Origin of the sequence: Bradyrhizobium cosmicum, from assembly GCF_032290525.1 — a bacterium.
GTDB lineage: Bacteria > Pseudomonadota > Alphaproteobacteria > Rhizobiales > Xanthobacteraceae > Bradyrhizobium > Bradyrhizobium cosmicum_A.
In genome coordinates this window covers 1-57013 of the sequence record NZ_JASXTA010000032.1, presented here as the reverse complement: position 1 = coordinate 57013, position 57013 = coordinate 1, and the positions used below count along the sequence as shown (strand labels likewise).

The 57013-nt window shown below is 61.4% G+C and carries 47 protein-coding genes and 1 tRNA gene; 22 read left to right on the top strand and 26 right to left on the bottom strand.

Going from position 1 to position 57013, the window contains the following annotated elements; all coding sequences use genetic code 11:
* Positions 1-728: 728 nt before the first annotated feature.
* Positions 729-2321 carry a hypothetical protein gene (locus tag QSV46_RS35665; RefSeq protein ID WP_314962801.1) on the bottom strand — a complete coding sequence of 531 codons (1593 nt, stop codon included), beginning with the start codon at positions 2319-2321 and terminating at the stop codon, positions 729-731.
* Positions 2322-3253: 932 nt separating this feature from the next.
* Here QSV46_RS35665 and QSV46_RS35660 point away from each other — a divergent pair.
* The 10 genes from QSV46_RS35660 to QSV46_RS35620 all read left to right on the top strand — a co-directional run bounded on the left by QSV46_RS35660 (position 3254) and on the right by QSV46_RS35620 (position 13600).
* Positions 3254-4108, top strand: a complete 855-nt coding sequence (locus tag QSV46_RS35660) for an aminotransferase (protein ID WP_314962799.1) — start codon at positions 3254-3256, stop codon at positions 4106-4108.
* 28 nt (positions 4109-4136) lie between these two features.
* Entirely contained in the window at positions 4137-7778 is a 3642-nt protein-coding gene (locus QSV46_RS35655) for a DEAD/DEAH box helicase (RefSeq protein WP_314962798.1), read from the top strand.
* Between the two features lie 82 nt (positions 7779-7860).
* Positions 7861-7929: a hypothetical protein gene (locus tag QSV46_RS41505; RefSeq protein ID WP_409997252.1), complete on the top strand. Its 69-nt coding sequence runs from the start codon at positions 7861-7863 to the stop codon at positions 7927-7929.
* 298 nt (positions 7930-8227) lie between these two features.
* Positions 8228-8761, top strand: a complete 534-nt coding sequence (locus QSV46_RS35650) for a hypothetical protein (RefSeq protein WP_314962796.1) — start codon at positions 8228-8230, stop codon at positions 8759-8761.
* A 474-nt stretch (positions 8762-9235) separates the two neighbouring features.
* Positions 9236-9469 (top strand): hypothetical protein, encoded by a 234-nt coding sequence (locus QSV46_RS35645; RefSeq protein ID WP_314962793.1) that lies wholly within the window; start codon positions 9236-9238, stop codon positions 9467-9469.
* Between the two features lie 72 nt (positions 9470-9541).
* Positions 9542-9823 (top strand): His-Xaa-Ser repeat protein HxsA2, encoded by a 282-nt coding sequence (gene hxsA2, locus QSV46_RS35640; protein ID WP_314962791.1) that lies wholly within the window; start codon positions 9542-9544, stop codon positions 9821-9823.
* Positions 9798-10157, top strand: a complete 360-nt coding sequence (locus QSV46_RS35635) for a hypothetical protein (protein WP_314962789.1) — start codon at positions 9798-9800, stop codon at positions 10155-10157. The genes hxsA2 and QSV46_RS35635 overlap by 26 nt, the downstream gene beginning before the upstream one ends.
* 17 nt (positions 10158-10174) lie before the next feature.
* The gene (gene hxsB / locus QSV46_RS35630; protein ID WP_314962786.1) at positions 10175-11623 is read left to right on the top strand and encodes a His-Xaa-Ser system radical SAM maturase HxsB; all 1449 of its coding nucleotides are present in this window, start codon (positions 10175-10177) and stop codon (positions 11621-11623) included.
* Positions 11620-12828 (top strand): His-Xaa-Ser system radical SAM maturase HxsC, encoded by a 1209-nt coding sequence (gene hxsC / locus QSV46_RS35625; RefSeq protein ID WP_314962783.1) that lies wholly within the window; start codon positions 11620-11622, stop codon positions 12826-12828. Before hxsB ends, hxsC begins: the two co-directional genes overlap by 4 nt.
* A gap of 349 nt (positions 12829-13177) precedes the next feature.
* Positions 13178-13600 (top strand): hypothetical protein, encoded by a 423-nt coding sequence (locus QSV46_RS35620; protein WP_314962780.1) that lies wholly within the window; start codon positions 13178-13180, stop codon positions 13598-13600.
* Positions 13601-14572: 972 nt separating this feature from the next.
* Here the strand turns inward: QSV46_RS35620 and QSV46_RS35615 are convergent.
* On the bottom strand, positions 14573-15094 hold the full coding sequence (locus tag QSV46_RS35615; protein WP_314962778.1) for a hypothetical protein: 522 nt from the start codon (positions 15092-15094) through the stop codon (positions 14573-14575).
* Between the two features lie 95 nt (positions 15095-15189).
* Positions 15190-15266, bottom strand: a tRNA-Arg gene (locus QSV46_RS35610).
* A 231-nt stretch (positions 15267-15497) separates the two neighbouring features.
* Here QSV46_RS35610 and QSV46_RS35605 point away from each other — a divergent pair.
* Positions 15498-16241, top strand: a complete 744-nt coding sequence (locus tag QSV46_RS35605) for a hypothetical protein (protein ID WP_314962776.1) — start codon at positions 15498-15500, stop codon at positions 16239-16241.
* Here the strand turns inward: QSV46_RS35605 and QSV46_RS35600 are convergent.
* The 3 genes from QSV46_RS35600 to QSV46_RS35590 are packed head-to-tail and all read right to left on the bottom strand — an operon-like array spanning position 16192 to position 19321.
* Positions 16192-16842, bottom strand: a complete 651-nt coding sequence (locus tag QSV46_RS35600) for a plasmid partitioning protein RepB C-terminal domain-containing protein (protein WP_314962773.1) — start codon at positions 16840-16842, stop codon at positions 16192-16194. The two genes, QSV46_RS35605 and QSV46_RS35600, sit on opposite strands and share 50 nt — an antisense overlap.
* Positions 16839-17756, bottom strand: a complete 918-nt coding sequence (locus QSV46_RS35595; RefSeq protein WP_314962770.1) for a plasmid partitioning protein RepB C-terminal domain-containing protein — start codon at positions 17754-17756, stop codon at positions 16839-16841. The genes QSV46_RS35600 and QSV46_RS35595 overlap by 4 nt, the downstream gene beginning before the upstream one ends.
* The gene (locus QSV46_RS35590) at positions 17753-19321 is read right to left on the bottom strand and encodes a recombinase family protein (protein WP_314962768.1); all 1569 of its coding nucleotides are present in this window, start codon (positions 19319-19321) and stop codon (positions 17753-17755) included. The genes QSV46_RS35595 and QSV46_RS35590 overlap by 4 nt, the downstream gene beginning before the upstream one ends.
* Before the next feature lie 75 nt (positions 19322-19396).
* Between QSV46_RS35590 and QSV46_RS35585 the strand changes: the two genes are divergently transcribed.
* Positions 19397-19780, top strand: coding sequence for a hypothetical protein (locus QSV46_RS35585; RefSeq protein ID WP_314962765.1), 384 nt, complete (start codon positions 19397-19399; stop codon positions 19778-19780).
* A gap of 32 nt (positions 19781-19812) precedes the next feature.
* Here QSV46_RS35585 and QSV46_RS35580 read toward each other — a convergent pair whose 3' ends face one another.
* The 11 genes from QSV46_RS35580 to QSV46_RS35530 all read right to left on the bottom strand — a co-directional run bounded on the left by QSV46_RS35580 (position 19813) and on the right by QSV46_RS35530 (position 35162).
* Positions 19813-20709, bottom strand: a complete 897-nt coding sequence (locus tag QSV46_RS35580; RefSeq protein ID WP_314962762.1) for an HNH endonuclease signature motif containing protein — start codon at positions 20707-20709, stop codon at positions 19813-19815.
* A 344-nt stretch (positions 20710-21053) separates the two neighbouring features.
* On the bottom strand, positions 21054-22109 hold the full coding sequence (locus QSV46_RS35575) for a diguanylate cyclase (protein ID WP_314962759.1): 1056 nt from the start codon (positions 22107-22109) through the stop codon (positions 21054-21056).
* Between the two features lies 1 nt (position 22110).
* On the bottom strand, positions 22111-25221 hold the full coding sequence (locus tag QSV46_RS35570; RefSeq protein WP_314962758.1) for an EAL domain-containing protein: 3111 nt from the start codon (positions 25219-25221) through the stop codon (positions 22111-22113).
* 174 nt (positions 25222-25395) lie between these two features.
* Entirely contained in the window at positions 25396-26481 is a 1086-nt protein-coding gene (locus QSV46_RS35565; RefSeq protein ID WP_314962756.1) for a branched-chain amino acid ABC transporter permease, read from the bottom strand.
* Positions 26478-27488 carry a branched-chain amino acid ABC transporter permease gene (locus QSV46_RS35560; RefSeq protein ID WP_314962754.1) on the bottom strand — a complete coding sequence of 337 codons (1011 nt, stop codon included), beginning with the start codon at positions 27486-27488 and terminating at the stop codon, positions 26478-26480. The genes QSV46_RS35565 and QSV46_RS35560 overlap by 4 nt, the downstream gene beginning before the upstream one ends.
* A complete protein-coding gene (locus QSV46_RS35555; protein ID WP_314962751.1) occupies positions 27485-28207 on the bottom strand; it encodes an ABC transporter ATP-binding protein in 723 nt (240 codons plus the stop codon). Before QSV46_RS35555 ends, QSV46_RS35560 begins: the two co-directional genes overlap by 4 nt.
* The gene (locus tag QSV46_RS35550; protein WP_314962749.1) at positions 28204-28980 is read right to left on the bottom strand and encodes an ABC transporter ATP-binding protein; all 777 of its coding nucleotides are present in this window, start codon (positions 28978-28980) and stop codon (positions 28204-28206) included. Before QSV46_RS35550 ends, QSV46_RS35555 begins: the two co-directional genes overlap by 4 nt.
* 58 nt (positions 28981-29038) lie before the next feature.
* Positions 29039-30223: a substrate-binding domain-containing protein gene (locus tag QSV46_RS35545; protein ID WP_314962747.1), complete on the bottom strand. Its 1185-nt coding sequence runs from the start codon at positions 30221-30223 to the stop codon at positions 29039-29041.
* Positions 30224-30552: 329 nt separating this feature from the next.
* Entirely contained in the window at positions 30553-31995 is a 1443-nt protein-coding gene (locus QSV46_RS35540; protein WP_314962744.1) for a sigma-54 interaction domain-containing protein, read from the bottom strand.
* Between the two features lie 267 nt (positions 31996-32262).
* Positions 32263-33999 (bottom strand): putative bifunctional diguanylate cyclase/phosphodiesterase, encoded by a 1737-nt coding sequence (locus tag QSV46_RS35535; protein WP_314962742.1) that lies wholly within the window; start codon positions 33997-33999, stop codon positions 32263-32265.
* A 197-nt stretch (positions 34000-34196) separates the two neighbouring features.
* Positions 34197-35162, bottom strand: a complete 966-nt coding sequence (locus QSV46_RS35530) for a sensor histidine kinase (RefSeq protein WP_314962739.1) — start codon at positions 35160-35162, stop codon at positions 34197-34199.
* A 193-nt stretch (positions 35163-35355) separates the two neighbouring features.
* Here QSV46_RS35530 and QSV46_RS35525 point away from each other — a divergent pair, with 193 nt between their 5' ends.
* A complete protein-coding gene (locus QSV46_RS35525) occupies positions 35356-36195 on the top strand; it encodes a glucose 1-dehydrogenase (RefSeq protein WP_314962737.1) in 840 nt (279 codons plus the stop codon).
* Positions 36196-36329: 134 nt separating this feature from the next.
* On the opposite strand, the gene QSV46_RS35520 is transcribed toward QSV46_RS35525, so the two are convergent.
* The 3 genes from QSV46_RS35520 to sthA all read right to left on the bottom strand — a co-directional run bounded on the left by QSV46_RS35520 (position 36330) and on the right by sthA (position 40770).
* Positions 36330-37706, bottom strand: coding sequence for a cytochrome P450 (locus QSV46_RS35520; protein ID WP_314962735.1), 1377 nt, complete (start codon positions 37704-37706; stop codon positions 36330-36332).
* Positions 37707-37844: 138 nt separating this feature from the next.
* A complete protein-coding gene (locus QSV46_RS35515; protein WP_314962732.1) occupies positions 37845-39080 on the bottom strand; it encodes an LLM class flavin-dependent oxidoreductase in 1236 nt (411 codons plus the stop codon).
* Between the two features lie 298 nt (positions 39081-39378).
* Complete coding sequence (gene sthA / locus QSV46_RS35510; RefSeq protein WP_314962804.1) at positions 39379-40770, bottom strand: Si-specific NAD(P)(+) transhydrogenase; 1392 nt, start codon at positions 40768-40770, stop codon at positions 39379-39381.
* A 148-nt stretch (positions 40771-40918) separates the two neighbouring features.
* On the opposite strand from sthA, the gene QSV46_RS35505 reads away from it, so the two are divergent.
* Positions 40919-42331 (top strand): MFS transporter, encoded by a 1413-nt coding sequence (locus QSV46_RS35505; protein ID WP_314962729.1) that lies wholly within the window; start codon positions 40919-40921, stop codon positions 42329-42331.
* A gap of 141 nt (positions 42332-42472) precedes the next feature.
* Positions 42473-43636: a PHB depolymerase family esterase gene (locus QSV46_RS35500; RefSeq protein ID WP_314962727.1), complete on the top strand. Its 1164-nt coding sequence runs from the start codon at positions 42473-42475 to the stop codon at positions 43634-43636.
* Position 43637: 1 nt separating this feature from the next.
* On the opposite strand, the gene QSV46_RS35495 is transcribed toward QSV46_RS35500, so the two are convergent.
* Entirely contained in the window at positions 43638-43940 is a 303-nt protein-coding gene (locus QSV46_RS35495; RefSeq protein ID WP_314962726.1) for a hypothetical protein, read from the bottom strand.
* Between the two features lie 130 nt (positions 43941-44070).
* Here QSV46_RS35495 and QSV46_RS35490 point away from each other — a divergent pair, with 130 nt between their 5' ends.
* Positions 44071-44439 carry a helix-turn-helix domain-containing protein gene (locus QSV46_RS35490; RefSeq protein WP_314962724.1) on the top strand — a complete coding sequence of 123 codons (369 nt, stop codon included), beginning with the start codon at positions 44071-44073 and terminating at the stop codon, positions 44437-44439.
* A gap of 2 nt (positions 44440-44441) precedes the next feature.
* On the opposite strand, the gene QSV46_RS35485 is transcribed toward QSV46_RS35490, so the two are convergent.
* Positions 44442-45110, bottom strand: coding sequence for an MBL fold metallo-hydrolase (locus QSV46_RS35485; RefSeq protein WP_314962722.1), 669 nt, complete (start codon positions 45108-45110; stop codon positions 44442-44444).
* 172 nt (positions 45111-45282) lie between these two features.
* Between QSV46_RS35485 and QSV46_RS35480 the strand changes: the two genes are divergently transcribed.
* Positions 45283-46908 carry an alpha-amylase family glycosyl hydrolase gene (locus QSV46_RS35480; RefSeq protein ID WP_314962719.1) on the top strand — a complete coding sequence of 542 codons (1626 nt, stop codon included), beginning with the start codon at positions 45283-45285 and terminating at the stop codon, positions 46906-46908.
* Positions 46909-47081: 173 nt separating this feature from the next.
* Here QSV46_RS35480 and QSV46_RS35475 read toward each other — a convergent pair whose 3' ends face one another.
* On the bottom strand, positions 47082-48779 hold the full coding sequence (locus QSV46_RS35475; protein ID WP_314962716.1) for an alpha-amylase family protein: 1698 nt from the start codon (positions 48777-48779) through the stop codon (positions 47082-47084).
* Between the two features lie 259 nt (positions 48780-49038).
* Here QSV46_RS35475 and QSV46_RS35470 point away from each other — a divergent pair, with 259 nt between their 5' ends.
* Complete coding sequence (locus QSV46_RS35470) at positions 49039-49530, top strand: MmcB family DNA repair protein (RefSeq protein ID WP_314962713.1); 492 nt, start codon at positions 49039-49041, stop codon at positions 49528-49530.
* 157 nt (positions 49531-49687) lie between these two features.
* On the opposite strand, the gene QSV46_RS35465 is transcribed toward QSV46_RS35470, so the two are convergent.
* Entirely contained in the window at positions 49688-50242 is a 555-nt protein-coding gene (locus QSV46_RS35465; RefSeq protein WP_314962710.1) for an ActR/PrrA/RegA family redox response regulator transcription factor, read from the bottom strand.
* A gap of 103 nt (positions 50243-50345) precedes the next feature.
* Positions 50346-51668, bottom strand: coding sequence for an ActS/PrrB/RegB family redox-sensitive histidine kinase (locus QSV46_RS35460; protein ID WP_314962707.1), 1323 nt, complete (start codon positions 51666-51668; stop codon positions 50346-50348).
* A 108-nt stretch (positions 51669-51776) separates the two neighbouring features.
* Here QSV46_RS35460 and QSV46_RS35455 point away from each other — a divergent pair, with 108 nt between their 5' ends.
* The 4 genes from QSV46_RS35455 to QSV46_RS35440 all read left to right on the top strand — a co-directional run bounded on the left by QSV46_RS35455 (position 51777) and on the right by QSV46_RS35440 (position 56032).
* The gene (locus QSV46_RS35455; RefSeq protein WP_314962704.1) at positions 51777-52577 is read left to right on the top strand and encodes an ABC transporter ATP-binding protein; all 801 of its coding nucleotides are present in this window, start codon (positions 51777-51779) and stop codon (positions 52575-52577) included.
* A 132-nt stretch (positions 52578-52709) separates the two neighbouring features.
* Positions 52710-53528 (top strand): ABC transporter permease, encoded by an 819-nt coding sequence (locus tag QSV46_RS35450; RefSeq protein WP_314962701.1) that lies wholly within the window; start codon positions 52710-52712, stop codon positions 53526-53528.
* A gap of 121 nt (positions 53529-53649) precedes the next feature.
* Positions 53650-54975, top strand: a complete 1326-nt coding sequence (locus QSV46_RS35445) for a polyhydroxyalkanoate depolymerase (protein WP_314962699.1) — start codon at positions 53650-53652, stop codon at positions 54973-54975.
* Positions 54976-55192: 217 nt separating this feature from the next.
* Positions 55193-56032, top strand: a complete 840-nt coding sequence (locus QSV46_RS35440) for a SprT family zinc-dependent metalloprotease (RefSeq protein ID WP_314962698.1) — start codon at positions 55193-55195, stop codon at positions 56030-56032.
* A gap of 203 nt (positions 56033-56235) precedes the next feature.
* Here QSV46_RS35440 and QSV46_RS35435 read toward each other — a convergent pair whose 3' ends face one another.
* The gene (locus QSV46_RS35435) at positions 56236-56895 is read right to left on the bottom strand and encodes a hypothetical protein (protein WP_314962695.1); all 660 of its coding nucleotides are present in this window, start codon (positions 56893-56895) and stop codon (positions 56236-56238) included.
* Between the last annotated feature and the right edge of the window lie 118 nt (positions 56896-57013).

Here is a 57013-nt window from a genome sequence, read left to right as displayed (position 1 = left end):
CCGCATGGCAGCCTAACCCCGGCAGAGGCTCCACTTATCGACGCGGAAACTCTGTTCAGACAACCGGGACCAGCTCTTGGCCCTCAGGCGGGACCGTGTTGCGTAGGCGCCACTTTTATGGTGCTCAGACGGGACTGTGATGTTGCATTCATCACTTTCACAGTCCCACCACAAGGACACTACTCAATTTACCATGTGGTGTGTCTTCCGGTTTAAGCTGGGCTGGATCAACGATGGCCACACCGACTTCGATGCTGCCGACCGCACGCGCCATCACCGCCAATGGGGGAAATGCTCAAAAGCACCGAAGATCGGCGGGCCGAAATCTGTTTATCCTTCGCCAAGCCTCTGTATTCCGCAGCATATGCTCGGCATTGCTGACTGTTGGCATCGCAGTCCCTCCCCACGATGAGAGCCGCGCTTACGTCCGGACAGTACGCCAGATTGCGGGCGGCCTCGGAACATTGTTCCCAACGAGGTGATCGAATAGGACACGACTTCCGTTGTTGGCCCGTGTGAGCCATGCCGGGGCGGTCTGACGATGTCCGTTCACGGGGGTAGACCGGAAGAGAAGGGCACGCGGCCAAAGTGACGCGATTGACCCATCTCGGACTTGAAGGCAGCGCTCTCGGGCTCCGGAGTTGACCGTTTTTCGGACGTTCAGATGGACCGTTTTAGAACTGCCTGACTTTCTGAAGGTCCATCGCTGACGCGCAGCTCGGGCGTATTTATGTGACTTGCCGCCACTTGCCAACTGTGAGGCCACTGCGATCCGCGTGCGCGAGTTCCGTCCAGAAGTCGCGTGAACTGAAGGTAATATGCTTGAGCGGTATGAAAGCATCCCACACAGTGTTGGCACGATCCAGAACATAGAGTAGCTGCCCAACATCGAGCCAGAAAATGTCGATGAGATAAGGGAACAGGTTTGCCAGACCATCTTTTTTCGGTGCCACAAGCGCCATGTCGGTGAGGACAGCTTCTGTGCGGTGGTTGAACGCATCAATGATCTGTTGATGCACCTTGTCCGGGGTGACAAGGACGAGCCTCGCTCCGATCAACGAGCGGATGAGGCTGCTGGAAAGCATCTTGTCGCTCACTGGACCGTAGCTGAGCGGCGAGACCGCAACCTTGAGCGGTCGAAGATCATCAACAGCCTCATCGGGGACAGTGAGCGGAGCGCGCCCCTGCTTGAGGTGAATTTCGTGTCGGACCAGTTGAGACAACATGCGGAGAAAGCTGTCGGAGTAGTCTCGAAAGAATGCGAACATATCGCCCGAGCGCGACTGGCTGGTTAGCATTTTGCCCTTCGTTTCCATGAGCACGATCCGATCCTCGTCCCGTGTCGCCACGTCGAGTTCGTAACGGTGCCGTCCGACTTGATAAGCCTGACGCACAAGGACCGTAGACGCCTTGCCTTGGCACGCGGCTGCAATTGCACGCTCTAGCGTCTCCCCGACCACATCTGCAGCACGCGCCCCAAGTTTCGACCATACGAGTCGAAAGACGAACTCGCATGCCGCTGTCGACAGGAAGGCACGCGGCATGGTGATAGCCTGGTCCCGCCCGCACGCGAACAGGAGTGTGCTATCTTGTGTGCGTTCGCCGGCAGCCAGCGGGTCACCGTAGCGGGAATTGACAGCTTCAGCGGCACCGCCAGTGAGGCGGCGCAGAAGGGGGAGCAATCGTTCGACCTCCGCGCGGGGATGGATCGTTAGTCGATCATCGGCGGACCATTCTAGTAACTGGAGGATCTCCCTAACGAGGGCCCGCACTGCGAAGCCAAGTCGCTCCTCGTCGTCCTGCGTTATCACCGTTGCAAGAGTATCGAAGATTTTGCGCATCGCCTCTGGTGGCATCTGCGGCAAGGAGAAAAACTCTCGCCATAGGGTGGAGGTGACCATCGTGCGGTGAAGTTGAGTGGGGTGGAGGTCCACGCCTTCGAACTGGCTATACCGCTGGCAGTCGTGCGCCGCAGCAAAGTCAGTGGCGAGATCGACCAGAGATTTCCATGCGACCTCTGGCTTGCGGGCACCGCCGGGACGGCCGAGATTGCGCAAAGCCAGCGAGAGCAGCCAACCAACCGGGATCATCGGGCGTTTGGTGTCATGGAGGTTTAAACCGACCTCGCCGAACAGCCATATGCCGTCATGGTGGAAATTGGCATCGCGCAGAAAACGCAAGACCTGCGTGGCCGTTTCGAGACCGCCGAGCACGTCGACGAGCGCCTCGGCACTGTGCACGATCTCGCGGCGGGAAGGTTCAGCAATCTGCGGTCCGTAGGCTCCGACCTCAACCTTGTAACCTCGCTTGCGCAGGCGCAAACATGCTTCTCCAACGACTCTCTCGCGCTCGCGGCCTAAAGGCACCCCTGGAGTGGTGGGGTCAGCAAGGGCCGGTTGTGCGAGAGCCCAGGCAGTGGCTTGCGACCACGCGCGCTGATCGGAGAGAGGGGCACATCGATGATCACGCACATTATCCAAGATAATTTGCGCAGCGGCTGTCGCCGCTTGGGGAGCGTCACCGAGGACTGCTGCGATTTGCAAGGAGCATACGAGACGCCGGACCTCAGAAGGGAATATGCCGTCGTCCTTCGACAAGATGTTGCGTGGTGGTGCTGGTACGATACCCGGCGCGCAGTTCGCCTCAAATGCGTCAAGGAACGCCTTCAGGTCGCTATCTTGAAGCACCGTTTCAGCCTACCACCTTACTAGAGATCACGTAAGCACGATTTTCTCCACGCGCCAGACCCTGCCTTCCGGATTGCTCCGCAAGTGCATGTCAGGCAGCAGGTCAATACATCTCCGGGGAGGCACCTAACGTCAAGTCTGGAAGCGCAGCGGGCGGACGTCGCGCCGCCGCACTCGTAGCGGAAAACAGCAGCACCAAGAGGCCCTCAAATCCAATATTCCCTCTAGGATGCCTTTTGCCGCGCCAAGCTGGATATGCCTACGACCGAAATTCGAGAAGGCCAAGCACACCATCGCCGACGACTGACCGGGGATAATCCCGGTTAAGTTGTATAATCAACCTTGAAGATTGCGTGCCCGGATGCTGTAAGTTTTGCGATGATTGTGCGTCCCTCGTAGAAATGATTGATCGACCATTTCAACGTCAAAGGCGTTCGGTCTAAAGATCGACTTGGTTAGGTTCATCGATGTTGCATAACTGCCCTCCGCCGACGGGCCTGCTCAACCGTTGGCTAACCGGGGCTGCACGGACGAATGGCAATTACGGACACCTGCTATTCGAGCAGATGTTGCCGAGCGATGACTCGGTTGTCGCAGAGTTGCGGCCATATTTCGAATCCGCACACCAGGATGCACGGGAGGTATTTCATCGTGCGGCCAGGATCGACCTACATCCCGATGCCAATGAGCCGGGCGCAAATGCGCAGTACCCTAATTGCCTTCCTGCCACAGCTAAAAAAGGGCTGTTTGGTGAGGTGATGGCGGGGCTGTTCACACAGGCCTATGTGTTCGTTGGCGGGCATCAGTGGTCGATCCCGATCTTCCTATTCCGTTACCATGCTGAGGTCGAAGCCTACATTTTTGATCTTGCGCGCGATCCAGCACGAGTCCGGGAAATCTCGGGCCGGCACGGCAATGATTTCATTGCGCTCGGAATAGACGCTGCAAGCCGCGAAGTAGTGAGATTCATTGCGGGTGAGGCCAAATGGCGCGCCGCACTCACGCCCAGCGTCATGAACGACATGATGCTCGGCAAATGGACAGGTCCGCCTGGCGCCCGAGTCCGAGGCGAAGACGGCGTGTGGAACGAGCTGAATCGGGGATTAGCCGTGCCACAGGGGCTGGAACAAATCCATAGGCTACTTTGTGAAAAGGCCAGGGACCAGTATGCTGAAGCGATATTGTCGCTTGATCGAGTGCTGCTGCTAGCAGGGGCACAACTGCCCCGAACCGATCTTGTATTCGTTGCCGGGAACCGATCGGCCACGCGAGCTAAGGGCGCGACTTTCCTGCCTAATGCCGCCCCACCCCCCGAATATGTCGCGGGACGTCCACTTCAAATCGTCGAACTTGTGGTCGAGAATGGCGTAGATCTTATCGATCAGCTGTACAGTTCGCTTTGGGATACCGCTGATGGCTAGGCTTGACGAACAGCGTCGCGAGCTGGCGATGAACTTCCGCTTCAGTCGCGCTACCCCCAACGAATTGACGCCATCGCAGGCACGATTGTTCGTCCGCAGTTTGCAGACGTCGTGGCAGGTGCCTCCTATTGCTTGGGCGGCAAGAGAATCGCATGAACAGTTCGATGATGCGAGGAGGTTGTTGCACGCTGCCGGGATCTTCCGCGAAACAGACGGATTAGGGTCCCTGACGTCGCTCGACTGCTATCGTCGCGCTGCGGAACTGCTCGAGTGGTTGGCGAGAGCATCGGATGCGGTCACGCGCGATGTGCCTGTCGCCCTGCTTGCCGCAGGCGCCTATCAGCTCGCAGGATTGCCAGCCATGGCAACAGGTCTGCTCCGTCAGGGGCGCTATGGCGGTGGTGTCGCGGAGATCTTTGCGGCCTTTCTCAGCGCGGACTTCGACCTGTTGCTCCGGAAGAGTGTCCAATTCTGGAAAGATAATCCAGCACTCACCGGTCGTGAGGGCTCAGCGGCGCTGCTGGCGGCGGACGAGGATCCTGGCATAGAGAAAGACGAGCCTGCGCGAGATGACGATCATTTCGACGTCGAGCCAGCGCGCGACGGGAGCAAAATTGGGTGGTACGTGGTGGTCGAGTTGGTTCGGGCGGTGGGCTTGATCGGCGACAGCCTCCGCCGTGGCAATGAAGGCCGGCTAACGCAAGCAATCACCAAATTGTCGACCCTTGGCGAATTGACGACGCGCTTATCCAGTGATGAACTCTGGATATTGATCAACCTGCTTGAAGCGACTGCCAGGCGCTTTGCAGCCAACAGCCTTCACAGTCGCGTGGCGGCCCTTGCGATGCGAGCGCCCAATCAGCAAACGCGAATGTGGCGATTCGCGCGCGAGCAGTTTGCACGAGGCCGTGGTGTGCTGTGGACGTCACAGGTCCAGGGGCTCGAACGGCTGATTGCCAACGACAGCTTTGCCCTATGTACGCCGACAGGCTCGGGCAAAACACTCGTTGCCAATCTAGCCCTCGTGAAAGAGCTGCTGTTGGCTAACGTGCAGCCTGGCCATGCGCCGCTGGCACTCTATCTCGTTCCCTCCCGGGCCCTGGCGAACGAAGTGGAATCGAAGCTGATCGCAGAGCTTGGTAACGACTTAATTGTGACTGGACTTTATGGTGGCACCGATTGGGGGATCACGGACTATTGGCTCACTGCAGATAGACCGGTCGTACTCATAGCGACCGTCGAAAAGGCCGAAGCATTGATGCGTTATGTCGGTCATCTGCTTGTGCAGCGACTGCGACTTCTCTTGATCGATGAGGCGCACCAGGTCGTCAGCGAAAGCGACGCCAACGCTCAGGAGGCGCTGGCTTCACACACCAGCCGCTCAATGCGGCTTGAGGCGATGGTCTCGCGCCTGCTCACGATCAAGCCGGACGTCTCTCGGATTGCACTAACCGCGGTCGCAGGTGGTGCCGCCATTCCCGTCGCTCGTTGGATGGAAGGTCGCGCTGACGCGTCACCGGTTGGCTTAGGCTACCGCAGCAGTCGTCAGCTGATTGGAGGGCTTCGGGTCGACCCGCGTCGTGCGCCAGAGGCTGTGCTCGACATCATGAATGGCCAGACACTATACGTTCGGGGGCGAGATGCACCCGTGTATCTCCCGTTGCGAATTCCAGTGATGCCTCTCCCTGCCGCTGTCATTCGGAATAGCTTGCCTCACTACAATCAACTTTATGTTCTGTGGACGGCGCTGCACCTGATAGAGGGTAAAAGGAGGGTGTTGATATCGATCGCTCAATCACCGGAGCGTCTGATGAAGAGATACGCGGAGGCCTTCGACCTACCGGGTTGGCAGAATGCGCCAAGCTTTGTTACACCGGCGAGTTCAGAGGATGTAGCGCGGTTGCAGGAGGCCCGAGCTGCCTGCATCGACTATTGCGGCGCCGATTCCTTTGAAGTGCGGTTACTCGATCGCGGCATCGCGACGAGTCACGGTCAAATGCCACAACGCCTTCGAAGGTTGTTGACCGATCTAATTGATCGCAAGATCTGTCCGATTACGCTTGCCACGGCAACCCTGACTGAGGGAGTCAATCTTCCCTTCGATATAATATTTGTTATCAGCCTACAAAGGCGCAGCTTTGATACACAAACGGGGCAGCCCGTCGTCGTACCAATGTCGACCGCGGAGTTCCGTAATTTGGCCGGGCGCGCGGGTCGGCCAGGTGCGGCCGAATCCATAGAAGGCATGACGCTCGTGATGCTTCCCGAGGCTGTGTCGACCACCGCTCCAGGACAGCGTGCAGAACAATCTAGGCAGGTTCAACGAACCGCACAGGACTACGGCGATCTTCTCGGCCGCCTTCAGGCAGAGGACGATGGCGGCGCGGTCAATAGCCCGCTTGTTATTCTGCTGCGTTCGATTGCTCAAAGGGCCTCGGTTCAGTTCGGGCTTAGGAGCGAGGAGCAGTTTCTATCGTGGTTGGAAGCAACGCTCCCGGAAGGCGCAGGGGCCAATCTTGGCGGCGCATCCCGAACACCCGCTGATCAGCTTGGAGACAGTCTCGACGAGCTTGACGGATTTCTTCTTGCCGCGACCGAGGAGCTAAGAGGTGTCGAATTCGCGGCTATGGATGGCGCGCGTGCGGAGACTGTTATGCGAGACCTATGGCAGCGCACATTCGCCAAGGTTACGGCAGCGGAGGAGGCGTGGCTAGAGCGGAGCTTCGTCAAGCGCGGTCGAGCCTTTGTGGAACGGCTCTACCCTAACCAGGAGCAGCGGAAACGCCTCTACCAATACGGCTTCACACCGTACATAGGTCGCCGCTTTGAATTGGTGGCACCCCAACTGGTAGACGAGTTAAAAGGAGCGTCTGAGTATGGCGCTTGGACGGCTGAACGACGTTTCGAATTGGTGGTGCAACTCGGAGAGCGCATTCGTGCCGAGCCCGGGATTGGCTTCCGCGTACGCAATACTGCCGGAGACCAATTGTTGCTCGCAAATTGGCGCGGCATTATCGGATGGTGGATGCAGCTGCCAAGGGCAGTCGCTCCAAGTGCCGAGCTATTGCGGTCATGGCAGCGATTCGTGACAGAGAATATTGAGTTTAAACTGGGAGTCGCTGTGGGCGCGGCTGTCGCGGGCGCATGGGGCGCAAATGCGGGAATTCTAGCAACACCTACACTAGAGACATGGCGTGCAACGAGTGGCCTGCCGTGGGTGGCGTTCTGGTTCCGGGAATTGTTGCGTTGGGGGACACTTGATCCGTTCGTCGCGTTTGCGCTCTCGCAAGGAATCGCGCGGACCCGTGAGGAAGCAGCCAATCAACGTGGCGCCTTCGAAACATGGATTGCTCAAGAGGGGCTCGGTAGAAACGCCGAGACGCTGATTGACCCGCAGAGGTTCCTCGCGTGGCAAAGATCTTTGATTGAGCAGAGAGATGCAGCCGATACGGTAAAGGGAGTTGCAGCACAACTTACCACGGTCGACGGTCGACGCGCATTTTACGAAGTATGCCCGGTCATTCACAACGATGGCGTCGATTGGATTGACGCTGCCGGGTATTCCGTCGCTCGCTCCGCCTACTCTGCTGCGCTGCTGACCAGTCATCCCGAACAACACGATTATTTGGTCACACGTCTGCCAGCAGCCGAAGTAGTAAGAACTTTTTGAATTGAAATTTATGGCCGACAGGTGCGTGGCCTGACTACTAGGGTCGAATCGATCGTTGATGGTTGCTTGGTGATCTTACTACATTGTTGGTCCCTCAGGATGCGGGAAGACAATCCTGGCGAAGAAAATCACGTCTGCGTTTTGCGCGTGACGGCGGGATCTGCGCTTTCTTCGCTGTGATGGATGTCGGTCGTGCGTGGGCAGCGGCTCGCCGGATGCGGTAGCCGCCGCAAAGGCCTGATTGCCACCGACGGGCTTCGCGGCGGGACAATATGGCGAGCCGGAGCTGCTGCGTCGGCTGGCTGCGAGCACCCGCTTGCTAGACTAGGGCTGGGCCTGGAGACGAACCCAAGATTAGTGGTAGTGAACGAGACAGCCGCGGCGAGAAGCCCTCGGCCGTTATGAAGATAATTTCGTGATAAGGATGGATAAGGACGACGAGACGCCCGATGCCAACACTATCAAAGCCAAAGCACGAAATTATCGCCAACGCCCTTGCGTCAGGGATGAGCCAAGCGGATGCCTACCGGGCGGCTGGTTACGTCTATAAACCAGCGAATGCGAGTAGGCTCTGCAGGACTCCATCCATCGAAGCACGAGTTCGAGAGATCATAAGCGAGCGCGCCAACAGCGAGGCCAAGGCACGAGAAATCGGGATAGCACGAGCTGCTCTTACGGAAGAGTGGATCATTGTCCGGCTGAAGCATGTAATTGATTTGTCGATCCGCGGGCTCCCCCTATGTGACCGGAGTGGCGATCCGACCGGGACCTTCAAGCCCGATTTGGGTGCTGCCATAAGTGGGTTGAAGCTGGCGGCGAAGATTGCGGGACTTCTCGTACACCGACATGAGATTAACGAGCCTGGAGTATTCGCGCGAATGACGGATACAGAGCTGAATCGAGCCTTATCCGAACAGTTCAGAGCGCTCGGTCTGTCCGAGCGTTCATTGGTGGAGATTCAGGCATCCGTTTTTGGTGAATGATCGGCAAATCGAAAGGCGTGCGGCGGTTCAGATTGGAGCGTGACGCACTCCATCACCGAGTATTGAAAGCGGAAGTGCTGAGGTGCTGAGCGACGGACCGGCGACATTATGGCAGCCTCATTGAGTGTCCTGTGGTGGCGCCCTCTAGGCAGGTCGCGTGCATTAGAAATGAGCGACGGGCGGGGCTCCCATAGGCCATAGAACCGGGATTGGGTCGCTAGCAAAAGAATGGGCGACCGCGCCCAGACCTTAGCCCTTAAACTCAGCGAACGTTCAACAGACCGGGTTTGAAGCAACGCGCAGCGCTCTCTTGGGAGCGGCCTCCTCGTCCTCTCAGAACCTGCGATGGGTGAGACCAAGCACCCAGCAAAATCGGATGAGCCCGCGACCCCAGACTAATGCGACTTGCAAGCATCTCATCCCGTTGCTGGTTGGCTTGGGCGTCCTTGTCCTCACCCTGGACGGTGAAGCCGAATGGCCGCTTGCGACGTTGAATGGGCGCTGCGAGGCACGGTGCCGCTTCACGTCGCGCACGCGCTCGCGGATCGGATCGCGCTCATTCTGGGTTACCGCGGAGAGGATGGTGAAGACCACCGGTTCCGACAAAACGTCACCTCTTTTGCCGCATGGGCGAGAAACGGCAACATTATCAATGCGCTGCCGGGTTGGCGCTGCGGGGGGCGCCGCTCAGCGCTCTCCGCCAATTGAACTATGGACTTCCCGCCCTCCGAAGTTGTAAGAGAGCGTATTCTTCGAGCAGATTTACAGTTTGGGGGCTACATGACTGAGAAATCAAAACTTGTGCTTTCACTTGGCACGGCGCTGGCATCGCTCGCCGGAATGTCGGTTCAGGGCGCGGAGGCCAAGACTGCAGTTGCCAACGATAAAACCGCGGTAGCGGCCGAAAACACCGGCACTAAGCCTAAGGCAAATGCCTATTATCAGGCGGGGGAAGACCTTCTCGGGTTCGTCATGACGAAGCAGGCCGACGGCACCATCGTCGCGGGACATAGCTCCCACGCGTCGCATGCCTCACATGCCTCTCATGCCTCCAGCCGCTAAGCTTCCTGCTGCGTCTCAGGTCGAGGTAGCTGTTGATTTCGATTCAAGCATCCAAAGCCTGAGCGCTTTGGATGCGGCAGCCTATCGTCTGATTGGGTCGGCGACGTGCCAGGTTGACCGGGCAGGCGACCGCTATATTTGCCGCTTAGTTTCTTCTGGCAATCCGCAAAAAGGAGCCGTGCTCAGTTCAGACGATCTGAAGGAGCGGTTTCTGTACCTTGTCGCCGACGAAAACTTGCGGGTTCGCGTCGCTGAAAAAACCGATGGCGTTCGGAATGTCATCCTCGCACTTGCCTTCGGGGCCCTGGCCAGTAACCAAAATAATGCCGGATAGAGTTCTGCCGGAGGACCATGGCGCGGTTTTTATCTCCTGAGACCTTCAGAGCGGCAACCGAAGATCTATCGTTGTTGCCGTTCAATTTTGAGCGCACCGGCGCGAACCAGTATCTCGTCGCGAACATGATCGGCGATTTCATCCGCCTGACGGAGGATGAACTGAGCAGGCTTGTCGACCTTCGGGTCCGACCCGGCGACGGCCTCTACGAAAAGGCCTATGCCGCTCATCTCGTCACCGGAGCGAACCAGAAGGCGCAACGGCAGCTTTTGGCCGCGCGGCTGAGAAGCCGGATGTCGTTCCTGCAGCAGACGACCCCGCTTCATATTTTCGTCGTGACGCTGCGGTGCGAACACTCTTGCCCATATTGCCAGGTCTCCCGTCAAAGTACCGACCGTTCACGCTTCGACATGAGCGAAGAAACCGCGATGCGTGCGCTCGACATCGCGTTCGCGAGCCCGGCGGCACGGATCAAGATCGAGTTCCAGGGTGGGGAGCCACTTCTCAATTTTCCGTTGATCAGGAAGATTGTTGCCGCTGCGAAGCAACGGTCCGGAAAGAAGCTTGACTTCGTGATCGCGTCGAACTTGGCCTTATTGGATGACGCCGTTCTCGAGTTTTGCAAAGCGAACAACGTCCTGCTCTCCACTTCCCTGGACGGTCCCTCCGATCTGCACAACAAGAACCGTCCCCGACCCGGTGCCAACAGTCATGAACTAGCTGTCGCTGGAATCCGGCGGGCCAGGGAGATTCTAGGTCCCGACATGATCGGGGCCTTGATGACTACCACGGAGGCGAGCCTCGACCGCGTCGATGAAATCATCGAAGAATATCTCCAACTTGGGCTGGATGGCATCTTCCTGCGCCCACTTTCTCCGTTCGGCTTTGCGATCAAAACGAAGCAGTTCGCCAAGTACGACGCGCAGAAGTGGCTTGCGTTCTATGAGCGAGGATTGCGCCGCGTTCTAGAGATCAACCGACAGGGCACCCCGTTCCGGGAGTTCTATGCGGCGCTGCTTCTCACACGGATGTTTTCGGACCGACCCATCGGCTACGTTGATTTGCGCAGCCCCGCGGGCGCCGGCCTTGGCGCGCTGGTCTACAACTATGACGGCAGTGTTTTCGCTTCGGATGAAGGCAGGATGCTGGCCGAGACCGGTGACGACGCTTTCCGGCTCGGTCACGTCGAACACGACAACTACAATTCGCTCATCCTGTCGGACAAGCTGATCGGCGCGATTTCGTCGTCGCTTACGCAGTGCGCGCCCGAATGCTCGACCTGCGTGTATGAGAGCCACTGCGGGGCGGACCCCGTCTATCATCACGCGACGCAGGGTGATGCCCTGGGAATCAAGCCTCTGTCGGCATTTTGCGCTCGGCAAAAAGGCATCATGGGGCTGCTTTTGGACATTATGGAGAACTGTCCGGAAGATGCTGCCATCTTGCGACGATGGGCCACTGCATGACTCTCCCTCTCTATGGCACAGCCTCGCAGAGTGATGGATTTTCATCGAACAAGGCCCGATCAGCCATCAGGCTCCGGTCGATCGACAGCAACGCCGAACGTCACGTGGCTGATTTCGCGCTCGCCAGAACGCCGGACGAAGTCCAGCGCGCAATAGAAGCCGATTGGCCATCCATCCTTGTCATATCCGACAGCCCGATTGATCTATTCGGCACGTTCAAAGGACGGCTCGTCGCCGTCCCCCCGAAATATGACTATCTCGCGGACGGAGACATCATCGGGCTCGATCATGTGTCGAGGAAATTCCGTACGCTGTATCGCCGGAATTCGGCGCACAACTCGTTTCTTGTCACGGAACGGTGCAACAATTATTGCCTGATGTGCTCGCAACCACCGAAAGATGTCGATGACCGGTGGATCCTGAGCGAAATCAAAGAAAGCCTGCCGCTCGTCGACCCGGCGACCCGCGCGCTGACGTTCACCGGCGGAGAGACCCTGTCGGATTGGGAAGACTTCATGGTCGTCCTGAAGGAGTGCCGCGATCGGCTGCCGGCAACTGCCATACAGGTGCTGACCAACGGCCGGCCGTTCGCCGACTCGCGGATCGTCGACGCCTGGAAAGAGATCGGCCACCCGAACCTGATGGCGGCCATTCCGGTCTATGCCGCCGTCGATCATGTCCATGATCACGTGGTGCAGGCCAAGGGTGCGTTCGACGAGACAATTCTAGGCATCCTAAAGCTCAAGGACCGAGGACAACGGGTCGAAATCCGTGTCGTCCTGCATGCATTGACCGCGCCGATCATCGAGGACACGGGTAGGTGGATTGCCCGCAATCTGCCGTTCGTCGACCACGTTGCGTTGATGGGCCTTGAAAACACGGGCTTTGCAATTGCAAACGATGCCATGCTCTGGATGGATCCGGTGGACTATGGAGACGGACTCGCGAAGGCCGTCGATCACTTGAGCGCCGCTGGGGTCAACGTGTCGGTGTACAACCTCCCCAAGTGTGTTCTTCCAAAATCTGTTTGGCCGCACGCGCTCCAGTCGATCTCGGACTGGAAAAACGGCTTCGTGGAAGAATGCATTCGCTGCGACGAGAAGAACACTTGCAGCGGCTTTTTTACGACTGGGCGCCCGCGGTTTAGCCGCGGCATACGCGCGATCACTTCCCAGCGAGACAAACTGAACGCCTTGGTGGATTAGTAGGCCATGAAGCCAGGAGAACGAACATGAAGATCGGCATTGGTCTCATCGCTGCTGCGGTTGTATGCGGCATCTCCTCAGCTCCCGTACATGTGCGAGAAGGAAGCGATCGCCGGCGAGAACAGGGCGTCAAAGACTGAAAAGCATCCGTGATTTAGGGCGTGTTCCCCATAAACTCCAGCGGCATGGTGCGAAGGCAGTGTCCGCTTTGCCCCTTTTTAGCGGCTGGAAGATCGCTATGTTGAGCAATGTAATCTTTGCACCGAGAAGCCCCGCTGCAGCGGATTTTGCACCTAAGGTCGACCTCGGCACAGTCGCGTGATTGCCGCGATACATTGAGCTATCTCCAATGAAATTCTTATCTCTTCTGCTTCTTGCTCAAATCTTCATTGCCCTCGAAATGGTGCCATCGCGTGCAGAAGAGACGAGGAGACTTCAGTGCGCGAACCAGGACCCATCTAACTCGAAGGTTTATCGTATAATCCAGTACGTTGGGAGCGATCAAAAGTTCGGGGCAAGTTGGGGAGAAGAAGTTAGAGAAGGGCAATATGCATCTTGCGGCTTCACCGACGGGCGCAAATTTTTGCTGACCGACATGAATTTGTACGTCGATAGGTCGGGCGTAGCCGATAAGAGTGTCACGGTGTACCGAGGCACGGGAAACCATTGCTCAGAAGGAAAATTGCTGATCTTCAACGACCGCACGAACGCGGTCATGGTTTTGAGGGTTTATGATTTTAGTGCAGAGAAGTACCAATGCTCAAGCCGGTAGGCGTTTCGGTGGCCGCTGCCGTTCTTCTCGCTGCAGCCTCACAGTCTTCACGAGCTTCTTTCAGTTGCACGGACGAAAAGAGCCTCACGGTTTGCCAGCCTGAAGATGACCTAGTCACGAGCAGTCCGAAGGACCGGCTAAGACAGTCACGACTATTGTTCGAAGAGAACAACTGCTTGGCTGGAGAGATAATTGCATCGGGCCAGTCCGATTGGAACGCGCCACCTTATGCTGGCGAAATTCATCTCGTTGTTCGGTATGAGTGTAAAATCGGTGACACAGGGCTGCAATCGGCCGAAGGTAAGAAGCAGCGAACTAGAGAGAGCGTTAGTGCCAGGTACGACTTTGCGTGCGCACTTAGAGAGTACAAATACTTTGCCAGCGGCTTCGACTACTTCAATGATGGCAGCCGCAGTCATTGGGATAGCCAAGGCTCGTCAAAACCCATTCCTTGGCAGAAGCTATACTCCGGTGCCATGGGTGCTCATTTAGACTCGCTCTTCAAGATTTGGTGCGAGTGATAGCGCAAGCGAATCCGACGCGGGGGGCGGCGGCGCTCCACCAACGTGAGCGGACCGGCGGATATCACGCGCGAGCCTGAGTCGGGGACGAGAAGGGTTTTCATTCATGCCAAAGCTATGCCCAAATGCGGAGCATCGGCGATCTCAGCGCCGGCACCCGCTCAATAGGAAAGCTGGTCCAGCAAACCGCCAGTTGACTGCCGGTTCTCAATGGCTTGAGCATCGGGTTGCTGCGGCACGTCGTTTTTCAGCCCATCAGCTTGGTGAGCAGCCCGGTGATGCTCGTCGTCGAGTCGAGGATGGCACTTCGCAAATGGTGGACATGAAGCCCGGCAGGAAGAGTTTATTTTCGCCCTAGCTTGATGAGGTCCTGACAGCCTGTTGCGTCGATGATGAAGCAAAGGCTCCTCCAGAGGGGCGCTTGCGCGCATCGAACGGGAAGACAATTCGGTTACCCAGCCCGCAGGCCAGTGATCCGGTATGTCCAGGAGCGCTTCGCCGTCGAGACAGGGGGAAGATTTTCAAAGCGGATTGCATACGAACTGAAGGAGCGTAACTGCTTCGGCGGGACTGACACTGACGCCGAGGCGTCCTTCTGACCGACAACGCGACAAATAACTTCCCGACAGTCCGTGAGGGTTACTTGGAAGAAAATAGTGGCCAAGGCGTTGTTGGAATCGTTCGCGACAGTCCCGCTTAGGACAAAGTCGCTCATCCCGTAGCTGGCCGGTCCGAGCTTTACATCGGTCAATGTGAGGTCGGCTTCCTTGATCGCCGTAGCGGCGTAGTACTCTTGAGCTTGCTGTGCTTTCTTCCGCTGTTCAGCATCCTTGTTGGCGTTTTCAATGAGCAGCCAGATCCCGCCCCCGATCAAGAGAAGTGCGGCGATCACAAAGTTTCGAAACGCCGGAGAGGCAACCATCATTGTTATGATGGCGCCAACGACGAGCAGACCGATGAGAAAGTGAAACACCTTTGACGCCTCCCCCAAAGGCGACAGCTGCTTACCCAGTGCTTACCCAAGCAGGTCCGCAGAAGTGCAGTTTTAATCTAAGCTGCTGATTCTACTGGCGCACCCGACACGATTCGAACGTGTGACCTTTGCCTTCGGAGGGCAACGCTCTATCCAGCTGAGCTACGGGTGCTAGTCGAGGTTCATTTAGCCGATTGGCGGGGGGCGGGCAACCGCTAGGTTCGCCTGTGGTGGCTCGGTCGGATGGTTGCGGCGCCCTCCTCGGGCAAAGGTCACACGTTCGAATCGTGTCGGGTGCGCAGCGAAAGCACGTGCCGAACGTGCCGCGGCTGTGGCGCGCCCCCTCGGATAGACTGTCAAACTCACTCAAAGCGATCTACGGTGCATCCCCTATTTAGGATTAATGAACCTTGGGGATGATATGGGCAGTCGTTGGGCTAGTGGCGGCCTGTCTGGAAGCCGGGATGTATTCAAGGCGTTGCACAATGGTCTCACTGTTGGCTTGATCGCCACCCCAGCCCATGAGTTGAATACTTGCACACCTCACGAGCTCATCTCGGAGGTATTACGGCGCAACCCCGAGGACTTCGACTTCCTCCCGGTTGTTGATGAAACGCATCGCTTTGTTGGGATGTTCCACGCCGCTGCTCACAGAAGCCGATGCACCTTGAGCACGGTGTGGCAGTGCTATGTTCCTCTGTCCGAGGACCTGCTGCTGGGAGCGGATGCAAGCATCCTGGATTTTGTTCTAGATGCGGACGAAAAGCAGTGCCGTTTGGTAATCTCAGGAACTAAGGTCGTCGGATTAGTGAGTTTGTCCGACTTGCAAAGACTTCCGGTCAGGGCCGCCCTATTCGCCCTGATCACCGGATTAGAGATGACGATGACCGATCTGATCCGAGCGAGACATCCGAAAAGCGAAGATTGGATGAAGCTTCTGACGAGCCTCCGGCAGGCGAAAATTGAGGAAGAACGCAAGAAAGCAAAGTCCGAAGACGGCTATGTTGACACGCTTCTCTTTTCCCAATTCTGCGACAAACGCGATATTTTAACGCAGAGTCTGCCCGAACCGGAGCAGAGCGCGTTGAGTGCCGCGCTTACAGATATCGAAGACCTAAGAAACAAGGTGGCTCACGCAAACGAATAGCCGACGGAAAGTTGTTCGCGTTGATCAGAAGTTCGGCGGTCTCAATCTGTCGAATGGGTATCATCTTGCGGAGCACATCAAAAACCGCCATCGGACACATCTTATCTTTAAGAAGGTCCACAACCTCTTCGCATATCCCCTCAACCAATGTTGCCTTTCGGATCAGGCTGCGGATGTTGATGTCCAACGCTTTTGCAATCTTTTCCTTCGGAACGTTGCGTTCAATTGCCTTTGCGATCATCCTTTGCTCTTGAATGGCTGATAGGCGGCTTATCCGCTTATTGTAGGTAAAAGCCTCATCATCGGTGGAAATCAGGCACTCAACCTCCTGCCGACCCAAGTCCTTCAGGACTTCAATGCGAAGGTGTCCGTCTAGGAGGAGAAAGGCGCTGGGATTCAGCTTGTCTCGGCACACGACTGGTGGTTCGACGAGCCCGATCTCCCCGATGGAACAAGCTATTTGATGATACTTGTGGCTAGCTTTTACGGTCTTTCCAATTGCCCGGACCGGAAGAATGCAGCTAATGGCAAGGACCAGAGTGTCAGAACTAAAAGCTTGGGAAACTCCATTGAAAGCGTCAACGCTGACAAATCGGTTCATGGGGTTGCCCTCGCCGCTAGTCTCTCTTCTAAGAATGCAGGCATAGACGCTAGCTCTTCAGCATGAAGTAGCCGCACAAAATCCTTGTCGTCGCGAAGCGCTCGAATGGCCTCGACTACAAACAAGAGCCGGCTTTGCGTCACCTCAGCCTTTTTGATCAAAAGCCGCTGCCGATCAGCTTCTCGTTTGTATACCCGGATCATAGCTTCGCTCGTGAGAGGCCGTTTCGGTGGGTCCCGCCGTCCGTAATTATGCGAACGCAAGTGCTTGCTGCGCCTTCGTTGGTCAAGCAGGCGACGAACAGCAACGAGCTTTCGTCCCCGCAATTTCTTTTCGGAATATGCTTGGGTGAGTGCGCGTTGCACATCATCATCGTCGGACTTAGCGATTTCGATCGCCATATTGAGAGGAATAATCCCCATCTCTACTGCGTTTACCAGGCGCTCTTCGCCGTTGGCCAGCAGGGTGCTGATCATCCTGATGTAATCAACAGTAACACCAATCTTAGTCGCGATCTCTCGATCCCCGTAGCCGCGTTCACGAAGTGTGCTGATGTCTTCAAGTAGGTCAATCGCGCGGTGATGGCGGCGCGCACAGTTCTCGACCAAGCTCATGACGAGGCAGTCGCTCTCTTCGGCATGGACAATTATAGCCGGGATTTCTGCTTGGCCCAGCTGTGTAAAGGCTTCTATTCGGCCTTGACCGCAGACCAAGTCGAAGCTGTAACCATCGTCTTCGGATTGTCTAGGGCTGACAGTAATCGGTCGCTTCAAGCCGACCTGCGCGATACTCGAAACTATCTCGCGGAAGTTTCGTTGACTTCTCGCTCGCGGATTGAGTATGCGAATCTGGTCTATCGGAATGACTTTTAACTCTCGCTTGGCGATGGCTCCTTTGGTCGTGAAATCATTCATGCGGCTTCTCCGAATGAACAGCGGCGGCCCAAGGAATAAAGAAAGTCCAATGTCTCGAACCGATATGCATCTAACGCTAGGGGATTGTCTTGGCTCAATCCCATCCGCGGTATCGTGCAGTCGATGCTCGGAAAAACGTAATAGTCGAGAGCTTCCGTGTTGAAAGTATCCAGGCGGACCGCAATTGTCAGGTCTGGCAGAAGCCCGGTATCGAGACGTATGTGCCACCGGTATCCTGCTCCGTAGGCCGAAGCGCGAGCGATCACGAGTGCTGCACTGAACTCATCGTTGATGTTCAGTAACTGATTGTCATCGTTGCGCTCGACCTTGCCGCCTGAGAATTCGAAGCCAGCAATCACCTCGTTTAGAATACGGGGGTAAGCATCCCGAATAGCACGGTTGGTTTCTATGTAGGAGTAGTCTCGGTCTGGTGCGTATCCAATCAAGCCATAAGCACGGATCAAACTTCCGAACCGCCGCCGATAGACGCTAGAGGATGGCATGTCCTCACGTTCGTCTATGATGATCCCGGATAGGTAACCTTCATCCTTGAGCGCGTGCTGAAGGAGCGTGAGGAGCTCTTCGTCCGAGTAGTGAGAGCTTCGTGCGTCAATTATGGCCCGTGCTCGGTCAAAGACGGCGCGAGACACCAGTGCTGGATATGCGGAATCGGCGCGCACCCAAGCGTCAGGGCGGTTTCTTACTCTCTTCTGCTTTAGCTTGAACGAGACGCGATTGAAGACGTTGTTTCCAACATACTTTTCGTTGGTCAAGATCTGATGAATGGAGGATCGCGTCCAGGGAGTCCCGCGGTCCGTGACCAGCCCCCTACCGTTCAGTCTTGATGCAATCTCCTTCTCTGGCAAACCGTGCTCGATGAACATTGAGTAGATTTCATGAACCTGTTGGACTTCTTCGGCTGGACCTAACGTAAGCACCACTCGGTCGGTCTGAAGGCTCTTCCGGTCACCGCGGCCGAGCTCTCCCTTGGGCGTCCTGCGCTCATCAACAAGCTGGCGCCTAAGACCATAACCTGCTGGCCCGCCTTGTCTGAAGCCGAGCTCGATTAAGCGGCATTGGCCAGCAAAGACTTTGACAGACAGCTCGCGACTATACTCGCCGGCCATGACACGTTTGACGCTCTTGAGCAGGACTGAGCCAATACTACCATCGTTATCAAACTGCTCTCCGCAGTAGTGAACCCGTATCCCAGCTCGGGAACAAACATATTCGTAATAAGCACCTTCGTCGGCATCTTGGAAGCGTCCCCATCGGCTGACGTCATAAACCAATATGGCCGCAAAGGTGGCAGAGCCGTTCTGAACCTTTTGCATCAAACGCTGAAGGCCATCACGACCGTCAACTGTCAAACCGCTCCGGCCGGAATCTTCGAAGATTTCAGATACCTGGAATCCTCGTTGCTCCGCATAGCGCCGAATGACATTGAGCTGGTTCTCGGTTGAATACTTTTGGTGGTCAGTTGACATGCGGACATACGCGGCTGCGAGATGCTCGCTATCCAGCTCTTGGTCAATTCGGAAGCGGCCGCCACCTCGAGCTTTCAAAACGCACCTTCATCAAATAGCTTACTTTCTGCTATCGATTAGCAGCTTCATCTGATCATAAAGCAGGGGAGCGGAATGTCGTTTCCAAAGAAGGGCAAGTTGTTTCCACCTCTGTCCGTGACAGAACAAACTGGCCGACGGGTGGAATCGCAGATCTTCGCGGCCAATGTGGCGTCTGCCCTCAATGAGGCGCTAGGGCAGACTACGGCGCATGTGAAGATTGTTGCGTCGTGGACCGGCGCTAATGAGCGAACCGTCAAAAACTGGTTTGCAGGAAATTATGGACCGAGCGGAGACCATCTCGTAAATCTGATGAAGCATTGCGATCCGGTCTTTGGTGCAGTTCTTGAGATGGCTGGTCGGCCCGAGCTGCTTCTCGCTCTCGAGCTTAACGACATCAAGGGACGAGTGAATGAACTCACGACGCTTCTGCGGAGGCGAAAAGCCAGCGGATTGTGATGATGCTCACAGTAGCTGAGAATCTGAAACGGTCATGCAGCTCTCTTGAAGAAAGCAAAGCGTTGGGCCAATCGGTCTCGATCGGGTCGGTCCTTAGCTCTCTGGGGTAGTCTGATCTTGAGGCCGTTCAGCCCTTTGAGCGCGTCCAACATTGGACCGTCATTCTGATTGAGCAATCTGCCAGAGACGTGCATACAAAAGTCCGGGTCGATTCCGATCAGATGTGCATCAAAGGCGGCGTGGTGAATTTTCGACAGTGGGATGCCATTTGTTACGAGGGGTTGGCCTAGGAGTTCATGCCCATCCGCAATGATATGCGCAGCGTCGAGCAGCAGAGGCTCAGGGAGGCCCGAGAGCGCACAGCGTCCGTCATAGGCTGTGATCACGGCCTCTCTGAAAGTTGCCTGATGCAGGCGCTGTTTAACCATGCGCACCGCATATCGCCGCTCTAATCTATCCACCGGAGGTTCCAGAGTGGTTGGCGCGAGCCCAAAGGATACTCGCGCTCTGAGCGTCTCGCGATCCCAACCGGCTATGAAAGTTGGAAAGAAGGCTTGGTAGCGGCCAGGCGCTATCCCGAGAAAATAGATTATTGCTATCTCGTTCTCGTATGCCTCGCGTAGCCAGCGATTATCGGCGGCATTGGGGTTTCCACCCATGAACGCGTAGTCAATCGTTTCATCGCCTTCGAATATCTGACGATGAACTTCTCTCTGGTCATCATACCAGATTTTAGCGCCCGCCTTCGGAAACACAGTTTTAATGGATAGCAAGAAGCGCATTTGCTGGGGCTTGAAGATGCCGCGCTGCGGATTGACTAGCGGGATACGTTCGCCTCGAAAAAGAAAGCCCGGCTTCAGCTCTGCCGCGGTTAGATGGTCGTGCGTCTCATTCAACCCTCGGACCCGCTCGAAGGCGGCCATTCGCATGAGTGTATCGAGGTCTGGCGTATCCACTTGGCGATTCGCGAGCGTTGCTGGCAACTTGAGGTTTGACCCTGCCATAGTTCGCGCAAAATTCGAAGAGCTTCAGGCCAGGTCCACCCTTTTGGCCATAGAACACTACTAAGCGTGGCCCGCCTGTGCCTTTGACGCGCAAATAGCGCATCGGCTGCTACTAAGCCTCGATATTCCTGGGATTTTGCTGAGCACCGGTCCAGCTTCGGAGGGCAACGCTCTATCCAGCTGAGCTACGGGTGCTAGTCGAGGTTCATTTAGCCGATTGGCGGGGGGCGGGCAACCGCTTCCGCCGTCTCCGGCAAGGCTGATTTGGGCTAGGCTGTTTTGCAGGCCTTGCGGCCAGGAACCGGCGCGCTATCCCGGCCAAGCCCGGCAAATTCGGCGAGCAGGCGCTCGGCGCAGATGACGCGGTTGCGGCCGAGCCGTTTGGCCGCATAGAGCGCCTCGTCGGCCGCGCCCAGCAGCCGGTCGGGACCGCCATCGGCTTCACCCGGAACGTGGCTGGCGACGCCGACGCTGAGGGTGACGTGGTCGCCGGCTCCAATGCCGCCATGGGCGATCCGCAAGGCCATGACGGCGCTGCGGATCTCGTCGGCGATGGCGCGGGCATTGTCGCAATCCGTGTCCGGCAGGATCAGCGCGAATTCTTCCCCGCCATAGCGACTGGCGAAGTCGAGCGGGCGCACGGCGTGCCGGCTGACGACGGTGGCGACCGCGCGCAGGCATTCGTCGCCGGCCTGGTGGCCGTGGCGGTCGTTGAATAGCTTGAAGTGATCGACGTCGACGAACAGCAGCGCCATCGGCTTCTGTGTCCGCCGGGCGCGGTCCCATTCCGTCATCAGCATCTGGTCGAAGGAGCGTCGGTTCGACAGGCCGGTCAGCCCGTCCTTGGTGGCCAGCTCCTTAAGCGCCGCCTCGGCGCGCTTCTGGTCGGTGAGGTCGCGCAGCGTTTCCACCACCGCGATCAGATGGCCGGCCTCGTCGTGGATCGGGCCGGCGTCGATGGCGAGATAGAGATGGCTGCCGAGCTTCGGCATCACGCACCAGTTCTCGGCGGAAAAGCCGAGCCCGTTATGGCCGCGCGCGGCATATTCCGAATAAAACTCCGGCAGCTGCTCGGGCCGGTCGAGTGCGACGAGGTCGGCGAGGCAGGGGCGCTTGGTCTCGTAGAAGGCCTGCCAGTGTTTCGTCGTGCCGATCACCTCCGAGGCGGCGACGCCGGTCAGCCGCTCGCAAGCTCTGTTCCAGATCACGACGCGGCGCTTCGGGTCGATCACGAAAGTCGGCACCACCAGATGCTGCATCAGCCGTACGGCATAGGAATCCGCAACGTCGACGGCTTTCGCCGAAGTTTTCGTCGGATTTGCCATCTCAGGCCACCGCCGCCACCGGCGCGGCATTGGTCGGATCGAACAACCCTCGCACCTCGGCGGCCGGCTTCGGTTTGCTGAAAAGATAGCCCTGCATTTCGGTGCAGCCGAGCGCACGCAGCATCTCGCGTTGCGCCTCGGTCTCGACGCCCTCGGCGACCGTGGTCATGCTGCTGGCCGCGGCGATGTTCACCACCGCTTGCACGATTACCGGCGCGCCGCTGGTCTCCGCGATGTCGGCGACGAAGCAGCGGTCGATCTTGATCTTGTCGAACGGAAAGCGCTTGAGATAGCTCAGCGAGGAATAGCCCGTGCCGAAATCGTCGAGCGCGATGCGCACGCCGATGGACCGGAGCTGGTGCAGGATCGAGAGTGCCGCCTCGTCGTCGCGGATCAGCACCGCCTCGGTGATCTCGAGCTCGAGCCGGGAGGGAGCGAGCCCGGAGGCGGCGAGTGCGCTCGCGATCCGCAGCGCCAGCGTGTCGCATTTAAGCTGCACCGGCGAGACGTTGACCGCAATCCGCACATGCGCCGGCCAGGTCGCGGCCTCGTTGCAGGCCATGCGCAGCACCCAGTCGCCGAGCTCGTTGATGAGGCCGGTATCTTCGGCGATCGGAATGAACTCCGCGGGTGACACCCAGCCGCGTTCGGGATGCCGCCAGCGCAGCAGCGCCTCGCACCCCGACACGTCGTTGGTGCGCAGATCGACCAGCGGCTGGTAGTGAATCTCGAAGCCGCCATTCACCAAGGCCTGGCGCAAATCCTGCTCCAGGGTCAGGCGCGCCCTGGCACTCGCATCCATCGCCGGCTCGAAGAAGCGATGGGTGCGGCGTCCTTCGGCCTTGGCGCCGTACATCGCAAGATCGGCATGCTTGATGAGCTGGTCGAGATCGGTCCCGTCCTGCGGCGCCAGCGCAATGCCGATGCTGGCGTCGGTGGAGAGCTGATGGCCGAGGCAGTGATAGGGCTGACGGATCGCCTCGTAGATCCGCGTCACGAATGACAGCACGTCCGCAGAGGACTGGATCCCGGTCTGGATCACCGCGAATTCGTCGCCGCCGAGCCGCGCAATCAGATCGCTTTTCTTGAGGCAGCCGCGCAGGCGGGTCGCGATCGCCTTCAAGAGCTCGTCGCCGACGTGATGGCCGAGCGAATCGTTGATGCCCTTGAATTCGTCTACGTCGATATAGAGCAACGCGAACTGCTCGCCGTCCGCGACCTTCGCCAGCTCGCGTTCGATCTGTTCACGGAACAGCGTGCGGTTCGGCAGGTCGGTCAGCGCATCGTAATGCGCCATATGCGCGATCTTATCGTCAGCCCGGCGCCGCTCGGTGACGTCATCGATGACATGAATGAGAAAGCGCGGCTCGCCGTCTTCGTCGCGAATTCCGATCCGGGTCGAGGTGATGTAACGCAGTCCCATGCCCGGCATCTGCCAGGAATGTTCGTCCTTGAACAATCCCTTGGCCGATTGCAGCGCACTATCGTCCTCCTTGGTGATGACAGCGGCGGACGGCTCGGGAAAGATATCGAATGCAGTCTTGCCGACGACATCCTGACGAGACTGGCCGAACAGCTGTTCGGCGACTCCATTGAGCAGCAGATATTCCCGCGTGCGAGCGTCCTTCACGGTGATCTGCGAGGGGATATGGTCGATGATCTCGCGCAGGAAGGTGTGGTTGCGGTCGCGCTCCTGCTCCAGATTGCGGCGCTCGGTGATGTCCTCGATGGTGGCGACCCATCCGCCCTGCGCGAGCGGGGTGTTGATGACCTGGAAGGCGCGGCCGTTGGGCAGCTCATGGATCCTGGTGGAGACCTTGCCTTCGGCGACGACCTTCATCACCTCCGCGCAAAACGTCTCGACTTCGCCGCTGAAAGCATCGCGCTGCTTGCGGTGATGCATCGCGTCGCGGATGTGACAGCCGGGCTTGATGACGTCGTGGGAGAGGCCGAACATGTCGACGTAGCGGCGGTTGCAGGTGACGATGTATCCGGCCGCGTCATACAGGATCAGGCCTTGCGACATGTTGTTCAGGGCGGTGTCGAGCCGCTGCCGCTCAGCCTCGATTCGCTCCTGGGCCTCGCGGTTCCGCCGAATGATCTGACGGATGATCAGATACAGGATCAGCGCGATCGCCGCGGCCGAGAGCGCGGCTGTCGTGACCATGAATCCGGTCTGCTGCCGCCAGTCGGCCAGCGCTGCGGCCGTGGTGCTGGTGGCGACGATGGCCAGCGGGAAATGCGTCAGCGCGGCGGCCGAGCCTAGCCGCTCCTCGCCGTCGACCGGGCTCCTGACCCGGAGCGTGTGCTGGCCGCCCTGGGTCAGCACCTTGTGCATCAGTGGCGCATCCTTGAAGCTCCGTCCGATCAGCTCTTCGGCATGCGGGTAGCGCGCCAGCATCTTGCCTTCGCGATCGAACAGCGAGATCGCCGTGCCCTCGGCGAGAGCGACAGATGCAAAATAGTGCTGGTAGCTGTCCGGATCGATCCGACGGACCATCGCGCCGAGGAAGGTGCCGTCCGCGCCGCTCAGCCGGCGTGCGACGACCGTGGTCCATTTGCCGATGATGAAGCTGCGGACCGATTCCAGGATGACCGGTTCGACCGTGGGATCGGATTTGAACGTCTGGAAGTAGGCGCGCGAGGAGACATTGATCTTGGGCAACGGCTGGGCCCGCGACCAGTTGATCAGCTCGCCGTCGGCATCGTAGATCGCGATGTCGCCGAGATAGGAAACGGAGCTGATCTTGCTGCGCAGCATCTGGTTCGTCGCAAGCCCGGACATGCGCTCGCGGAACATGGCGGCCGAAGTGATCTCCGGCAGGTTCATTTGGCCGATCAGGTCGGCGGCGACGACGTCGGAATCCTCGAACTGCTGATCGAAATGCCGCGCGATCAGCTGCACCGTGTTTTCCAGCTCGCGCTCGCGGTTGGCCAGGGTCCGTTCGCGGAAATCCCCGATCGCCATGGCGGTGACGGTGAAGATCCCGGCGACCAGCAACACGCCGCACAGGGTCAGCCACAGCACCGGTCCGCGACGAATCGCTGCATCCCAGCCGCTCTTCGCGACTAGGAACGTTCCGGCTGCGAGCGCTGACAAGACCTGGCGCATTTCCCCTCCCTGGAGGACCAGGAATACACCGCACAAATGGCGCAAACCTTAGCAAAGCCAGTTACCTGAGCATTAATCCGGTTGCATCCTCGCGCCCGGATGCAGCTTGGCGGGAATCGCTCCGCGGTTGTGGAGCGCCCGCGGCAATCGCTGCGCTGCATCATTAACCGCGGCTTAATGCGAGGCGCCCGCGCTCTTGTCGCTGCCGCCCTGGCGCAGCCGTCCGACCACGCCGGTCGGAAAGAAATAGACGCTGGCGATGAAGAGCAGCCCGAGCCACAGCAACCAGCGGTCGGGATGAAGCAGACCCGGCAGCAGCGGCAGGCCTGCTTCGCTCGCCGCCTTGGAGGCGGCGCCCATCAGCGATTGCAGATAGTTCTGGGCGAGGATGAAGATCGTGGCGCCGATGATCGCGCCGTAGATCGTGCCCATGCCGCCGATCACGACCATCAGGAGGATGTCGAGCATGATCGAAAAGCTGAGCGAGGTGTCGGGACCGGCATAGCGCAGCCACAGCGCGTTCAAAATGCCGGCGCTGGCGGCGACCAGCGCGGCGAGACAGTTGGCGTAGGTCAGGTGGAAGACGGTGCGGAAGCCGAGCGCCTCGGCGCGAAAACGGTTCTCGCGGATCGCCTGCAGCACGCGGCCGAATGGCGAGTTCACCACGCGCAGCAGCGCAAGGATCATCAGGGCCGAGACGGCGAACACCAGGTAGAAGGTGAGGATGCGGCCGTTGATCTCGAAGCCAAACAGGTTTTTGGAGATCAGCACCGTGCCGGGGCGCAGCAGCTCCGGCAGCTGGAAGCTGCGCCCGTCCTCGCCGCCGGTCAGCCAGGAGAGCTGAGAGGCCAGCACCTGGAAGGCGGAGGCGACCGCGAGCGTGATCATGGCAAAGAAGATCGCGGCCACCCGCAGCGAAAACAGGCCGATCGCGAGCGCGAGCAGCGCCGCGAGCGGCAGGCCGACGGCGATGCCGGTTGCGACCGCCGCCCAATTCGGACCCATCCCGTACAGCGCGATCGCGATGGCGTAGCTGCCGATGCCGTAGAACATGGTGTGGGCAAACGAGACCGAGCCGGTGTAGCCGAGCAGCAGGTCGTAGGAGGCGACCAGCGCGGCGAAAACGCAGATCTTTGCTGCAACGTTCAGTGCCTTGGCGCCCGGGAACAGGAACGGCGTTAACGCCAGCGCCAGGATGATGACGACGAGAAGGAGCGTCAGCGCGCGGCTGCGCGGCGGATCGCCTGAAAGGATCATCATCGGCTGGTCACCGCATAGAGGCCGCGCGGACGCCACATCAGGATGGCGACCATCAGCAGGATGTTGGAGACGAGGGCGAGCTTCGGCACCAGGAAGCCGCCGTAATTGGCGATCATGGCCACGAGAATGGCGCCGATGAAGCAGCCGCCGATCGAGCCGAGGCCGCCGATGATGACGACGATGAAGATCAGCACGGTGAGCTCGTCGCTCATGGAGGCGTGGACCTGCTCGCGGTAGAGCGCCCACATCACGCCGCCGAGGCCGGCGAGCGCCGATCCCGTCATGAACACGCCGAGGAACAGGCGGCGGATGCGATAGCCGAGCGCCTCGACCATCTCGCGGTTCTCGACGCCGGCGCGGATCAGCAGCCCGAGCTTGGTGCGGTTGAGCACGAGCTGGATCGCGATGAAGACGGCGAGACCGATCAGCGTTGCCAGCACGCGGTATTTGGCGATCGCGACGTCGCCGAGGATGAACGAGCCGCGCAGCGAGGTCGGCAGCGGCATCGGGATGATCTGCGGCCCCCACAGCGCATAGAGCGTCTGTTCTGCAACAATGAGGCCGCCAGTCGTCATCAGGATCTGCTTCAGGTGCTGGCCATAGACGGGAAGGATCAGCACGCGCTCGACGACCAGGCCGAGCGCGCCGGACACCGCCATCGATAGCAGCGCGGCCGGCGCCAGCACGGCGAGGTTGATCCACAGCGAATCCGCCTGAATGGAAGCCGCGAACGGCGCCAGCACCAGGGTTGCGACATAGGCGCCGACGGCGATGAAGGCGCCGTGGCCGAAATTGAGCACGTCCATCAGGCCGAAAACCAGCGTCAGTCCGGAGGCCATGATGAAGATCATCATGCCCATGGCAAGGCTCGCGGCGGTCAGCGTCAGCCAGGTGCTGGGGGAGCCGATCAGAGGAATCATCACGAGGGCGACCGCGATCGGCAGCAGGACCGGCGCGAGATCGCGCTTCGGCTTCGGCAGGGGATCGGTTGCGGCAAGTTCAGTCACTGATGCGCCTCCAGGCTCAGGCCGAGCAAGCGCTCTTGCAGCGGCACGTCGGCGGCGAGCGCCGCCATCTCGCCGCGATGGACGATGGTGCCGTTGTCCATGACCAGCACGTTGTCGCCGAGCTCGCGGGCGGCAAAGAAATTCTGTTCGACTATGAGGATCGTCGCGCCCTTGCGCTTGATCTCCTTGAGGCACTCGATCAGCGCCATCACGATCGCCGGCGCCAGCCCCTTGGTCGGCTCGTCGATCAGGAGGAGCTTGCGCGGCTCGACGATGGCGCGCGCGATCGACAGCATCTGCTTTTGTCCGCCGGAGAGGCTTCCAGCCCGCGACAGCCAGAACCGGCGCAATGCCGGGAAGAAGCCAAAAATCCAGTCGAGCTGGGCATCGTCGAGCGGCCCGTCACGCGCCGCCAGCACCAGGTTTTCCTTCACCGTGAGATCGGAAAACACGGCCATGCTCTCCGGCACGTAGCCGACGCCGAGCCGGGCGATGTCGGGCGTGGCGCGGCTCTCGATGCGCATCCCGCCAAGGCTGATCTCGCCGGAGGAGGCCTGCCACAGCCCCATGATGGTGCGCAGCGTCGTGGTCTTGCCGGCGCCGTTGCGGCCGAGCAGCATGGTGACCTGCCCTTGCGGGACTGCGAGGTCGATGCCCTGGAGGATGTGGTAGCGGCCGATATGCGTGTGCACGCCGGAGAGTCTGAGAAGGTCGGTCATGCCGCGCTCTCTGGAGCGATCTTGGGGGCAACGCCGAGATAGGCTTCCTGCACGATAGGCGAGGCGATCACCTCTGCGGGCGGGCCGTCGGCGACGAGCTGGCCGTTATGCAGCACGATGATGCGGTCGGCGAGCGAGCGCACCACGTTCATCTTGTGTTCGACCAGCAAGATGATCTTGCTCCTGTCATGCTTGAGCTGCGCGATCAGGTTCAGCACGACCGGCACCTCGTCGATGCTCATGCCGGCGGTCGGCTCGTCGAACATGAACACCTTCGGCTCCAGCGCGATCATCAGCGCGACCTCGAGCTTGCGCTGGTCGCCATGCGAGAGCGCGGTCGCCGCGACGCCGCGGCGATTGCCGAGTGCGACCTGGTCGAGGATGGCATCTGCGCGGGCGATCAGGTCGCGGCGGACCGTCCAGGGCCGCAGCATGTCGTAATGCGTGCCGTTGGCCGCCTGCACCGCGAGGCGGACGTTCTCTTCGACCGAGAGAGTCGGAAAGAGATTGGTGAGCTGGAAGGCGCGTCCGAGGCCCGCCCGGGTGCGCATCGGCGCGGAATGCTGGGTGATGTCGGTGCCGTCGAACAGGATGCTGCCGTGTGAAGCGCGGAGCTGACCCGAGATCAGGTTGAAATAAGTGGTCTTGCCGGCGCCGTTCGGCCCGACGATCGCGGTGAGCTCGCCCGGGCGGAACGTGCAGGTGACGCTATTGACCGCGACATGGCCGCCAAAGCGGATGGTGAGATCGCGAGTTTCGAGGGTGAACGTCATTGGCTGAGGTGTCTCGGCTGGGCGGTTCACCTCTCCCCGGAGGGGAGAGGTGAAACAATCACCGCTTGTTCTTAACCGGAACGTCCATGTCCTCAAACTTCAGTTCGCGCACCGGCTCGAGCACGGCCCAGGCGACGTTTGGATCGACCTTGACCTTGAAGTGATACATGCTCTGGAGCGCCTGGTGGTCCTCCTTGCGGAACATCATCTTGCCTTTCGGCGTGTCGAACTCCAGGCCTTCCATCGCCGTGATCAGCTTCTCGGTGTCGGTCGACTTCGCCTTGGTGACGGCGGCGACGACGGACATCGCGGCGGCAAAGCCGCCCGCGGTGAAGAAGTCCGGCGGGGCGTTGAAGCGCTTCTGATGCTCGGCGACCAGCCAGTCGTTCACCGGGTTCTTCGGGATGTCGTAGTAATAATAGGTCGCGCCTTCCATGCCGGGCAGGCCCTTATAGGCCGCGAGCGCCGGCAGGATGTTGCCGCCGGTCGAGAGTTCGATGCCGTAGCGCTTCGGGTCCATATCCTGGAGCTTGGCCAGCGGATTGCCGGCGCCGGCCCAGATCACCCAGATCACCTTGCGGCCCGGCTTGTCCTTCAGCGCGTCGAACAGGCGCTGGCCGACCGCGGTGAAATCGGTGGTCGAGGTCGGAGCGTATTCTTCGGCCGCGAGCGTCGCACCGGTCTTGGCCAGCGCCTCCTTGAAGGCGGCGACGCCGTCACGTCCGAATGCATAGTCCTGCGCCAGCGTCGCAACGGTGACGCCCTGCTTGCCGATCGCGACCGCGTTGGAGATCGCGTCCTGCGACGAATTGCGCCCCGTGCGGAAGATGTAGCGATTCCACTTCTCGCCGGTAATCTGGTCCGCGACCGCGGGCTCGACGATCAGGATCTTCTTGTTCTCCTCGGCGACCGGGAGAATGGCGAGCGCTGCGGCCGACGAGGTCGTGCCGATCGCAATGTCCGCCTTGTCGTCCTGATAGGCCTCCGCGAGGGCGGCCTTCGACAGGTCCGGCTTGCCCTGGTCGTCCTTGGTGATGATGACGATCTTGCGGCCGTCGAGCGTCATGGTGCCCTTGGTGGCGTATTCAAAGCCCATTTTCAGGCCGGTTTCGGTCTGCTTGGCATAGGCCTCGAGCGGGCCGGTCTTGCCGTAGATCAGCGCGACCTTGAGGTCGTCGGCCTGCGCAGAGGCGTTCGCCGCGAGGCCGAGAATGGCTGCTGTGAGAATGAGCGTTCGACGCACGATGGTTCCTCCCTGAATGAATTGTCTTGGTCACAGCGAGTTGCACAAGTGTGCAAACATTGCAATTCCACCTTCCGGCGGAGTTCGCGTGGCCGCATGTGACAGTCTCTTGACGTGCGCGTGCCGCGATTGCGGTGTTTGCGTTGGCAACGCCGTGCCGCGTCGTCCACGCGTTTCCTCGAGGCCGTCGCAGAGCAAGCTCTGCGCCAGATCCCGGACGTTGCGCGGGAACGGCTGAAAATGCGGCAGAAATACTGGCCGGGCCAAGACCAGGGGCCATCGTAACAGTGTCAGGAATCCGAGACTCCAGACACGTGCCGTCTCGAAAGTCAGACGGGCGGCGATCCCGACGCGAGGCCGAACTTGGCGAGCTTCTTGTAAAATGTCGCGCGCGAGATGCGGAGCATGCGCGCGGCTTCCGTGATCTGGCCGTTGCTGGCGGCCAGCGCATGTTCGAGCGTCTGCTTCTCGAACTCCGCCTCGGCTTCGGCATAGGGGACGACCGATCCCGTCATCCGCGGCGTCGGCGCCGAGCCTGGTTCGGCACGGACCGGCAGGATGTGAACGAAATCATCGCCGGTCAGGCGGCCCGAATCGCTCAGGATCAGCGCGCGTTCCAGGACATTGCGGAGCTCGCGGACGTTGCCGGGCCAGTCGTAGCGCGCAAGGGCCGCCAGCCCGCTCGGCGTGATCCTGGCATTGACGAAATCACAGGAGGCGCTGATGTCCTCGATCAGCCGTGCGCAGATGTCAGGGAGATCATCCAGGCATTTTCTCAAGGGAGGCAGGTCGATCGAGAGCACGTTGAGGCGGTAGTAGAGATCGGCACGGAAAGCGCCGTCGCTGACGCGCTTGCGCAGGTCGACATTGGTCGCGGCAATGACGCGCACATCGACCTTGGTGACCTTGTCCGAGCCGAGCGGCTCGATCTCGCGCTCCTGCAGCACGCGCACGAGTTTTGCCTGAAGTTGCAGCGGCATCTCGCCGATCTCGTCGAGGAACAGCGTGCCGCCGTCGGCGATCCGGAATTTCCCCTCGCGCCCCCTGCGATCGGCGCCGGTATAGGCGCCCGGCGCGGTGCCGAAGAACTCCGACTCGATCAGCGTCTCCGGGATCGCCGCGACGTTGACGCTGACGAACGGCTTGTCCGCGCGCGAGGACGCGTTGTGGATCGCCTGCGCCAGCAGCTCCTTGCCGGTGCCGGTCTCGCCGGTGAGCAGCACGGTCACACTCTGCCGCGCCGCACGCTTGGCGAACTCCTTGGCCTGCGCGATCGCTGGTGTCGTGCCGACGAAATCGGCAAAGCTGAAACGCGCCGCGCGGGCATGGGACAATTGGCGCCGCGCCAGCCGCAGATCGCTCTCGAGCTGCGTGACGCGCGCGAGCAGGGGTTTGAGGCTTTCGATATGGTCGTAGAGCACGAAGCCGATCGCGCCGATGACATTGCGCTCCTCGTCCTCGATCGGCATTCGCGTCACCACGAGCTGCTCGCCGCCCAGCTCCATGATGTCGAGCAGGATCGGCTCGCCGCTCTCGACGACGGTCCGCATCAGGCTGTTCGGGATGATCTCCTCGATCGGCCGCCCGATCGCCTCGGTGGCGTGCTTGAGACCCAGCGAGGCCAGATATTTCTCGTTGACGTAAATCACCCGCCCGCTGCGATCGATCGCGATCGCGCCCTCGCACAGATGCTCCAGCCGCTCGAACAGCGTGACCATCGCCCGCGCGCGGACATAGGCGGGATCGCTGAAATCGGAGGAAAAAGCGGACATGACATACCCCAGCGGAGGTCCGCCTGTTATTATCAAAAGGCCAGCGATTTCAAAGGGGGAAATGCTCGTTTGCGGCGCGCCCCATGCTCCAGTCGTCGCCCCGGACAAGCGAAGCCCAGATCCGGGACCCAGAGCCACAGGAAGTGATTTGGCGAAGACCCGTGGTGACCAACTTGTGCCGTAACCGGTCCCTGGGGTTATAGATCCCGGGTTCGCGCTTCGCGCGCCCCGGGACGACAGCGGTATTGTCGTTGCGCTGCTGCTGGCTTACCGCCGATACCCGTTCGCGCGCGAATAGCCCTGCCGATTCTGCTGGTGCGGGCGGCTTGCGACGCTTGCCCTCGCCTCGCTGGAGACGGGCGTTGCGAGCTTCAGCTCCTCCAGGAAAATCGGCCGGGCGAAATAATAGCCTTGCGCGTAGCGGATTTTGGTGGCGGCCTGCAGATAAGCCAGTTCCTCGTAGGATTCCAGGCCTTCGGCGATCACAGTCATGCCGAGCGCTTCGCTCAGGGATTCGATCGCGCGCAAGATGCCCTGGTTGCGCGGGCGCTTATGAATGTCGGTGATGAAGGAGCGGTCGATCTTGATCTCGTCGGCCGTGATGTCGGCGAGCGCCGAGAGCGAGGAATAGCCGGTGCCGAAATCGTCGATCGAGATGCCGACGCCGAGCTTGCGGAACATCGGCAGGATCTCGGCCTGGAAATGATTCTTGGCGACGAAGGCGTCTTCCGTCACCTCGATCATGAAGCGCTGCGGAAAGCCGGTCTCCTCCAGTGCCTGCGCAAAACTGCGCATGAACTCGGGATTGCCGGCCTGCTTGGCGGCGACGTTGATGCTGATCGACGCTTCCGCGCCAAAGGTGTCGTTGATCAGGTCGATCGACTTGACGATCTCGGCGAGCACGAGATGGGTCAGCTCGTCGATCAGCCCCAATTCGCCGGCAAGGTTGATGAACGAGCCCGGTGCCTGGATCACGCCTTCGTCGTCGCGCAGCCGCACCAATGCCTCGATGCCTTTCACGGCCTGCGTGCGGATGTCGACCTTGGACTGGAATGCGCAGCAGAAGCGCTTTTCGAGGATGGCGAGCCGCAGCGACTGCTCGATCTTCATCCGCGCCAGCGCCTCGCGCTCCATGCTGGAATCGAAGAAGGCCGCCGATCCCTTGCCGTTGTTCTTGATGCGGTACATCGCAATGTCGGCGTTCTGGCGCAGTGTCTCGAAGCTGCTGCCGTGGTCGGGATAGAGGCTGACGCCGACGGAGGTGGAAGCGAACACTTCCGAATTGTCGATGAAGAACGGTGCGGTCAGCCGCTCCAGCGTCGACTGCATGAATTCGGCGACTTCCTCCTGGCTCTGGATCGGCGAGAGCAGCAGCAGGAATTCGTCGCCGGAGATGCGCGACAGCATGTCGGAATCGCGCAGGTCCCGCCCGAGCCGCTTCGACAGCTCGGCCAGCAGCGCATCGCCGACGACATGGCCGTAATAATCGTTGATGTGTTTGAAATTGTCGACGTCGAGAAAGGCGAGCGCGAAGCGTTCGCCCTTGTTGTCGCGCGCGAGCAGGCTGTTGGCGCGATGCTCGATCACGCGCCGCGAGGGCAGGCCGGTCAATTCATCGAAATAGGCCGAGCGGAACAGCTGGTCCTCGAAGTTCTTCTGCTCGGTGATGTCCGAGGAGGTCGAGATCAGCAACTCGCGTCCGGCAAGGCGAACCGGACGATGGGTGGTCAGCAACACCTGGCGCGCAGCTCCGTCATGAAGTGCTTCCTCGGTAACGACCGCCCGGCCGCCGCTCAGCGCCTGCCGGCAGGCTTCCCGGCGCTGCGCGAGATCCGGCGCGGGACGGCTTCCATCCATGCCGAGCTGGCTGGCTGCCGCATCGTTGACCAGGAGGAGTTCGCCTTGCGCGTCCTGCACGGTCAGGCCGGCAGGCAGCATTCTAACGATTTCCTTGAGAAATCCGAACTCGGCTTCATGGGCGCCGGAATATCTGTTGTCGTTCATAGAAGTCATGAATCTTGTTGTTTCAGCGCCTTTGCAATGGGCGCGATCTTGCGCGGTTCCCTCTTAGGTTTGGTTAAGGGGTCCGCAGAAATACGGGGGTGTTTTGCGGCGATGCGACGCGTGCAATCCATCGTCATTAACGGAGCGTCAACAGCGCCTGCGAAATTGCACGCGGTTCGCTTTCGCTTGCTTCGAGTCTACTCGTTCTTGGGGATGCGGCATTGCATGATGCAATGCAGGCCGGTCCGGAGATAGGAGACCTCGCTCTTGCCGTCGAAGGCCGACAACGCCGACTTCAGCAATTGGGTGCCGAAGCCCGGCGCCGACACGTTGTCGATGCTCGGACCCTCGGTTTCATCCCAGGTGACGGTCAGACGGTCGCCGCTGACGGTCCATGACACCTGCAGCAATCCGCGCGGCGCCGAGAAGGCACCATATTTGCCCGCGTTGGTGGCGAGCTCGTGAAACATCAGTGACAGCGTGACCGCGAGTTTCGGCGGCAGGAACAGCCGGTCGCCGTTGAGCGTGAAACGGACATGGCCGTAGGGCCCGAGCTCCGCAATCAGGAGATCGCGAATGTCGCAGCCGGCCTTGTCGATCCGCGAGATCAAATCGTCGGTCATGGCCAGCGACCGCAGCCGCGGATCGACCTTGGCCCAAACCTGCGGCTGATCGTGCAGCACCTGATGCAGCACCGCATGTGCCGTAGACAGCTTGTTCTTCAGCCGGTGCTGGAGTTCGTCGACCAGCAGCTTGCGGTAGTCCTCTTCCTCGATCAGGCGCTTGGAGATCCGGCGCTGCTCCGCCAGCATCGTGCGATAATGCTCGACGCCCCAGATGGTGAGGGCGGAGACGCCCCAATAAAGGGTCAGCAAGACGAACCTGGAGCGATCGGCAAAGGCGTCGCCGAAATTGACGGCGACGCCGAGCACGCCGCCGACCAGCGCCGTGATGATGCCGATCCGCAAGCCGCCGAATGCAGCCGCGAAGAACACGGCCGGGAAGTACGGCGTGAAGTAGACGTCGGGCCGCACATACGCGAGACCCCAGCGCGCCAGCGTCGCAACCAGCAGGCACGCGACCGCGAAGCAAAGGCCCAGAACGAGCGATGGCGGTGCCACGCCCTGCCAGCCCTTGCGGAGTTCGTCGATCAGCTTCTGCATGCCCAGCCCGGTTGCGCGATGCGTTCGAAAATCGAGACAGGAGCGCGAATGTTACGCATGTCGCATGCGCAAGCAAAGCTTGCCTTGTCGCGGACCGGCGGGAATAGTGAGCGCCGCGGCCCCGGTTGTCGCGGCGACGTCATCGACCGGTGTTCGCATTTGGCGTCAAATCATTCGAAAACAGGGAGATTCCATGGGCAGGCTGGACGGCAAGGTTGCGGTGATCACGGGCGCGACGAGCGGGATCGGTTTGCGTACCGCAGAAGTCTTCGTTGCCGAAGGTGCCAAAATTGTGATCGCGGGGCGGCGCGTACCGGAAGGCGAGGCACTGGCGAGGCAGCTCGGAGCCAATTGCGTCTTCCGCCAGACCGATGTGACCGTCGAAGCGCAGATGCAGGCGCTGATCGCGCTCGCGGTGGACAAGTTCGGCCGGATCGACTGCCTGTTCAACAATGCCGGCGGCCCGGCGCAGACCGGCGGCATCGAGGGCCTCGACATCGAGCGGTTCGATGCGGCGATGGCGACGCTGGTGCGCAGCGTGATGCTCGGCATGAAGCACGCCGCGCCTTACATGAAGAAGCAGGGGGCCGGCAGCATCATCAACAATGGCAGCATCGCCGGCCGTCTCGCCGGCTTCTCCTCGTCGGTGGTTTACGGCGCGGCCAAGGCGGCGGTGATCCATCTCACCAAATGCGTGGCGATGGAGCTCGGCGAATCCAACGTCCGCGTCAACTCGATCTCGCCCGGCGCGATCGCGACCGGCATCTTCGGCAAGGCGCTGGGGCTGTCGACCGACGCCGCGGAGAAGACGCCAGCCGTGATGCGCGAGGTCTACAAGACCGCGCAGCCGATCCCGCGCGCCGGCATTCCCGATGACATTGCCCACGCCGCCGTGTTCCTGGCCAGCGACGAGTCCAGTTTCATCAACGGCCACGACCTCGTCATCGACGGCGCCATCACCGGCGGCCGCAACTGGAGCCAGCAGCAGCAAGGCTTGAGCGCCTTGCGCAAGTCGTTCGAGCAGGGGGCGTAGGAAACTCGTGCCCCGGACGCAACGCAGCGCTGCTTCAGCGGTGCGCTGCAGAGCCGGGGCCCATCTCGCTACCGACCGCATCGCAAGATTCTGGGTCCCGGCTCGCGCTTCGCGCGTCCGGGACACGAGACATATCACACCGCCTTCACCGTCACCCGCAGCCCATCCCGCGGCTTCGGGATCGGCCACATCTGCCAGTCCGGCTTGTAGCCCGGCTCCAGCGACACCTCGAGGTTCTGCAGGAAATGCCGCGCGAAGCACTTCGCCTGCATGTAGGCGAAGTGCAGGCCGAGGCACATATGCGCGCCGCCGCCGAACGGCACCCAGGCAAACCGATGGCGGTTGCGCTGGGCTTCCTCGGTGAAGCGCAAGGGATCGAAGCGGTCCGGCTCCGGCCAGATGTCCTTCATGTGGTGCGTGTAGAGCGGATTGACGCCGACCGCGGTGCCGGCGGGAATCATAAATCCCTTGAAGGTGAAATCGCGCATCGCGCGGCGCGGCATCGAGGGCACCGGCGGCTTGATCCGCAGCGCCTCCTTGAACGCCATCTCCGACAGCGGCATCTTTTCGAGATCGTCGAAGCTGCTTGGCGCGCCCGGGGCAAGACCGAGCGCAAGAACCTCGGCGCGCAGCCTGTCCTGCCAGTCCGGATTTGCGGCGAGCTCGCCGACGAAGGAGGTCAGCGACGAAGTCAGCGTGTCGTGCGCCGCCATCATGAGAAAACTCATGTGGTCGACGATGTCCTGTTCGGACAACAGGCCGCCGTCCTCATGGGTGGCGCGGCAGAGCTGCGAGAACAGATCATCGCCACCGTGATTGCCGCGGCGGAGCGGAATTTGCTCGCGGAAATAGGCGACGATGCGCTTGCGTCCCCTCACACCCGCCGCCATCTGGGTGCCGGGCAAGGGCCGGCGGATCGGGGCGACGGCGGCCGCGACCATGTCGACGAAGGCGCGGTTGATCTCGTCCACCTCCGGCCCGATATCGGCGCCGAGGAAGGACGCCGCGGCGAGGTCGAGCGTGAGCTGCTTCATCGCCGGATAAAGCTGCATCGCGCCGGGCTTGGCCTTCCACTGCGCGACGCGCGCGGCGATGCCGCGGTCCAGATCGCTGAGATAGGATTTCATCGGCCCGGACTTGAACGCGACCGACAGCGCCTTGCGATGCAGCCGGTGCTCGTCGAAATCCAGCAGCATCAGGCCGCGCGGAAACAGCAGGCCGAGCACCTTGTTCCAGCCGTGGGTCGACGAGAACAGCTTTTGCTGGTCGAACATCACGAGCTCGTTGGCTTCAGGCCCGAGCAGCACGACATTGGTTTCGCCGAAGACATGTGTGCGGTAGACTGGGCCGTATTTGACGCCGTTCGCCTCGATGTGCCCCTTCGGATCGGCGAGCACCTGAAAGGTCTTGCCGATGATCGGCCATCCCTCGTCGCCGGGGATGTGCGTCAGCTCGTTGCGTTTGGGCGCGGTGAAGCCGAGCGCAGGGGCGGCGACATTCTGCATCGACATGACGATTGCTCCGGTTTGCCCGACCGAACGGAAGAGCGCGACCGCGGCATTATTGCGGCCGGTGCCGCGTTGACCGCATCAACTTAGCACAGGCCCTCATTTCTTGCTCGGGATCGTTGCGTCTCAATTCGGCGAGGCTTACCGCTTGGCGGCTTCCTTCTGCAGATCCGGTGCGTTGACGGCGGGAATGGCGACGCGGCCGGGGCCGGTCACCTTCAGCGCCTCGGCGGCCTTCTCGTTCTGCATGATCTTGGCCATCACGGCCTGGCCCGCGCGTTCGAAGATCGCGCGGTTCTCGATCACGAATTTTTGTGACTTGCGTAGACCATCGATGTAGCCGTTGATCCCCGGCACCACATAGCGCGCCACCATGTCCCAGCTGCGGCGCGTCGCTTCCGGATTGGCCCAGTCGTGCACGAAGCCGATGACGGCGCCGATGCCGCCGGAGACCTGCATCACGTTCTTGATGGTTTTGACGAGATCGTCGGGCGTGCCGATGGTCGACGCCGCGCCCTCCACGAAGGCGGTCTTGTCCACGGCCTCGTCGGGCGAGGCGAATGCGGTCAGGCCCGGCCGCTGCAACGTGCCGACATTATATTCGTTGTGCCAGCGCATCAGCCCGGCACCTGCTTCCTTGCGGGCCTGCTCGCGGGTCTCGGCGATGTGGAAGGTCAGCAGCACGCGCCAGTCGGCGCGGTTGACGGTGGTGCCGTGCTTCTTGGCGGCATCCTCGGCGAACTGCCATTGCTGCTGCAGCGACATCAGGCCCTGCGTCGTCATCGAGCCCAGCGAGATGATGCCGATGCCGTATTTGCCGGCGAGCGTCATGCCGGAGGGCGAGATCTGCGAGGCCACCACGAACGGCATCTCTTCCTGCAGCGGCAGGATCTGCAGCGCGGCGTCGTTCATGGTGAACCAGTCGGTCTTGGCAGTGACACGCTCGCCGTTGAAGAGCCGCCGGATCACGCCGATCGCCTCGTCCTGGCGGTCGCGCTGGGTCATCGGATCGATGCCGAGCGTATGCGCGTCCGAGGCCAGCGCGCCGGGACCGGAGCCGAAGATGGCGCGGCCGCCGGTCATGTGATCGAGCTGCACCATGCGCTGGGCGACGTTGAAGGGATGATGATAGGGCAGCGACACCACGCCGGTGCCGAGCCTGATCCGCTTGGTGCGCTCGCCGGCCGCGGCGAGGAACATCTCGGGCGAGGCGATCATCTCCCAGCCGGACGAGTGATGCTCGCCGCACCAGAACTCGTCATAGCCGAGCGCATCGAGCTGCTCGACAAGATCGAGATCGCGCCGGAACTGGAGCATCGGATGCTCCCCGATCGGGTGATGCGGAGCAAGAAAAGCTCCGAATTTCAGGCGCGCCATGGCGTTCTCTCCGGCTGGTTTTTTGTTTGTTAGGTGCGGAAAGCTACGTGCTGGAGCCATTGAACGCAATCGCGCGATGTCCCGCGCAGCGGAATGCAGGCATGCGTTGAATTCCGCTCTCCTCGATCTTGTGTCCAGACGCTTCCACACCGTCATGGCCGGGCTTGTCCCGGCCATCCACGACCTTTGTCGCGCCACGAAAAACGTGGATGCCCGGGCCTTCGCCTCGCCGAAGCGGCTTTGGCCGCGCAGGCGGGACGAGCCCGGGCATGACGAGGAGAGGGAGAGGTGAAGTACGCTACCGCGTCATCCTGTTCCACGCATCCAGCCCGGCGATCTTGTAGGCCTCTGCCAGCGTCGGATAGTTGAACGTGTTCTGGATGAAATAGTCGATGGTGCCTTTGAGGTTCAGCACGGCCTGGCCGATATGGATCAATTCGGTGGCGCCTTCGCCGAGGATGTGCACGCCGAGCAGGCGGCGCGTCTTGGTCGAGAAGATCATCTTCATCATGCCGCTGTTCAGCCCCATGATGTGGCCGCGCGAGGTTTCGCGGAAGCGCGCGATGCCGACCTCGTAGGGAATGCCGCGGGTCCGCACCTCTTCCTCCGTCAAGCCCGCCGTGGAGATCTCCGGCACCGAATAGATGCCGTAGGGAAAGAACTCCGGCGGCGCCATCGGCTCCATGCCGAGCGCGTGACAGGCGGCGACGCGACCCTGCTCCATCGAGGTCGAGGCCAAGCTCGGAAAGCCGATCACGTCGCCAGCCGCGTAGATGTGCGGTACGCTGGTCTGGAGCGTCACCGGATCGACCGAGATGCGGCCGCGATGGTCGACCACGATGCCGGCCGCGTCGAGGTTGAGCCGGTCGGTGGCGCCGACACGCCCGGCCGCGAACAGCAGCATTTCCGTGGTGACGTGCCGCCCGTCCGACAAATGCGTGACGATGCTGCCCTGCGCAGTCTTCTCGATCGAGTTGACCTTGGCGCCGAGCCGCAGCGCGACATTGCGGTCGCGCAGTTCGTGCATGAACTCGTCGATCAATTCCTTGTCGATGAAATCGAGGAAGGTCGGACGCGGTTCGATCAGGGTCACGGGCACGTCGAGCGCGCTGAAGATCGTGGCGTATTCGACGCCGATCACGCCGGCGCCGATCACGGCGAGACTGCGCGGCAGCTTTGGCAGCTCGATGATCTGGTCGCTGTCGAGCACTGTGGCGCCATCGAACGGCACATAGTCGGGCCGGAACGGGCGCGTGCCGCAGGCGATCAGGATGAAAGCCGCCGACACCACCTTCACCTCGCCGATCGGGCTGGTGATCTCGACCTCGTGCGGTGAGACCAGCCGCGCCTCGCCATTGGCGGTGCGGACCAGGTTGCGGCTGAACTGATGCTCCAAGACCTCGACCTCATGGTCGAGTGTCTTCTGCAGCCGTGTCATCAGATCGCTGGCGGCGATATCCTGCTTCACCCGGTAGGAGCGGCCATAGAAGCCGCGCTCGCGCCAGCCGGAGAGATTGAGCACGGTCTCGCGCAATGTCTTGGACGGGATGGTGCCGGTGTGAACGGAGACGCCGCCAACCCGCCGACCCTTCTCCACCACCAGCACGGCCTTGCCGAGCTTGGCGCATTGCACCGCGGCCCGGCGCCCCGACGGGCCCGAGCCGATCACAACCATGTCGTAGTCGTACATCCGGAAGACTTCCGAGCCCGCAAAACCAGCGGGAATTGCCATGCAGCAATCGGGCCAATGCAGCAAGTCCTACCTCGGAGGTAATCGCGCGGATGACGCCGATCTGCGAGCTTGGCGTGTCAATAAATCGCTGAAAGTCCGCGTACCGATGCATCAAATCGTCACAAAACCGGTTGATTCGACCCGCCGCTGGTGGGTGCTGGCGATCGTCGTTGCCGCTCAATTCATGTTCGGCGTCGACGCCTTCATCGTGAACGTCGCCATTCCCACTATCGCGGCCGATCTGCACGCGACGCCGGCGCAGATCGAGTCCGTCATCGCGATCTATCTGATCGCCTATGCCACGCTGGTCGTGACCGGCGGCCGGCTCGGCGACATTCACGGCACCAAGAACGTGTTCCTGGCCGGCGTGCTCGGCTTCACGGCGACCTCGCTGTGGTGCGGCCTCGCGCACTCAGGCGCGGAGCTGATCCTCGCGCGGCTGGCGCAGGGCGCGACCGCCGCGCTGATGGTGCCGCAGGTGCTGGCGACGCTGCATCTGCTCTTCAGCGACGAACAGCGCGGCCGCGCCTTCGCCATCTACGGCATCGTGCTCGGGCTTGCGGGTGCTGCTGGCTTCCTGCTCGGCGGACTCCTCGTCACGCTCGATCTCGCCGGCACCGGCTGGCGCGCGGTGTTCTTCGTCAATGGGCCCTGCGGCCTCCTCATCGCCATGGCTGCGTGGCGCATCATGCCGTCGGTGCCGCGCCGGGCCGGGACAAAGCTGGACATCAAGGGCAGCGTCGTCCTGTTCGCGGGGCTGCTGTGCCTGATCGGGCCGCTGCTGTTCGGCCATGACTTCGGCTGGGCGCCCTGGCTATGGGCGGTGATGGCGATTGGCGGCGCGATCCTCGTCGCATTCCTCAAGCTCGAGCATGCGGTGGCGCGCGCCGGCGGCATGCCGCTGATCGACCTGACGCTGCTGGCGGATGCCGCGTTCCTGCGCGGACTCGGCGCGGCGTTCTTCTTCTTCGTCGCCAATCTGTCATTTTACCTCGTCATGACGCTGTTCATGCAGCGCGGCCTGAAGATTCCGCCGCTCGCAGCCGGCTTGGCCTGCATTCCACTTGCAATCGCGTTCGTCGTGGCCTCGCGCCACAGCGGCGCACGCGCGCGGCATCGCGGCACCAAAGTCTTGATCGAAGGCTGCGCGTTGCAGATTGCGGGCCTCGCGGCGCTCGCGCTTGTTGCATTCCATGCCGAGGCGCCGACGCCGCTCGCGCTTGCGCTGACCATGAGCATCTTCGGCTACGGTCAGGGCCTCGTGATGGCGCCGCTCTCCGGCGCGGTGCTCTCGACCGTCAAACCCGCCGCTGCAGGATCGGCATCCGGGATCTACGGCACCATTGCGCAGATTGGAAATGCGGCCGGAGTGGCCGCAATCGGCGCGGTGTTCTTCGCGGTTGAAGCACTGCAATCAGCGCGGGCAGGTTTTCTCGTCTCGCTCGCGCTGTTTGTGACATTAATCATGGCCTGCGCCGCATTTCTGGCGTGGATGCGCCGCGCATCTGCAAGAAGTTGAGGCACTGCGGTTAATAGGTGGCGGATTTCTGCGGGTTTCTGCGCGATTTCGGGTGATTGGCAGCACACGGCCTTTTTATTTTGCACCGCAGCAACTATCTGGTTTGGCTGAACGTTGAACGTCGCCTTGCCAGGAGTTGCCGTGTCGCTCGCCAGAAATGTCGGTCTCTTGAGACATCTGCCAAAGGTGGATGGTCTGCGCCTTGCCGAGTTCGGCCGGAGCGCGGACGTGTCCAGTCCGTTGGAAGAAGTCACGGACTTCGGCGACAATCCCGGAGCCTTGCGCATGTTCGCGTTCGTGCCGGAGCAGTTCCAGAAGCCGCGCGCGCTCGTCGTCGTGCTGCACGGCTGCGGCCAGACCGCTGCGAGCTACGATCTCGGCGCGGGTTGGTCGACGCTGGCGCAACATTACGGCTTCGCGCTGGTGATGCCCGAGCAGCAGCGCGTCAACAACGGCAACACCTGCTTCAACTGGTTCAATCCGGAAGACACTGCGCGCGACAGCGGCGAGGCGCGTTCGATCCGCGAGATGATCGCGCACATGGTTCAAACGCATCGAATCGATCCGAGGCGCGTCTCCATCACCGGCCTGTCCGCCGGCGGCGGCATGACGTCGGTGATGCTCGCGACCTATCCGGAAGTGTTTGCGGCCGGCGCGATCATCGCCGGTCTGCCCTACGGCATCGCCTCGAACCTGCGCGAGGCGCTCGACGGCATGTTTCATTCGCCGCAGAGGCCCGAGCGCGAGCTCGGCGATTTCGTGCGACGGGCCTCGAATCATCGCGGGCCCTGGCCGAAGATCTCGGTGTGGCACGGCAGCGCCGACCGCACCGTCAATCCCGGCAACGCCAACGAGATCGTCAAGCAGTGGCTCGACCTGCACGATCTGCCCGCAGTGCCGATGGCGGAGACCAATGTCGACGGTTATCCGCGCCGGGCCTGGTGGAACAAGGACGGCGAAACGCTGGTCGAGTCCTACACCATCACCGACATGGCGCACGGCACGCCGCTCGGCCTTGCCGACAACGACCAACGCTACGGCGTCGAAGGCGCGTTCCTGATCGAGGCCGGCATCTCCTCGTCCTATCACATCGCAAAGTTCTTCGGCCTGACCGGCTGGATTCCGGACGCTGCGAAGAAGGCTGAGGCAAAGACGACGCCGGCCCGCTCGCCCGCGCCGCATCTCGCCCGATCGATCCGCGCGGCGGTCGCGGAGCCGGCAGAGCCGAAGCGCGAGCAGGCTCGCGGCTTCGATCTCGGCCAGATCATCACGCGGGCGCTCACGGCCGCGGGATTGATGAAGTAGCTCAGGCCGTCTGATCGATCCACGCGATCGGCGTCGCCGTCACCTCGCCGCCGGCAACTTTCCGCGTCATCTCCTGATAGGCCTTGAAGAAGTCGCGCGATTGCAGCGCTTTTTGCGCCGCGTCATCCGCGACGCTGGCGAGGTGGAAATAGCTGTTATCGTCGCGGTTCTTCAGGACACGATAGCCGATCCGTCCTTTCAGCTCCGGATCGCCGTCGATCGCCTTGATGAAACGGCTGATCTCCTGGTGCCATGCGTCCGTCGTGCCATTCTTGAATTCGTACTTGATCATGAAGTGCTTCATGTGACGCTCCCTGTTCGTCTTGTGCGTCATCATCTGCGTGCTACTCGCAGTCCTGCAAGTATGGACAAAATTGATAGTATGGACTTTTTCGCCGTTGCTCCTATCGTCATACGCACATGGAGGAGACGACATGGCAAGAGCAGTTCCGGCGCGCGCCTGTCCGGTCGCGGCCTTTCAGAAGATGATCAGTGGCAAGTACAAGCTCCGCATCGTCTGGGATCTCAAGGACGGTCCGCGCCGCTATGGCGAGATCAGGAGTGGCCTGCTCCGTGGCACGTCCGGCAGCGCCGAGATCACCCCGCGCGTGCTCAGCCGTGAATTGAAGGCGCTGACGGAAAGCGGCCTCATCGACCGCAAGGATTTTGGCGAGGTGCCGCCGAAAGTCGAGTATCGCCTGACCCGCAAGGGCAAGAGCTTCGTCCCCGTCGTCGCCGCGATCCGCGACTGGGGCGACCGTAACCTGAGCGAACCGGCGGCGTTCGCGGACGCCGCCGAATAACTTTACATCTCGCCGGTGATGAACGGATTGGTCATCCGCTCCTGGCCGATGCTCGAGCCTGCGCCGTGGCCGCAGATGAAGCCGACATCGTCGCCGAGCGGCAGCAGCTTGGCCTTGATCGAATTGATCAGCGTCGCGTGACTGCCGCCGGGCAAATCGGTGCGCCCGACCGAGCCGGCGAACAGAACGTCGCCGACATGGGCGAAGCGCAACTCCTTGTTGAAGAACACCACGCTGCCGGGCGAGTGGCCGGGGCAGTGATAGATGTCGAACCGCAAGCCGCCGATCGACACGGTATCGCCCTCATCAAGCCAGCGGTCGGGCGCAAAATTGCGGACGCCGGTCATGCCGAAGCGCGCGCCGCTCTCGACCACATTGTCGAGCAGGAACTTGTCGGCGACGTGCGGACCCTCGATCGGCACCTTCAGCGCATCGCGCAATTCGGCCGCGCCGCCGACATGGTCGATATGACCGTGGGTCAGCCAGATCTTCTCGACGGTGACGCCGGTCTGCTTGATCGCGTCCAGGATCTTCGGCACGTCCCCGCCGGGATCGATCACCACGGCCTGCTTGGAGGGCTCATCCCAGATGATGGTGCAATTCTGCTCGAACAGCGTCACGGGGACAATGATCGCGCCGGCCTTGGATTGCGTGTCGTTTTGCTCGGTCATGGACCGCACAATGCCGATTTTTGCCATGCCGCCAAGCAAAAGATTCGTGCCCGGGCCAGGGAACAGCCCGACCTGCCGTCACACGGCCGTCCCATTTCGCCTGCTGATTTGAACCGGGGCGCTCCTTCCGCGTTCTCTCGCGCGAGACGCGGTTTTTGGTGGGTTTTCCGGCATGACTCAGGGCAGCGAGAACTGGTGGCGCGAGGGCATCTTCTATCAGATCTATCCGCGCTCCTTTCAGGACTCGAACGGTGACGGCGTCGGCGATCTCGCCGGCATCCTCCGGCGCCTGCCCTACGTGAAATCGCTCGGCGTCGATGCGATCTGGCTGTCGCCGATTTTTCCCTCGCCGATGGCCGATTTCGGCTACGACATCTCCGACTATACCGGCATCGAGCCGCTGTTCGGCACGATGGAGGATTTCGATGCGCTGCTTGCCGCCGCGCACGACAACGGCCTCAAGCTGATCCTCGACCTCGTGCCGAACCACACCTCGGACCAGCATCCCTGGTTCGTCGAGAGCCGGTCCTCGCGCGACAATCCCAAACGCGACTGGTACCTCTGGCGCGACCCGGGGCCCGACGGCAGCGTGCCGAACAACTGGCTGTCCGAGTTCGGCGGCAGCGCGTGGCAGTTCGACGAGACCACGGGGCAATATTACTACCACGCGTTCCTGGCGCAGCAGCCGGACCTCAACTGGCGCCATCCCGACGTCCGCGCAGCGATCTACGACGTGATGCGATTCTGGCTGGACAAGGGCGTCGACGGCTTTCGCGTCGACGTGATCTGGCACCTGATCAAGGACGCCGAATTCCGCGACAATCCGCCCAATCCGCATTACGTCGAGGGCCGGCCGCCGAACGAACGAATCCTTACGCAATACTCCACCGACCAGCCGGAGGTGCATGACGTGATCGCGCAGATGCGGCGTGTCACCGATGCGTTTGGCGCGCGCGTGCTGATCGGCGAGATCTATCTGCCGCTGCACCGGCTGGTGGCCTATTACGGCAACGACCTCACCGGTGCGCAGATGCCGTTCAATTTCGCGCTGCTCTCGACGTTCTGGAGCGCGCGCTCGATCGAGAAGATCATCGACGACTACGAGAAGGCGCTGCCGAACGGTGCTTGGCCGAACTGGGTGCTCGGCAATCACGATCGCCCGCGCGTAGCGAGCCGCATCGGCGAGGTGCAGGCCCGCGTCGCCGCCATGCTGCTGCTGACGCTGCGCGGCACGCCGACGCTCTATTACGGCGACGAGATCGGCATGCATCAGGTGGCGATCGCGCCGGAGGACGTGCGCGATCCCTTCGAGAAGAACGTGCCCGGCATCGGGGTCGGCCGCGACGGCTGCCGCACGCCGATGCAGTGGGATTCATCGCGGTTCGGCGGCTTCTCGGATATCCGGCCATGGCTGCCGCTGCCCGAGGATCATATCCACGAGAACGCCGTCGATCTCGACGCCGATCCGCGCTCGATCCTCTCCTTGTACAAGCGCCTGATTGCCTTGCGGCAGGCCTCTCCGCCGCTGGTTTCGGGCGATTATCATCCGATCGCCGCACAAGGCGATCTCCTGATCTATCGCCGCGAGGCCGAGGGCAGCGGGTTGATCGTCGTGCTCAATCTCGGTCCCGAGCCGATCGCGGTGACCACGAGCGCGCTACGCTTCGGCAGCGAGATTCTGATCTCGACTTTCCTCGACCGCGACGGAGAAAAGCTAGAAGGCGTACTGGACTTGCGCGGCAATGAGGGGGTGATCGTCGCGCCGCCAGCCGAGCTGTCGTCCCGGGGCGCGACGTAGTCGCGAGCCCGGGACCCATAACCACAGGGAGGAGTTTGACGAAGACTCGGAGTTACCGCCTGTGCGCCTACACTCCTCGCTGTGGTTATGGGTCCCCGCCTTCGCGGGGACGACAGCGGAGAGTGCCGCTACAGTAGTCGGGTGTTTCATTGCTGCGGAATGTGTGGCGGCACCTACCCCGGATGCTTGTTACCCGCAGTCTTCTCGTCGATGTCACTTCGCTTCAACAGGTAGTCCAGCCCGCCGACCCGATACCAGCGATACCCATACGGCTCCAGCAGGACGCGATGCCGGCCGCGCTTGTCGGCGTGGCTGTGATCCTCCGCGAGCAGATTGATGAGGTGCTTGCCGGCGTCGCCGCGCAGCCCCGCCGAGAACGCGGTCTCGCGCGGCTTCTCGTCGAGATTGTGCACGAACAGCACGGAATTGTTGCGCCAGTCGTAGCGTATGATGAAGACGGCGGGATCCCGGGTCGGGATAACAGCGAAATCGCCCCAGCCGATCTCCGGCACTTCCTTGCGCATGCGGACGATGCGCTCGGTCCAGTTCAGCATGGAGTTTGGATCGCGCCGCTGCTTTGCGACATTGACGTGCTCGAACCCGTAAGGCCCCTTGTCGATGACGGGCAAGGCAGGCTTGTCGCTGGTGGTGAATCCGCCATGCGGCTCCGTCGACCATTGCATCGGCGTGCGCGCGCAATTGCGCTCGGGCAATGAGAGATCGTCGCCCATCGCGATCTCGTCGCCGTAGCGGATGACCGGCGTTCCCGGCAGAGTGCACATCAGGCTGTAGGCGAGCTCGAGCCGCCTGCGGTCGCCGCCCAGCATTGGCGCGAAGCGGCGGCGAATGCCGCGGTCGTAGAGCTGCATGTCCTTGTCCGGACCAAAGCGCTTGAAGACGATGTCGCGTTGCTTGTCGGTCAACCGGCCGAGATCGAGCTCGTCGTGATTGCGCAGGAACAGGCCCCATTGTGCGGTAGCCGGGCGCGGTTTTGTCGCCTTCAGCGCCTTTGCAAGCGGGCGCGAATCGCCGGAGGCCAGCGCATAGAACAGGTGCTGGTTGACCTGGAAGTTGAACATCATGTGCATGCGATCGGCATCACGGCCGAAATATTCCATGTCGGTCTTTGGCAGCACGTTGGCCTCGGCGAGGATGATGGCGTCGCCCTGTCGCCATTGCAGGAATTCACGGAACATACGCAGCATGTCGTACTGCTCGGCCGGCGCCTTCACCTTGGCGCCTTTGGTCGCGATCACGAATGGGACCGCGTCCATGCGGAAGCCGGACACGCCGAGCTGGATCCAGAAGCCCATGATCTTCAGGATCTCGGCCTGTACCTGTGGGTTCGACGTGTTGAGATCAGGCTGGAAATCGTAGAAGCGATGGAAGTAGTACGCGCCGGCTTCCTTGTCGCGCGTCCAGGTCGATTTCTGCACCCCGGGAAATACCATGCCCTTGTTGGCACCGGCCGGCTTCTTGTCCGACCACACATACCAGTCGCGATAGGGCGAATTCCTGTCGCGCCGCGCCGCCTTGAACCAGGGATGCTGGTCCGAGGTGTGGTTGACGACGAGATCGATGATGATGCGAATGCCGCGCTGCTTGCAGCCGTGGGTGAACTCGACGAAATCGCCGAGGGTGCCGTAGCGGGAATCGACGCTGTAATAGTCGGCGACATCGTAGCCGTCGTCGCGGCCGGGCGAGGTCTGGAACGGCATCAGCCAGATCGTGGTGATGCCGAGGCCGTGCAGATAATCGAGCCGGCGCAGCAGGCCCTTGAAATCGCCGACGCCGTCGCCGTTGGCGTCCATATAGGTGCCTACAGACAGGCAGTAGATAATGGCGTTCTTGTACCAGAGATCGTCGATCATGCGCGAGCCGCCTCGGTGGTTCCGCCGAGGTGCGGCGGCTGCGTGATAAGTGCGGGGGCAGAAGGAGGTTCCGCGCTCCGCTGTCGTCCCGGGCGCGCCACTTGGCGCGAGCCCGGGACCCATACCCACAGGGAGCAGTTTGGCGAAAACGCGAAGTTGCCAGCTTGCGCGGTAACTCCTCCCTGTGGCTATGGATTCCGGGCTCGCGCTGCGCGCGCCCCGGAATGACCGGCGGAATGGAATCGGCTAATCTCCCGCCATGGACAATACCGCCCGCAATATCGCCCTCGTTCCGCCGCCCGATCGGCGTCAGTCGGAAACGGCGCTGGCGGTCGCGCGCGGCACGGCGCGGCTGCTCCGTTCGCTCGGTTTCACCTGCATCAGCGAATTGCCGCTGCCCTCGGGCCGGCGCGCCGATCTGGTGGCGCTGAACGAGCGCGGCGAGATCTGGATCGTCGAGATCAAGTCATCGGTGGAGGATCTGCGCGCCGATCAGAAATGGCACGAGTACCGCGCCCATTGCGACCGGCTGTTCTTCGCCTTCACGCAGGATTTGCCGTGCGAGATATTTCCTCAAGATACCGGCCTGATCGTCGCGGACGCCTATGGCGCGCACCTGCACTGCGAGGCGCCCGAGCACAAGCTTGCTGCCGCCACGCGCAAGCAGATGACGGTGCGGTTCGCGATGGCGGCGGCCTTGCGGATCAACCGCCTGGTCGATCCGCAGGGGCACGCGGATTTTTGGGAATAGGACAGTCTCGTCTCCCGGACGCGCTGCAACGCGCTAGCGTTGCTGCGCAGAGCCGGGACCCAGAAAGCGGCGGACGATTCAAGCTGAGGCATGGGCCCCGGCTCAGCAGCGCATCACTTCGTGCTGCGCTGCGTCCGGGGCACGATACCGCAGACCCTTACCTCGGCGCGCGCTTGGCCAGAATCCGCTGCAAGGTCCGGCGGTGCATGTTGAGCCGGCGCGCCGTTTCCGAGACGTTGCGGTTGCACATTTCGTAGATGCGCTGGATGTGCTCCCACCGGACGCGGTCGGCGGACATCGGGTTGGTCGGCAGCTCGGATTTGTCCGTGCTGGTCGAGAGCAGCGCGGCGACGACGTCGTCGGCATCCGCGGGCTTCGAGAGATAGTCGATCGCTCCCATCTTCACCGCGGTCACGGCGGTGGCGATGTTGCCATAGCCGGTCAGCACGATGGCGCGGGCTTCGGGGCGCTTCTTCTTCAGCGCGGAGACGACGTCGAGGCCGTTACCGTCGCCAAGGCGGAGATCGACGACGGCGAATGCCGGTGCGGCCCTACCGATTTGCGCAAGACCATCGGAAACCGTGTCGCACGATGTCACAGCAAAACCACGTGTCTCCATCGCGCGCGACAACCGCTCCAGAAACGGCTTGTCGTCCTCCACGATGAGAAGCGAGCGGTCGGTCTGTTCGTCCAGTTCAGCGATGGCGTTCAAGGTGTTTTCCTTTGTCCTGCACATCTGAATATGGCGTCGCAACCAGGCGGTGCCAAGGCCGCCAATAGTCGGTCGGTCCTGCTGTGCGACGCAAGGTCGCGGTCTATCCTATTGTTTCTTCGAGCGTCTCGATAGCCTCAAAACGTTCTCTCGGCCAATTGATGTGAACCACTGCGCCGTGTTCCGGGAAGATCCGGTTGGTAAACGAGACCTTGGCACCGGTGCGCTCCAGCAAGGTGCGTGCGATGAACACGCCCAGTCCGAGGCCACGCCGCTCGCCGGTGCCGTCATCCATGTTGCGCCGCCGCGACAGATAGGGCTCGCCGATCCGGTTCAGGATGTCGGGCGGAATGCCGGGCCCGTCGTCGGAGATCACGAGCTCGATCGTGTCCTTGTTCCACCAGGCATTCACCTCGACCGTGGTACGGGCGAAATCGACCGCATTCTCGACGATGTTGCCGATGCCGTAGAGGCTCGCCGGATTGCGCGAGCCGACCGGCTCGGCCGCTACTGCGACCGCGATCCGCACCTTGATTTCGACGCCGAAATCGCGATGCGGCGCCACCACCTCCTCGATCAGCTCCGACAACTTCATGCGGTCGAACGGCGCGCCGGTGGACGAGAGCTGGGTGATCTTGCTGAGGATCTCGCGGCAGCGCTGGGTCTGCTCGCGCAGCGTCTTCACATCGGCGGCAAAGCTGGCGTCCTTCACCGTCTTTTCCAGCTCGCGCGAGATCAGGAAGATCGTCGCGAGCGGCGTGCCGAGCTCGTGCGCGGCCGCGGCGGCGAGGCCGTCGAGCTGGGTCAGATGCTGCTCGCGCGTCAGCACCAGCTCGGTTGCGGCCAGCGCGTCCGCCAGCTTGCGCGCCTCCTCGGTGACCTGGAACGAGTAGAGGCTGGTGACGCCGATCGCGAGCACGATCGAGAGCCAGACGCCGACGAGATAAATCGGCGGCAGCACCAGCGGATCGTCGGAATCCCAGGGTAGCGGCAGATGGAAGAACACCAGGATCGAGGCGCAGGCGACCGCCAGCACGCCGAGCCCGAAGGTGAAGCGGGCCGGCAGCGCGGTGGCCGAGATCAGCACCGGCGCGAGGAACAGGAACGAGAACGGGTTCTGCAGCCCGCCGGTGAAGAACAGCAAGCCGGCCAGCTCGACGATGTTCAGCGCCAGCAATCCCGCCGCCTGGATCGGCTCCAGCCGCTGCAACGGATTGGACACGGTCTGGAGCGCGAGATTGAGCGCCGCCGACAGCGCGATGATGCTGACGCAGGGGACGATCTCGACGTTGAACTCGAGCCCCTGTGCCACGATGAAGATCGCGGCGAGCTGCCCGAGCACCGCGAGCCAGCGCAGCCGCAGGATCGTGTCCAGGCGGATATGCCGCTGCGCGTGGCGGAAGTCGGAAGCGGCAATTTCGGTCATGTCGGCCAATGGGCAGTGCCTTCTCGATCACAAACGCAGAACTCGCGGAACCACCCGGGCATTACAAGCCTTGCGCTCTCCGCGGCAATAGCAGAAGAACGCCCCAGCATGACCGGGAACGACAAAGCTTCAAGTCCGCCGACTGTCGCGGAGCGCGGCTCCTCCGCGGCAATTGCGGTCGATCACCTCGTCAAGGTCTACAAGCAGACCCGCGCCGTCGACGATATCTCGTTTTCGCTGCCGCGCGGCAGCATCACCGGACTGCTGGGCGGCAACGGCGCCGGCAAGACCACGACCATCGCGATGATCATGGGCCTGGTGCTGCCGACCTCCGGGCGTGTGCAGGTGCTCGGTCACAGGATGCCCGAGCAAAGCGCTGCCGTGCTGGGGCGGATGAATTTCGAGAGCCCCTATGTCGACATGCCGATGCGGCTCACGGTGCGGCAGAACCTCACGATCTTCGGCAAGCTCTACGCCGTGAAGAACCTGCCCGACCGCATCGCAAAACTCGCCGAGGAGCTCGATCTCACCGAATTCATCGACCGCGCCAACGGCAAGCTCTCCGCCGGCCAGAAGACCCGCGTCGCGCTGGCCAAAGCGCTGATCAACCAGCCCGAGTTGCTGCTGCTGGACGAGCCGACCGCCTCGCTCGATCCCGACACCGCCGACTGGGTACGGGCGCATATGGAGCGCTATCGCAGGGAGAACGACGCCACCATCCTGCTCGCCTCGCACAACATGCTCGAGGTCGAGCGGCTGTGCGACCGCGTCATCATCATGAAGCGCGGCCGCATAGAGGACGACGATACGCCCGATGCCATCATGACCCGCTACAACCGCACCACGCTGGAAGAGGTGTTCCTGGACGTCGCGCGCGGCCGGAACGGAGCGAAAGAGGCGGCACGATGAGCGAGGCACTGGCGTTTCTTTCGTCATTGCGAGCGAAGCGAAGCAATCCAGAATCTCTCCGCGGAATGATTCCGGATTGCTTCGTCGCAAGGGCTCCTCGCAATGACGGCGCGCGCGGACCGTGGAGAGGCCATGATTGATATCTCCCTCCACCGCGGCATCTCCCTCCATCGCATCGGCGCGATGATCCTGCGCTATTGGTATTTGCTGCTATCGTCCTGGCCGCGGCTGCTCGAGCTGTTGTACTGGCCGGCGCTGCAGGTGATCACCTGGGGCTTTCTGCAGCTCTACATCGCCGAGAACGCCAATTTCTTCGCCCGCGCGGGCGGTACGCTGATCGGCGCCGTCATCCTCTGGGACATCCTGTTCCGGGGACAGCTCGGCTTTTCCATCTCGTTCCTGGAGGAGATGTGGGCGCGCAACCTCGGCAACCTCATGATGAGTCCGCTCCGGCCGATCGAGTTTCTGCTGTCGCTGATGATCATGAGCCTGATCCGCCTCGCGATCGGCGTGATCCCGATGACGCTGCTGGCGCTGTTCCTGTTTCACTTCAACGTCTATGCCCTCGGCCTGCCGCTGATCGCGTTCTTCTGCAATCTGATCTTCACGAGCTGGTCGGTCGGCATCTTCGTCTCGGGGCTGGTGCTGCGAAACGGTCTCGGCGCCGAGAGCATCGTCTGGACGCTGATGTTCGCGATCATGCCGCTCGCCTGCATCTACTATCCCGTGAGCGTGTTGCCGCTCTGGCTGCAATACGTCGCCTGGGTGCTGCCGCCGACTTACGTGTTCGAGGGGATGCGCGCGCTGCTGATCGAGAACACCTTCAGGACCGATCTGATGCTGGAGGCGTTAGCCATCAATACCGTGCTCTTGGTGGCTTCTTTTGGGGCATTCCTTGCCCTTTTGCGCAGCGCCAGAAAGCACGGCTCGCTGCTCTCGGGTGGCGAATAGCTTCACTTTCCCGTGGATTCAGGCTGGTTTAGCCCTCTTCGCTACGTACATCTACGGAACCATGCATTGACGCAATATTACGCATTCGGCAGTATGCTGCGATGCGAAGAGGAATATGACGATGCCTATTGGTGAGTTTGGTGCGCCGCCCCTGTCGGCCGAAGGCAGTCCGGCTCTGACGACGCCGATGTACTGGATGTACGAGATGGGGCAGGCCTCTCTCAATCCGGCGCGTGCGATCACCGACGCGACCAAGCTGCTGTTTCAGAATCCCCTCAATCCCTGGGCTCGCACCGAGGTCGGCAAGTCGGTCGCCGCGGCCTGCGAATTGTTCGAGCGCACCACGCGCCGCTACGGCAAGCCGGAATGGGGCCTCAACGACACCGAGGTCAACGGCATCCGCGTCCCCGTCGAGGTCCGCTCGGTCTGGGAAAAGCCGTTCTGCAAGCTGCTCTATTTCGATCGCAAGTTCACCCGTCCGCTGCGCAGCCCGCAGCCGCGCGTGCTGATCGTGGCGCCGATGTCAGGCCACTATGCGACGCTGCTGCGCGGCACGGTCGAGGCCTTCCTGCCCGCGCATGAGGTCTATATCACCGATTGGGCCGATGCCCGCATGGTGCCGCTCAGCGACGGCCGCTTCGATCTCGACGACTACATCGACTACGTCATCGAGATGCTGCACGTCCTCGGCGGCAACACGCATGTGCTGGCGGTGTGCCAGCCCTCCGTGCCCGTCGTCGCCGCCGTCTCGATCATGGAAGCGGGGCGCGATCCGTTCGTGCCAACCTCGATGACACTGATGGGCGGCCCGATCGACACCCGCCGCAATCCGACCGCGGTGAACAAGCTCGCTCAGGAGCGCGGCATCGACTGGTTCCGCAACACCGTCATCACCAAGGTGCCATTCCCGCATCCCGGCATGATGCGCGACGTCTATCCGGGCTTCCTGCAGCTCAACGGGTTCATCAGCATGAACCTCGACCGGCACATGGACGCCCACAAGCGCCTGTTCGCCAATCTGGTGAAGGGCGACGGCGACCTCGTCGACAAGCATCGCGACTTCTACGACGAATATCTCGCGGTGATGGATCTCTCAGCCGAGTATTATCTCCAGACCGTCGACACCGTGTTCGTGAAACACTCGCTGCCAAAGGGCGAGATGACCCATCGTGGAACCCGCGTCGATCCCTCCAAGGTCACGCGCGTCGCGCTGATGACGGTCGAGGGCGAGAACGACGACATCTCCGGCCTCGGTCAGACCGAAGCAACGCACACTTTGTGCAGCGCGATTCCCGATCATCGCCGCGTTCATTACGTCCAGAAGGGCGTCGGGCATTACGGCGTGTTCAACGGCTCGCGTTTCAAGTCGGAAATCGTGCCACGGATTCACGACTTCATGGTCTCGGCTGCGAATCCGAGCTCGCTGCAGGCGCTCGCGGCCGAATAGCGCGTGTTTTTCGGCTTTCCCGTCGAAAATTCAGGTCCTGCCGGAGGTTCCGCGGGCCCTGACCCCCGCTAGATTCGTGGTATTTAGGTAGCTTTCTAGGAGTGAGTCTGTCCTCACCCCTTGGGGGTGCCGCATGCGTCCAGCGGAGGCGAAAAAAGCCGGTTCCAACCCCAGTCTGTAGGGTCTCCCGGACGCCTGACCCCTGTATATTGGGCAAATGATTTGTTTTTGCGCCGAGCGCTTTCCCTGGCGGCGGTTATGGCAGAATCCGGGCGAACTCCTGCTCCCCGGACTGACAGACATGGCCACTCGCGCGCTCCTTTATCGGCGGCCCCACGAACCGAAGACCCTCGTCATCACCCACGGATCGCAATTTTTTGCGATCAGGCTGCGCAGGCACCGCCGCGCGCGCCGTTACACGCTCAGAATTCATCCGAGCGATCGCGAAGCCATCCTCACCATGCCGCCGCGCGGCACGTTGGCCGAAGCAAAGGACTTCGCGCAGCGTCACGGCGCATGGATCGCCGCACGTCTCGGTCGCTTGCCGAAGGCCGCGCCGTTCCAGCCTGGCACAGTGATACCGCTGCGCGGCACGCCCCATCGCATCGTTCATCGCGCCGGTGCGCGCGGCACGGTGTGGACCGAGACGCGCGACAGCGGTGAACGCATTCTCTGCGTCGCCGGCGGGCTCGATCACGTCGATCGCCGCGTCAGCGATTTCCTCAAGCGCGAGGCGCGCCGCGATCTCCAGCGTTCGGCGGAAGCCTATGCCGGCGAACTCGGCGTCAAGGTCAAGCGGCTCTCGATCCGCGATCAGTCCAGCCGCTGGGGCTCCTGCACCTCGGCCGGCTCGCTGTCGTTCTCCTGGCGCCTGATTCTCGCGCCGCCCTTCGTGCTCGACTATCTCGCCGCCCACGAGGTGGCCCATCTCGTCGAGATGAACCACTCGGCCCGGTTCTGGCGTGTGTGCGGAAAAGTCTGTCCGTCGATGGAGCGCGCCAAGAAATGGCTCGATACGTACGGCAATGATCTGCACCGGTACGGGATCGAGGAGTAGGGCGGGCTATCACCTCATCCGGCGCTGTCGTCGCCCGCCTTGTGCGCGCTTGCGCACTGGAGCGGGCGATCCAGTATCCCGGAGGCCGTATTGATGGACTCGAGAAGCCGCGGCGTACGGGATTCGCCCGCCTGCGCGGAGAATGACGTTGAGAATGAGGCGACATCTGAGCGACTCAAGGCGCCTGCTCAAGTCATCCCCGCTTAAGCACTGAAATCCGCGCTTGTCCCTGGCTGCTTGCGTGACGCGAGATAGGACGATTGCAATTGCGCGGCGGCCTTCTGCCCCTCGGCCAGCATGGCGTCGAAGGCCGCGTCGAGTTGATCGCGGCTATAGGTCGCAGAGCTGCTTTCACGCGGTGTCCACTGCGATTGCGGGATCGCGGTGGAGGCTTTTTCAACGGTGCCGCCAAGCAGCTCGGCGTAGGTGTCGGCTCGCCATTGCGCCAGACCTGGTCCACTCAGGCCGGGCGGATCCTCCAGCTTGCCGATCTTTGCTGCCGCCGCATTCGTCATTGTCGAGGACCCGCCATTATACAAAGTGGCGACCACCTCGCCGTCGACCTTCACCTCAGCATAGGTGTTCTCAGGTGCATCGTCCGAGACGGCCGATTGGGTTGCGCTCGTATCATGGGTCATCAGCCAGTTCGTTGCCATGAGATCGCGCAGAACAGGATTATCCGCGGCCGATATCGACTTGGCACCTTGCAGCGGCCTCAGTTGCGAGACGTCGATCCGGAAGCCGCTGGTCGCTGCGTCAACCTCCGCAGGCGCTTCCGGCTGGAGGGCCGACGTCGCATTTGAAGCGGACGTTGAGGCGGGGCGCAGATACGGCAACGCTGCGCTGGATACACCGGACATCATGAAACGCTCCTCGTTATTCGCTCAACCTATGAGAGCAAACCATGGGCCATGTGTGGACGGCTCCGGGTTGGCAAGGAGAATCTTCACTTGCGGCGTTGGTCGGAGCAGCCATGTGTTC

Bases quoted from the DNA above. Each gene is read 5' to 3' on its own strand.
- hxsC (WP_314962783.1), top strand. From the start codon at position 11,620: ATGACTCTCCCTCTCTATGGCACAGCCTCGCAGAGTGATGGATTTTCA.
- QSV46_RS35440 (WP_314962698.1), top strand. From the start codon at position 55,193: ATGATTTGTTTTTGCGCCGAGCGCTTTCCCTGGCGGCGGTTATGGCAG.
- QSV46_RS35660 (WP_314962799.1), top strand. From the start codon at position 3,254: ATGTTGCCGAGCGATGACTCGGTTGTCGCAGAGTTGCGGCCATATTTC.
- QSV46_RS35535 (WP_314962742.1), bottom strand. From the start codon at position 33,999: ATGAACGACAACAGATATTCCGGCGCCCATGAAGCCGAGTTCGGATTT.
- QSV46_RS35450 (WP_314962701.1), top strand. From the start codon at position 52,710: ATGATTGATATCTCCCTCCACCGCGGCATCTCCCTCCATCGCATCGGC.
- QSV46_RS35515 (WP_314962732.1), bottom strand. From the start codon at position 39,080: ATGGCGCGCCTGAAATTCGGAGCTTTTCTTGCTCCGCATCACCCGATC.
- QSV46_RS35585 (WP_314962765.1), top strand. From the start codon at position 19,397: ATGTCGTTTCCAAAGAAGGGCAAGTTGTTTCCACCTCTGTCCGTGACA.
- QSV46_RS35565 (WP_314962756.1), bottom strand. From the start codon at position 26,481: ATGATGATCCTTTCAGGCGATCCGCCGCGCAGCCGCGCGCTGACGCTC.
- QSV46_RS35635 (WP_314962789.1), top strand. From the start codon at position 9,798: ATGCCTCTCATGCCTCCAGCCGCTAAGCTTCCTGCTGCGTCTCAGGTC.
- QSV46_RS35495 (WP_314962726.1), bottom strand. From the start codon at position 43,940: ATGAAGCACTTCATGATCAAGTACGAATTCAAGAATGGCACGACGGAC.
- QSV46_RS35600 (WP_314962773.1), bottom strand. From the start codon at position 16,842: ATGAACCGATTTGTCAGCGTTGACGCTTTCAATGGAGTTTCCCAAGCT.
- QSV46_RS35650 (WP_314962796.1), top strand. From the start codon at position 8,228: ATGCCAACACTATCAAAGCCAAAGCACGAAATTATCGCCAACGCCCTT.
- hxsA2 (WP_314962791.1), top strand. From the start codon at position 9,542: ATGACTGAGAAATCAAAACTTGTGCTTTCACTTGGCACGGCGCTGGCA.
- QSV46_RS35435 (WP_314962695.1), bottom strand. From the start codon at position 56,895: ATGATGTCCGGTGTATCCAGCGCAGCGTTGCCGTATCTGCGCCCCGCC.
- QSV46_RS35480 (WP_314962719.1), top strand. From the start codon at position 45,283: ATGACTCAGGGCAGCGAGAACTGGTGGCGCGAGGGCATCTTCTATCAG.
- QSV46_RS35555 (WP_314962751.1), bottom strand. From the start codon at position 28,207: ATGACCGACCTTCTCAGACTCTCCGGCGTGCACACGCATATCGGCCGC.
- QSV46_RS35620 (WP_314962780.1), top strand. From the start codon at position 13,178: ATGAAATTCTTATCTCTTCTGCTTCTTGCTCAAATCTTCATTGCCCTC.
- QSV46_RS35580 (WP_314962762.1), bottom strand. From the start codon at position 20,709: ATGCGAATGGCCGCCTTCGAGCGGGTCCGAGGGTTGAATGAGACGCAC.
- QSV46_RS35485 (WP_314962722.1), bottom strand. From the start codon at position 45,110: ATGACCGAGCAAAACGACACGCAATCCAAGGCCGGCGCGATCATTGTC.
- QSV46_RS35475 (WP_314962716.1), bottom strand. From the start codon at position 48,779: ATGATCGACGATCTCTGGTACAAGAACGCCATTATCTACTGCCTGTCT.
- QSV46_RS35575 (WP_314962759.1), bottom strand. From the start codon at position 22,109: ATGGCAAATCCGACGAAAACTTCGGCGAAAGCCGTCGACGTTGCGGAT.
- QSV46_RS35530 (WP_314962739.1), bottom strand. From the start codon at position 35,162: ATGCAGAAGCTGATCGACGAACTCCGCAAGGGCTGGCAGGGCGTGGCA.
- QSV46_RS35645 (WP_314962793.1), top strand. From the start codon at position 9,236: ATGGCCGCTTGCGACGTTGAATGGGCGCTGCGAGGCACGGTGCCGCTT.
- QSV46_RS35525 (WP_314962737.1), top strand. From the start codon at position 35,356: ATGGGCAGGCTGGACGGCAAGGTTGCGGTGATCACGGGCGCGACGAGC.
- QSV46_RS35505 (WP_314962729.1), top strand. From the start codon at position 40,919: ATGCATCAAATCGTCACAAAACCGGTTGATTCGACCCGCCGCTGGTGG.
- QSV46_RS35655 (WP_314962798.1), top strand. From the start codon at position 4,137: ATGAACTTCCGCTTCAGTCGCGCTACCCCCAACGAATTGACGCCATCG.
- QSV46_RS35470 (WP_314962713.1), top strand. From the start codon at position 49,039: ATGGACAATACCGCCCGCAATATCGCCCTCGTTCCGCCGCCCGATCGG.
- QSV46_RS35605 (WP_314962776.1), top strand. From the start codon at position 15,498: ATGAACCTTGGGGATGATATGGGCAGTCGTTGGGCTAGTGGCGGCCTG.
- QSV46_RS35455 (WP_314962704.1), top strand. From the start codon at position 51,777: ATGACCGGGAACGACAAAGCTTCAAGTCCGCCGACTGTCGCGGAGCGC.
- QSV46_RS35595 (WP_314962770.1), bottom strand. From the start codon at position 17,756: ATGAATGATTTCACGACCAAAGGAGCCATCGCCAAGCGAGAGTTAAAA.
- QSV46_RS35460 (WP_314962707.1), bottom strand. From the start codon at position 51,668: ATGACCGAAATTGCCGCTTCCGACTTCCGCCACGCGCAGCGGCATATC.
- hxsB (WP_314962786.1), top strand. From the start codon at position 10,175: ATGGCGCGGTTTTTATCTCCTGAGACCTTCAGAGCGGCAACCGAAGAT.
- QSV46_RS35570 (WP_314962758.1), bottom strand. From the start codon at position 25,221: ATGCGCCAGGTCTTGTCAGCGCTCGCAGCCGGAACGTTCCTAGTCGCG.
- QSV46_RS35445 (WP_314962699.1), top strand. From the start codon at position 53,650: ATGCCTATTGGTGAGTTTGGTGCGCCGCCCCTGTCGGCCGAAGGCAGT.
- QSV46_RS35540 (WP_314962744.1), bottom strand. From the start codon at position 31,995: ATGTCCGCTTTTTCCTCCGATTTCAGCGATCCCGCCTATGTCCGCGCG.
- QSV46_RS35520 (WP_314962735.1), bottom strand. From the start codon at position 37,706: ATGTCGATGCAGAATGTCGCCGCCCCTGCGCTCGGCTTCACCGCGCCC.
- sthA (WP_314962804.1), bottom strand. From the start codon at position 40,770: ATGTACGACTACGACATGGTTGTGATCGGCTCGGGCCCGTCGGGGCGC.
- QSV46_RS35490 (WP_314962724.1), top strand. From the start codon at position 44,071: ATGGCAAGAGCAGTTCCGGCGCGCGCCTGTCCGGTCGCGGCCTTTCAG.
- QSV46_RS35550 (WP_314962749.1), bottom strand. From the start codon at position 28,980: ATGACGTTCACCCTCGAAACTCGCGATCTCACCATCCGCTTTGGCGGC.